This is a genomic window from Acinetobacter sp. YH12043 (genome assembly GCF_013419915.1).
Taxonomy (GTDB): domain Bacteria; phylum Pseudomonadota; class Gammaproteobacteria; order Pseudomonadales; family Moraxellaceae; genus Acinetobacter.
On sequence record NZ_VOZD01000018.1, the window covers coordinates 1 to 57,671 of the forward strand.

General features: G+C 42.1%; 55 protein-coding genes (1 of these 55 running past the window's edge). 36 read left to right on the forward strand and 19 right to left on the reverse strand.

What is annotated here, in order from left to right; translation table 11 throughout:
• Window positions 1-499 precede the first annotated feature (499 nt).
• The gene (rnk, locus tag FTU01_RS09825; protein ID WP_034171243.1) at window positions 500-904 is read left to right on the forward strand and encodes a nucleoside diphosphate kinase regulator; all 405 of its coding nucleotides are present in this window, start codon (window positions 500-502) and stop codon (window positions 902-904) included.
• Between the two features lie 63 nt (window positions 905-967).
• On the opposite strand, the gene FTU01_RS09830 is transcribed toward rnk, so the two are convergent.
• A complete protein-coding gene (locus FTU01_RS09830; protein ID WP_005236522.1) occupies window positions 968-1,456 on the reverse strand; it encodes a TIGR00645 family protein in 489 nt (162 codons plus the stop codon).
• A 401-nt stretch (window positions 1,457-1,857) separates the two neighbouring features.
• Between FTU01_RS09830 and FTU01_RS09835 the strand changes: the two genes are divergently transcribed.
• The 4 genes from FTU01_RS09835 (at window position 1,858) to ahpF (ending at window position 6,546) form a co-directional block, all read left to right on the forward strand.
• Window positions 1,858-2,649: a tellurium resistance protein gene (locus FTU01_RS09835; RefSeq protein ID WP_159124512.1), complete on the forward strand. Its 792-nt coding sequence runs from the start codon at window positions 1,858-1,860 to the stop codon at window positions 2,647-2,649.
• Window positions 2,650-2,665: 16 nt separating this feature from the next.
• On the forward strand, window positions 2,666-3,799 hold the full coding sequence (locus FTU01_RS09840; RefSeq protein WP_179993421.1) for a toxic anion resistance protein: 1,134 nt from the start codon (window positions 2,666-2,668) through the stop codon (window positions 3,797-3,799).
• 37 nt (window positions 3,800-3,836) lie between these two features.
• Complete coding sequence (locus FTU01_RS09845; protein ID WP_180138934.1) at window positions 3,837-4,754, forward strand: hypothetical protein; 918 nt, start codon at window positions 3,837-3,839, stop codon at window positions 4,752-4,754.
• Between the two features lie 226 nt (window positions 4,755-4,980).
• Window positions 4,981-6,546 carry an alkyl hydroperoxide reductase subunit F gene (gene ahpF, locus FTU01_RS09850; RefSeq protein WP_180138935.1) on the forward strand — a complete coding sequence of 522 codons (1,566 nt, stop codon included), beginning with the start codon at window positions 4,981-4,983 and terminating at the stop codon, window positions 6,544-6,546.
• A 247-nt stretch (window positions 6,547-6,793) separates the two neighbouring features.
• Here the strand turns inward: ahpF and FTU01_RS09855 are convergent, their stop codons facing one another.
• The 3 genes from FTU01_RS09855 to FTU01_RS09865 form a co-directional block, all read right to left on the reverse strand.
• The gene (locus FTU01_RS09855; RefSeq protein WP_159123203.1) at window positions 6,794-7,048 is read right to left on the reverse strand and encodes a YfhL family 4Fe-4S dicluster ferredoxin; all 255 of its coding nucleotides are present in this window, start codon (window positions 7,046-7,048) and stop codon (window positions 6,794-6,796) included.
• A gap of 3 nt (window positions 7,049-7,051) precedes the next feature.
• On the reverse strand, window positions 7,052-8,443 hold the full coding sequence (gene yegQ / locus FTU01_RS09860) for a tRNA 5-hydroxyuridine modification protein YegQ (protein ID WP_373686381.1): 1,392 nt from the start codon (window positions 8,441-8,443) through the stop codon (window positions 7,052-7,054).
• Between the two features lie 151 nt (window positions 8,444-8,594).
• Entirely contained in the window at window positions 8,595-9,005 is a 411-nt protein-coding gene (locus FTU01_RS09865; protein WP_159123205.1) for a Cd(II)/Pb(II)-responsive transcriptional regulator, read from the reverse strand.
• A gap of 85 nt (window positions 9,006-9,090) precedes the next feature.
• On the opposite strand from FTU01_RS09865, the gene FTU01_RS09870 reads away from it, so the two are divergent.
• From FTU01_RS09870 to FTU01_RS09880, 3 genes are all read left to right on the forward strand, one after another.
• A complete protein-coding gene (locus FTU01_RS09870) occupies window positions 9,091-9,714 on the forward strand; it encodes a cation transporter (RefSeq protein WP_166135996.1) in 624 nt (207 codons plus the stop codon).
• Window positions 9,715-9,963: 249 nt separating this feature from the next.
• Window positions 9,964-10,155 carry a hypothetical protein gene (locus FTU01_RS09875; protein WP_227607384.1) on the forward strand — a complete coding sequence of 64 codons (192 nt, stop codon included), beginning with the start codon at window positions 9,964-9,966 and terminating at the stop codon, window positions 10,153-10,155.
• 18 nt (window positions 10,156-10,173) lie between these two features.
• A complete protein-coding gene (locus tag FTU01_RS09880) occupies window positions 10,174-10,356 on the forward strand; it encodes a hypothetical protein (RefSeq protein ID WP_166136002.1) in 183 nt (60 codons plus the stop codon).
• Between the two features lie 68 nt (window positions 10,357-10,424).
• On the opposite strand, the gene FTU01_RS09885 is transcribed toward FTU01_RS09880, so the two are convergent.
• Window positions 10,425-12,839, reverse strand: a complete 2,415-nt coding sequence (locus tag FTU01_RS09885) for a membrane-bound PQQ-dependent dehydrogenase, glucose/quinate/shikimate family (protein ID WP_180138937.1) — start codon at window positions 12,837-12,839, stop codon at window positions 10,425-10,427.
• Window positions 12,840-13,207: 368 nt separating this feature from the next.
• Window positions 13,208-13,987, reverse strand: a complete 780-nt coding sequence (locus FTU01_RS09890) for a ferredoxin--NADP reductase (protein ID WP_005236496.1) — start codon at window positions 13,985-13,987, stop codon at window positions 13,208-13,210.
• 105 nt (window positions 13,988-14,092) lie between these two features.
• Here FTU01_RS09890 and tsaA point away from each other — a divergent pair, with 105 nt between their 5' ends.
• Window positions 14,093-14,812 carry a tRNA (N6-threonylcarbamoyladenosine(37)-N6)-methyltransferase TrmO gene (gene tsaA / locus FTU01_RS09895; RefSeq protein WP_180138939.1) on the forward strand — a complete coding sequence of 240 codons (720 nt, stop codon included), beginning with the start codon at window positions 14,093-14,095 and terminating at the stop codon, window positions 14,810-14,812.
• Window positions 14,813-14,864: 52 nt separating this feature from the next.
• On the opposite strand, the gene FTU01_RS09900 is transcribed toward tsaA, so the two are convergent.
• Both FTU01_RS09900 and FTU01_RS09905 read right to left on the reverse strand, forming a co-directional pair.
• Window positions 14,865-15,935 carry a hypothetical protein gene (locus FTU01_RS09900; protein ID WP_180138941.1) on the reverse strand — a complete coding sequence of 357 codons (1,071 nt, stop codon included), beginning with the start codon at window positions 15,933-15,935 and terminating at the stop codon, window positions 14,865-14,867.
• A 129-nt stretch (window positions 15,936-16,064) separates the two neighbouring features.
• Entirely contained in the window at window positions 16,065-17,330 is a 1,266-nt protein-coding gene (locus tag FTU01_RS09905) for an MgtC/SapB family protein (protein WP_180138943.1), read from the reverse strand.
• 212 nt (window positions 17,331-17,542) lie between these two features.
• Between FTU01_RS09905 and FTU01_RS09910 the strand changes: the two genes are divergently transcribed.
• The 4 genes from FTU01_RS09910 to FTU01_RS09925 all read left to right on the forward strand — a co-directional run bounded on the left by FTU01_RS09910 (window position 17,543) and on the right by FTU01_RS09925 (window position 21,895).
• Window positions 17,543-19,300, forward strand: a complete 1,758-nt coding sequence (locus tag FTU01_RS09910; protein ID WP_180033818.1) for a GspE/PulE family protein — start codon at window positions 17,543-17,545, stop codon at window positions 19,298-19,300.
• Between the two features lie 96 nt (window positions 19,301-19,396).
• On the forward strand, window positions 19,397-19,762 hold the full coding sequence (locus tag FTU01_RS09915) for a NirD/YgiW/YdeI family stress tolerance protein (protein WP_034170733.1): 366 nt from the start codon (window positions 19,397-19,399) through the stop codon (window positions 19,760-19,762).
• A 139-nt stretch (window positions 19,763-19,901) separates the two neighbouring features.
• Complete coding sequence (locus FTU01_RS09920) at window positions 19,902-20,573, forward strand: response regulator transcription factor (protein WP_180138945.1); 672 nt, start codon at window positions 19,902-19,904, stop codon at window positions 20,571-20,573.
• Window positions 20,570-21,895: a HAMP domain-containing sensor histidine kinase gene (locus FTU01_RS09925; RefSeq protein WP_180138947.1), complete on the forward strand. Its 1,326-nt coding sequence runs from the start codon at window positions 20,570-20,572 to the stop codon at window positions 21,893-21,895. Before FTU01_RS09920 ends, FTU01_RS09925 begins: the two co-directional genes overlap by 4 nt.
• Window positions 21,896-21,981: 86 nt before the next feature.
• Here the strand turns inward: FTU01_RS09925 and hemP are convergent, their stop codons facing one another.
• Window positions 21,982-22,152 carry a hemin uptake protein HemP gene (gene hemP / locus FTU01_RS09930; protein ID WP_004784247.1) on the reverse strand — a complete coding sequence of 57 codons (171 nt, stop codon included), beginning with the start codon at window positions 22,150-22,152 and terminating at the stop codon, window positions 21,982-21,984.
• Between the two features lie 138 nt (window positions 22,153-22,290).
• Between hemP and FTU01_RS09935 the strand changes: the two genes are divergently transcribed.
• On the forward strand, window positions 22,291-23,190 hold the full coding sequence (locus FTU01_RS09935; protein ID WP_125279081.1) for an NUDIX domain-containing protein: 900 nt from the start codon (window positions 22,291-22,293) through the stop codon (window positions 23,188-23,190).
• Between the two features lie 41 nt (window positions 23,191-23,231).
• On the opposite strand, the gene FTU01_RS09940 is transcribed toward FTU01_RS09935, so the two are convergent.
• Both FTU01_RS09940 and mrcB read right to left on the reverse strand, forming a co-directional pair.
• Window positions 23,232-23,780, reverse strand: coding sequence for a tetratricopeptide repeat protein (locus tag FTU01_RS09940; RefSeq protein WP_125279080.1), 549 nt, complete (start codon window positions 23,778-23,780; stop codon window positions 23,232-23,234).
• A 14-nt stretch (window positions 23,781-23,794) separates the two neighbouring features.
• Window positions 23,795-26,185 (reverse strand): penicillin-binding protein 1B, encoded by a 2,391-nt coding sequence (gene mrcB, locus FTU01_RS09945; RefSeq protein ID WP_180138949.1) that lies wholly within the window; start codon window positions 26,183-26,185, stop codon window positions 23,795-23,797.
• Window positions 26,186-26,376: 191 nt separating this feature from the next.
• Here mrcB and FTU01_RS09950 point away from each other — a divergent pair, with 191 nt between their 5' ends.
• Window positions 26,377-27,315 carry an NAD(+) kinase gene (locus tag FTU01_RS09950; RefSeq protein ID WP_125279078.1) on the forward strand — a complete coding sequence of 313 codons (939 nt, stop codon included), beginning with the start codon at window positions 26,377-26,379 and terminating at the stop codon, window positions 27,313-27,315.
• A 2-nt stretch (window positions 27,316-27,317) separates the two neighbouring features.
• Window positions 27,318-27,590, forward strand: coding sequence for a YeaC family protein (locus tag FTU01_RS09955; RefSeq protein WP_004784238.1), 273 nt, complete (start codon window positions 27,318-27,320; stop codon window positions 27,588-27,590).
• A gap of 59 nt (window positions 27,591-27,649) precedes the next feature.
• Here the strand turns inward: FTU01_RS09955 and FTU01_RS09960 are convergent, their stop codons facing one another.
• Window positions 27,650-28,651 carry a glycosyl transferase family protein gene (locus tag FTU01_RS09960; RefSeq protein WP_180138951.1) on the reverse strand — a complete coding sequence of 334 codons (1,002 nt, stop codon included), beginning with the start codon at window positions 28,649-28,651 and terminating at the stop codon, window positions 27,650-27,652.
• A 414-nt stretch (window positions 28,652-29,065) separates the two neighbouring features.
• Between FTU01_RS09960 and FTU01_RS09965 the strand changes: the two genes are divergently transcribed.
• Together FTU01_RS09965 and FTU01_RS09970 are read left to right on the forward strand one after the other, a co-directional pair.
• Entirely contained in the window at window positions 29,066-30,409 is a 1,344-nt protein-coding gene (locus FTU01_RS09965) for a dicarboxylate/amino acid:cation symporter (RefSeq protein WP_005236469.1), read from the forward strand.
• A 167-nt stretch (window positions 30,410-30,576) separates the two neighbouring features.
• Window positions 30,577-31,719, forward strand: a complete 1,143-nt coding sequence (locus FTU01_RS09970) for an acyl-CoA dehydrogenase family protein (RefSeq protein WP_180138953.1) — start codon at window positions 30,577-30,579, stop codon at window positions 31,717-31,719.
• An 82-nt stretch (window positions 31,720-31,801) separates the two neighbouring features.
• Here FTU01_RS09970 and FTU01_RS09975 read toward each other — a convergent pair whose 3' ends face one another.
• Window positions 31,802-32,320 (reverse strand): DJ-1/PfpI family protein, encoded by a 519-nt coding sequence (locus FTU01_RS09975; protein WP_180025530.1) that lies wholly within the window; start codon window positions 32,318-32,320, stop codon window positions 31,802-31,804.
• Window positions 32,321-32,807: 487 nt separating this feature from the next.
• Between FTU01_RS09975 and pheA the strand changes: the two genes are divergently transcribed.
• The 5 genes from pheA (at window position 32,808) to FTU01_RS10000 (ending at window position 38,219) form a co-directional block, all read left to right on the forward strand.
• Entirely contained in the window at window positions 32,808-33,917 is a 1,110-nt protein-coding gene (gene pheA / locus FTU01_RS09980; RefSeq protein ID WP_125279073.1) for a prephenate dehydratase, read from the forward strand.
• 66 nt (window positions 33,918-33,983) lie between these two features.
• Window positions 33,984-35,075 carry a histidinol-phosphate transaminase gene (gene hisC / locus FTU01_RS09985; RefSeq protein ID WP_179993203.1) on the forward strand — a complete coding sequence of 364 codons (1,092 nt, stop codon included), beginning with the start codon at window positions 33,984-33,986 and terminating at the stop codon, window positions 35,073-35,075.
• A 3-nt stretch (window positions 35,076-35,078) separates the two neighbouring features.
• Window positions 35,079-37,325, forward strand: coding sequence for a bifunctional prephenate dehydrogenase/3-phosphoshikimate 1-carboxyvinyltransferase (locus FTU01_RS09990; RefSeq protein ID WP_180138955.1), 2,247 nt, complete (start codon window positions 35,079-35,081; stop codon window positions 37,323-37,325).
• A gap of 100 nt (window positions 37,326-37,425) precedes the next feature.
• Window positions 37,426-37,791 carry a hypothetical protein gene (locus tag FTU01_RS09995; RefSeq protein WP_166136040.1) on the forward strand — a complete coding sequence of 122 codons (366 nt, stop codon included), beginning with the start codon at window positions 37,426-37,428 and terminating at the stop codon, window positions 37,789-37,791.
• On the forward strand, window positions 37,779-38,219 hold the full coding sequence (locus FTU01_RS10000; RefSeq protein WP_227607381.1) for a GNAT family N-acetyltransferase: 441 nt from the start codon (window positions 37,779-37,781) through the stop codon (window positions 38,217-38,219). The genes FTU01_RS09995 and FTU01_RS10000 overlap by 13 nt, the downstream gene beginning before the upstream one ends.
• Window positions 38,220-38,356: 137 nt before the next feature.
• Here FTU01_RS10000 and FTU01_RS10005 read toward each other — a convergent pair whose 3' ends face one another.
• The gene (locus FTU01_RS10005; RefSeq protein WP_159123226.1) at window positions 38,357-38,989 is read right to left on the reverse strand and encodes an alpha/beta hydrolase; all 633 of its coding nucleotides are present in this window, start codon (window positions 38,987-38,989) and stop codon (window positions 38,357-38,359) included.
• Between the two features lie 122 nt (window positions 38,990-39,111).
• Here FTU01_RS10005 and yaaA point away from each other — a divergent pair, with 122 nt between their 5' ends.
• The 6 genes from yaaA to rnhB all read left to right on the forward strand — a co-directional run bounded on the left by yaaA (window position 39,112) and on the right by rnhB (window position 45,044).
• Window positions 39,112-39,894 carry a peroxide stress protein YaaA gene (gene yaaA, locus FTU01_RS10010; protein ID WP_179993206.1) on the forward strand — a complete coding sequence of 261 codons (783 nt, stop codon included), beginning with the start codon at window positions 39,112-39,114 and terminating at the stop codon, window positions 39,892-39,894.
• Between the two features lie 1,108 nt (window positions 39,895-41,002).
• Window positions 41,003-42,325, forward strand: coding sequence for an NCS2 family permease (locus FTU01_RS10015; RefSeq protein WP_004815389.1), 1,323 nt, complete (start codon window positions 41,003-41,005; stop codon window positions 42,323-42,325).
• A 77-nt stretch (window positions 42,326-42,402) separates the two neighbouring features.
• A complete protein-coding gene (locus FTU01_RS10020; RefSeq protein ID WP_180138957.1) occupies window positions 42,403-43,404 on the forward strand; it encodes an adenosine deaminase in 1,002 nt (333 codons plus the stop codon).
• An 82-nt stretch (window positions 43,405-43,486) separates the two neighbouring features.
• Window positions 43,487-43,831, forward strand: a complete 345-nt coding sequence (locus tag FTU01_RS10025) for a hypothetical protein (RefSeq protein WP_004815392.1) — start codon at window positions 43,487-43,489, stop codon at window positions 43,829-43,831.
• 184 nt (window positions 43,832-44,015) lie between these two features.
• A complete protein-coding gene (locus FTU01_RS10030; protein WP_159123230.1) occupies window positions 44,016-44,396 on the forward strand; it encodes a hypothetical protein in 381 nt (126 codons plus the stop codon).
• A 57-nt stretch (window positions 44,397-44,453) separates the two neighbouring features.
• On the forward strand, window positions 44,454-45,044 hold the full coding sequence (rnhB, locus tag FTU01_RS10035) for a ribonuclease HII (RefSeq protein WP_004815396.1): 591 nt from the start codon (window positions 44,454-44,456) through the stop codon (window positions 45,042-45,044).
• A 79-nt stretch (window positions 45,045-45,123) separates the two neighbouring features.
• Here rnhB and csrA read toward each other — a convergent pair whose 3' ends face one another.
• The 3 genes from csrA to alaS form a co-directional block, all read right to left on the reverse strand.
• Entirely contained in the window at window positions 45,124-45,381 is a 258-nt protein-coding gene (gene csrA / locus FTU01_RS10040; RefSeq protein WP_004784202.1) for a carbon storage regulator CsrA, read from the reverse strand.
• Window positions 45,382-45,629: 248 nt separating this feature from the next.
• Window positions 45,630-46,910 (reverse strand): aspartate kinase, encoded by a 1,281-nt coding sequence (locus FTU01_RS10045; protein WP_159123232.1) that lies wholly within the window; start codon window positions 46,908-46,910, stop codon window positions 45,630-45,632.
• Window positions 46,911-46,974: 64 nt separating this feature from the next.
• Complete coding sequence (alaS, locus tag FTU01_RS10050) at window positions 46,975-49,668, reverse strand: alanine--tRNA ligase (protein WP_180011667.1); 2,694 nt, start codon at window positions 49,666-49,668, stop codon at window positions 46,975-46,977.
• A 409-nt stretch (window positions 49,669-50,077) separates the two neighbouring features.
• Here alaS and FTU01_RS10055 point away from each other — a divergent pair, with 409 nt between their 5' ends.
• Window positions 50,078-51,106, forward strand: coding sequence for a type I glyceraldehyde-3-phosphate dehydrogenase (locus FTU01_RS10055; RefSeq protein ID WP_180138959.1), 1,029 nt, complete (start codon window positions 50,078-50,080; stop codon window positions 51,104-51,106).
• A 179-nt stretch (window positions 51,107-51,285) separates the two neighbouring features.
• Complete coding sequence (locus FTU01_RS10060; RefSeq protein ID WP_004815405.1) at window positions 51,286-51,582, forward strand: hypothetical protein; 297 nt, start codon at window positions 51,286-51,288, stop codon at window positions 51,580-51,582.
• A 36-nt stretch (window positions 51,583-51,618) separates the two neighbouring features.
• Here the strand turns inward: FTU01_RS10060 and FTU01_RS10065 are convergent, their stop codons facing one another.
• The gene (locus tag FTU01_RS10065; RefSeq protein WP_180138961.1) at window positions 51,619-51,918 is read right to left on the reverse strand and encodes an AzlD family protein; all 300 of its coding nucleotides are present in this window, start codon (window positions 51,916-51,918) and stop codon (window positions 51,619-51,621) included.
• Window positions 51,915-52,661, reverse strand: coding sequence for an AzlC family ABC transporter permease (locus tag FTU01_RS10070; protein WP_180138963.1), 747 nt, complete (start codon window positions 52,659-52,661; stop codon window positions 51,915-51,917). The genes FTU01_RS10065 and FTU01_RS10070 overlap by 4 nt, the downstream gene beginning before the upstream one ends.
• A gap of 473 nt (window positions 52,662-53,134) precedes the next feature.
• Here FTU01_RS10070 and FTU01_RS10075 point away from each other — a divergent pair, with 473 nt between their 5' ends.
• The 5 genes from FTU01_RS10075 to FTU01_RS10095 form a co-directional block, all read left to right on the forward strand.
• Entirely contained in the window at window positions 53,135-54,301 is a 1,167-nt protein-coding gene (locus FTU01_RS10075; protein ID WP_180057474.1) for an ATP phosphoribosyltransferase regulatory subunit, read from the forward strand.
• 79 nt (window positions 54,302-54,380) lie between these two features.
• Window positions 54,381-55,700: an adenylosuccinate synthase gene (locus tag FTU01_RS10080; RefSeq protein ID WP_179993212.1), complete on the forward strand. Its 1,320-nt coding sequence runs from the start codon at window positions 54,381-54,383 to the stop codon at window positions 55,698-55,700.
• A 130-nt stretch (window positions 55,701-55,830) separates the two neighbouring features.
• Complete coding sequence (locus FTU01_RS10085; RefSeq protein WP_159123237.1) at window positions 55,831-56,616, forward strand: M48 family metallopeptidase; 786 nt, start codon at window positions 55,831-55,833, stop codon at window positions 56,614-56,616.
• A gap of 93 nt (window positions 56,617-56,709) precedes the next feature.
• Window positions 56,710-57,018, forward strand: a complete 309-nt coding sequence (locus tag FTU01_RS10090) for a hypothetical protein (RefSeq protein ID WP_159123238.1) — start codon at window positions 56,710-56,712, stop codon at window positions 57,016-57,018.
• 112 nt (window positions 57,019-57,130) lie between these two features.
• Window positions 57,131-57,671 carry the 5' portion of a M48 family metallopeptidase gene (locus tag FTU01_RS10095; RefSeq protein ID WP_125279059.1) on the forward strand. It continues 233 nt past the right edge of the window, so the window shows 541 of its 774 coding nt (coding positions 1-541); it begins with the start codon at window positions 57,131-57,133; its stop codon lies beyond the right edge, outside the window.

Sequence of the window (57,671 nt, forward strand, 5' to 3'; positions counted from 1 at the left end):
AATGGAGAAATCTAATCGGTATGTTATACCTGAGAGAAGAGTGAGGAGTTATCCAAGGGTTGTAAAAGGAAAACCTCAAAAATACCCAAGAAAAAGCCAGTCAATCTCTTAACTGACTGGCATTACCCTCAAGGGGGCTTTTTTATTGGGTGATATTTTTTCTGACTCATCTTCTGCTGCTAGCTTTTACGATGAGTTAAAAGGGAAGATAAGATCAAAGCTTAATCAATCCTATATAGAAAATACTTATCCTTTTATAAAACAAAGTTGAGAAATACAGATCCTATAAATCTGATTTCGAAAAGAGTATTGAGTTTTTCTAAAACTGGTTACATTCTTTGAAAAACAGCTTTATAAGTTGAGTTAAGACACAATTTTTTTAGCAGCTAAAAATAGATTTTTTATATTTGAACTTAATTTAATCTGATTAACCACTTAGAACCTAGATTCATTCGCTTTTTAAAGACTATTCAATCATTCATTAAACAAGGTAGTAAGAATGGCTAAACCAAAAATTATTTTATCTGAACAGGATGTGGAGCGTCTCGAAACCATGCTTGAAAATCAAGACAAGCTCAGTGAGACCATGCTTCAACTGGAAGATGAACTGGCTCGTGCTGAAGTGGTCAAGCCAGAGGACATGCCAAGCAATGTGGTGACCATGCATGCGCGTGCATTGCTGACGATTGCACCATCAACGGAGCCTGTAGAAATCACCTTAGTCTACCCGCATGAGTTTAAAGGTGAAAAAGGGCAAGTGAATGTCGTAGCACCGATTGGAACTGCAATCTTGGGCTTGGCAGAAGGACAGACCATTGAATGGCCACAACCTGATGGTCAGTTGATGAAAGTCACGATTGAAAAAGTGCTGTATCAGCCGGAACGAGAAGGTGACTATCTATAATTTTTTAGTTAATTCGCCAATATAAAAAGGCCCCTATAATCGGGGCTTTTTAATATCCATGTTTTAATGCTTTGTGAGTTTATCCAGATAACCCATAATAAATGCAGAAATCACAAAAGTCAGATGCATGATGATGTACCACATGATTTTGTCATTCTCGACGTTACGAGCATCCATAAAAATACGTAGTAAATGAATCGAAGAAATAGCTACGATAGAAGCAGCAACTTTTAGTTTAAGCGAATTGGCATCCATAGTGCCGAGCCAGTTCAGGCGGGTTTTATTTTCATCGATTTTGAGTTGTGAAACAAAATTTTCATAACCTGAAAACATCACCATCACAATAAGTCCACCAACCATGGTCATATCAACCAGGGAGAGAATTACCAAGATCAGGTCAGCTTCAGTATATTCAAAGATATGCGGCAGGACATGAATGACTTCCTGAAAGAATTTTAAGGCCAGTAATAATAAAGCGAATGATAAACCAAAATAGACAGGTGCCAAGATCCAGCGTGCGGCATACATCGTATTATGAAAAAAACGTTCCATTTTATTCTCAGGTTACCTACTTTATTGTTGATCTTGATCATAAATAATTCATGCTTAAAATTCGAGAATTATTTATGTTTTATAATGCCTTATAAGTATTCTTAAGTTTAAAAAAAGCTTAATTAAGACCATAAATTAACTTGGCATTTATTGTGCTTATCCTTATTTGGTTGATTATTAGCCTATTTGAGGCTGATGGGAAAGGTTATAGAGAGCAACAGCAGGCTAGAAGCAAAATGATTCATACAAGAAATGACTGTAGGCCAAACTTAATTCCAACAATATCTTCAACGTATATAAAGAAAATTCTATGGCTTGAAGCATTCCTTTGCAAAATGCTACATGTTATGTTGAATGAAAAGACGTACTATAAAAATCGAATTCATTGAGTTTAAAGGGTCATGTCACAGATAGATGTTTTGATTCCAATCCAAGACATTGCAGTAGAGCAGAGCGAGATTCTAAGTATCAAGCGCAACGAACTTGTGCCTTTACTCCACGATCAATACAAGCTGAATCATTATGCGGACTCACTTATTCAGGCGCAGGCAGTACTATTAAATGGGGTAGATCCCCATCTGACCCAACAACTGAGCCATACTATTGAACAGCTGATTCACATGCTGGCTCAATCAAAAAAATATTTTAAAAAACGTAAATTTAATGCCTTGCAGAAATGGCTGGGTATTGATCTGGACTATGGCTCAAGTCAGGTTGAATACTATAAAAAACTGGACTATTTACTGGATCAGGCAGATCACCTTAGCCGTAAGTTGCAAATTGAAATCCAGAAATCCCAATCGCGATTCCAGCAGCTGATCGGTTTACGTGAGCAAATGGCCAAGCATATTGTGGCAGCAGAAGAATTTTTATCTGAATATCCGCAGTTTGTCAGGAATCAGCATCCACTGGATAATTTTTCTGAGCGGCTGTCAAAAAAGGTGCATACCTTAAGAACCTTGCAAAGCAGTAATGACATTGCCATTACCCAGATGCAATTATCCCAGCAACTGTCTTATAGCCTACTGGATCGGTTTAAAGAAGCGCAACAGGTGCTGATTCCGGCCTGGCAATATCATGTCAAACAAAGCCAGACGAAACACTCGACAAGTGATCTGGAAAAACTTGATAATAGCCGGGACAATTTGATTAAAACGTTAAAAAAGTCACTCGAGAAACCCTCGAATACATAACAATATAAGGTGAAACATGACCAAATCTGATGTAGTAAATTTACCTGTCGAAAGCTCAACTGAACTGACTGAACAGAAGTTTCAGCAAATGGATCTCAAAGAGCTGGGCTTGCAGCCTGCCGATTTTCAGGGGGTCTTGGCAGCACGTAAAGAACTGCAGAATATGAGTCATAATAGTGTGGCCGAATATGGCAAAAATATAGCCACCAAAACTTCAAGCTATACCGATGAATTGCTGAATCTGGTACAAAATAAAGATCTGGATGCAACCGGTCAAAAGCTGAATCAGGTGGTGCAGGTGGCACAGCAACTGAATACCAGCAGTATCTTGAACAAGAAAAAAAGTTCAGGATTTCTGGGCAATATCATCAGCAAGTTTAAAGGGGTTAAAGATAACTTTGACTCGCATTTCAATACCACCAAAGAACAGATTGATGTGCTGGTCAAGGAAATTGAAACATCGCAATCCGGATTAAAAGCCCGCGTTGATACGCTGGATAAAATGTTCGATGGGGTACAGGAAGAATATAAACAGCTGGGTATTCATATTGCAGCTGGACGTTTACGTGAACAGGAATTACAGCAGGAAATTGCTGCGCTCACAGCTTTGCCACAAGATCAGAGCACCACGCAAAAAATCTATGACCTAAATCATCTAGCCAATAATCTGGAAAAACGCATCAGTGATTTACAGGTATTGCAGCAATCTGCGATGCAGACTTTGCCTATGATCCGGATTATTCAGTCCAATAACCTGATGCTGGTGGATAAATTCTATGCCATTAAAAATATCACATTGCCAGCATGGAAAAACCAGATCAGTCTGGCCATTTCACTGAATGAACAGAAGAACAGCGTACAGCTGGCCAATACCATTGATGATGCGACCAATGAGCTTTTACGCCGTAATGCAGATTTATTGCATCAAAACTCGGTCGATACGGCAAAAGCCAACCAGCGTTCTGTTATTGATATTGAAACGCTTGAACATGTGCAAAATACCCTCATTAAAACTGTTAATGATGTGATTCAGATCCAGAAAGAAGGTGTACAGAAACGTACTGAAGCAACGGTACGTTTAAGAGCCTTACAAGATAATCTGAATCATTTGGTGATTGAATCAAGTACCAGTGGATCTAAACCCAACTAAATGCAGTAGGGCCAAGATCTAAAAAAAGGAGTAGAGATTGCCGCCCTTAGATGAATATGCTGTAAATCCTCAGGAAATCAAGCAAGGGGTCGTCGCACTCAAAAAGCGTCAACGTAATTTGATGCTTTTGGGACTGACCACCTCTACGGTCTGTATTGCATCCGTGATAGGCCTGTTCTTTCAGCAGGAAATGGTTTATGGCTTTTTTGGCCTGAGTACTCAGCTTCAACAGCTGCATTTACCAGTCAGTGTCGATGCTAATCTGGCCAGTATTGGGGATAGTCCGGATTATTTCTTTGCTCTATTAAGCTGGTTTGGCTGGCTGATTCTGAAAATCTTTACCTCTTTTATTGGTGCATTTTTTCTGGTTGGATTGCTGAAGAAGTTTCGCTTCTTCTATGTGCGCTTTCAGTCTTTCATATTGAAGTTTGTAGGCTGGCTGATTTCCTTTATCGTGATCTGGTCAGGACTGACTTATTGGCAATATGACCTGAGAAATGACCGTGAAGACGCTTATCAGCAAGTGGTCTATTACGATAGTAATATCAATGATAGTGAAGTGGCTCGTTATCTGGTTGATTCCGATATTGCTTCACCGGTGAAATCTTATTTACTTGCCCAAACTGCACTCTTGCATAAGCCTGTGGATCTATCCGCAGCCAGACCTTATGTCGCACAAGTAGTTGAAGCAGAGCGGCAGGATAACAAGTTTGAACAATACGGATTTAAACCGGAACAGATCTGGACCATGCAGCAACAGGTCTATGGCAAAAGTCTAACGCCTGTGGCACAAAGTGTAGATCGTCAAGCCCAGCAAGCCGAACAAGTCAGCAAGATTACCAATGTCATCATTATTGGCATTGCCATCTTATTTGCCTTGCTTAGCTTAATCATATTTGTACTAGCTAATTCAATTAAGGGGCGTTCGCTACGTATTGAACAGCGAATCTTCTAAACTTAAAAATGCTCCTTTAAAAGGAGCATTTTTATTTTCCAATCTATATTCGGTTTCTTTGGGATAAAAGGCATAAATTCTAGCGATAATAAAAAATAAAATGAGGAGATGGTTTTTGATCTATAAAAACGATCATTAAGATAAAAACAAACTGTTTTACCTATTTTTGTTATTCACTTAATATAGCTTCATCGAATAAATATTTACTCCCTTGGAGACGTTAGCAATGTTAGATCAAAATACTTCAGCTCAATTAAAAACACTACTTGAACGTTTGGAGGGCCCGATTGAATTAGTGGCAACTCTGGATGGCTCTGACAAATCAGCCAAAATCAAAGAACTGGTTGAGGAAATCGCGCAACTTTCTGATTTAGTGACTGCCCGTTTTGACGGTACCAACAAACGTGCACCAAGCTTTGGTGTGGCAAAAGCCGGTGAACAGCCTCGTGTGTTCTTCGCAGGCTTGCCGATGGGCCATGAGTTTACTTCCCTGATTCTGGCATTGCTGCAAACTTCAGGCTATGCACCAAAAGTCTCTGCCGAAGTTCTGGAATCGATTAAAGGTTTAGGCATTAAATCTGACTTTGATGTATTTGTCTCTTTAAGCTGCCATAACTGTCCTGATGTGGTGCAGGCATTGAACCTGATTGCCATCTATAACCCGGGTACAACAGCAACCATGATTGATGGTGCTTTCTTCCAGGAAGAAGTAGAAGAACGTAAAATCATGGCCGTACCGATGGTCTTCCAAGACAATGAACATATCGGTCAGGGTCGTATGACGCTGGAAGAAATCATTGCCAAACTGGATACCAATGCCGCAGCCAAAGCTGCTGAAAAACTGAATGCCAAAGATGCATTTGATATCCTAGTGATTGGTGGTGGACCTGCAGGGAATACTGCAGCGATCTATGCAGCACGTAAAGGCATCAAAACTGGCATCGTGGCTGAACGCATGGGCGGTCAGGTGATGGATACCATGGACATCGAAAACTATACCTCAGTGCAAAAAACCCAAGGTCCGAAATTTGCCGCTGAAATGGAAGCACACGTTCGTGAATACGGTGTTGACATCATGAACCTGCAACGTGTTTCTGACATCAAAGGTGCAGATCGCACAGCCAATGGTCTGGTAGAAGTGACTTTAGAAAATGGTGCGAAACTTGAATCTAAAACTGTGATTTTATCTACCGGTGCACGCTGGAGAGAGATGAACGTTCCGGGTGAAGCAGAATACAAAACTCGTGGTGTAGCGTACTGCCCACACTGTGACGGTCCATTGTTCAAAGGTAAACGTGTAGCGGTAATTGGTGGTGGTAACTCCGGTGTAGAAGCTGCGATTGACCTTGCAGGTATTGTTGAGCATGTAACGCTGGTTGAGTTCGATACTAAACTTCGTGCGGATCAGGTATTGCAGGACAAACTGAACAGCTTGCCAAATACGACTGTGATCAAAAATGCACTTTCTACCGAAGTGATCGGTGATGGTTCACAAGTCACAGCGTTGAAATACAAAGACCGTGCAACTGATGAAGAGCACACTGTTGAATTGGCAGGTATCTTCGTTCAGATCGGTTTGTTGCCGAACACTGACTTCCTGAAAGGAACCGATGTTGAGCTAACTAACCGTGGTGAGATTGTGATTAACGAGCGCAATGAAACCAATGTCAAAGGTGTGTTTGCTGCAGGTGACTGTACCACTGTTCCTTACAAACAGATCATCATCGCGACTGGTGAAGGTGCCAAAGCATCATTATCTGCCTTTGATTACATCATTCGCTCTGGTCAGTAAAAAAAAGAGCACCTGGAATCCCCACATTCCAGGTGCTTAATCTCAAACACCTATTATTATTTTCGCTTTATAGGAACTCAGGATGCTAACACCCGGGTTCCTTTTTTTAGTTATTGTTAGATCAGCCAAAAGCGTCCCCAATCGCTTTTAGCTGTTCCTTTCCTCTGGACAGTTTTTGTTTTCAACCCTTATTTTTATCTTTCCCCAAGGTTGTTCTTAGATGAAGTCATCAGACTTCATGCATCATTCAAGCTTTGAACAGATTCAAACCTTTAAATTTCTCCATTAACTGTTCTTGCGTTTCCCGATGCTCTGGATGCGGCACAATGCATTCAATCGGACAGACGGCAATACAGGTTTGATGATCATAGAAACCCACACACTCGGTACAACGATTGACATCAATTTCATAAAACTTCTCGCCCTCATAAATTGCTTCATTTGGGCATTCCGGTAAGCACATATCACAGTTGATACATTTATCGGTAATCAAGAGCGCCATTTTTTAACTCGCCTGATAAGCCAATGAAGAGGCTGAAATGTCTACAGATGATGATGGCAGATTACGGATCAGCAGAGCATACTGCATATCGACATCTGCTGGTATTGGAATTTCAACGATATGACCTGAACCTTTAGCATCTTCAATCAGATTGCCTTGACGGTCTTTGATCTCAGTTAAGGTAAAAGTGATGTTGCCTTTAGTGGTCATCAGCTCTAGTGAGTCACCAACGACAAAACGGTTTTTCACATCAATCTTGATATAGTCACCATTACGCTCTAATACTTCCCCACAGAACTGCTGATGATCGAAACTCGATGAACCATTTTCATAGTTTTGATATTCACTATGTACATGACGGCGTAGGAAGCCTTCGGTATAACCACGATTCGCCAGACCTTCTAATTGAGTCATCAATGAAGGGTCGAATGGCTTACCAGCAAGCGCATCATCAATGGCTTTACGGTAAATCTGCGCAGTACGCGCACAATAGAAATAAGATTTGGTCCGACCTTCAATTTTCAGAGAGTGTACGCCAATCTTGGTCAAGCGTTCCACATGCTGTACAGCACGCAGGTCTTTGGAATTCATAAAATAAGTGCCGTGCTCATCTTCTTCAGCAGCAAACATATCTTCGTCATTACGTTGCAATAACACGGGTTCATCAAACTGGTGTTGAGCGATTTTATGGCTTTCATCCATATCTTTTGAACAACAGCCAGAATCAATATTTTTAACCGGGATCACATCGCCCGTTTCATCTTCTTTAGCTTCAAGTACCTTGTATTCCCAGCGGCAAGCATTGGTACAGGCACCCTGATTGGCATCGCGTTTGTTCATGTAGCCAGATAGCATGCAACGACCAGAATAGGCCATGCACAACGCACCATGTACGAACACTTCGATTTCGATATCTGGAACTTGCTGTTTGATTTCTTCGATTTCTTCGATGGACAGTTCACGTGACAAAATTACGCGAGTAAGTCCCATATTCTTCCAGAACTTTACAGTTGCCCAGTTCACAGCATTTGCCTGTACAGACAGGTGAATGTCCATGTGCGGGAAATGCTCACGCACCAGCATGATCAGACCAGGATCGGACATGATCAGCGCATCCGGCTGCATTGCCACGACTGGTTCAAGGTCACGAATAAAATTTTTCAGTTTGGAGTTATGTGGCTGAATATTCACCACGACATAGAATTTTTTGCCAAGCTTATGCGCTTCTTTGATGCCAATCGCCAGATTGTCATGGTCAAATTCATTATTACGAACACGCAAGCTATAACGCGGCTGGCCGGCATAGACTGCATCTGCACCATAAGCAAAGGCATAACGCATGTTTTTTAGGGAGCCAGCAGGTGAGAGAAGTTCGGTAACGTGAGAAATGCTCATGATGAAATCGAAAGACATATAAAAAGTACGTCTTTATTCTAGTCATCTGAAATCAGGATTCAACCTAGTAAATAACTCGGAATTGGCATAATTTAACTCAATTTCAAGTTAAAAGATAAACAGTAAACGATTTAAAATATCCATAAATATTTCAGCTATTTTCAATAGATTCCAGTGTTTTTAAAATCTGGCAATGATTAATCGTGGTTGGGGTATTACAGCTTTCGCGAAGCGCCATTAACTGCTGTTTAAATAATTGTAATTCTTTAATTTTATTTGAAATATCTATAAGGTGCTGATCAATCATCTGGTTAACTTCACAGCAATCCTGTTCAGGATTCTGTTCCAGCTGAATCAGGTATTCAATTTCTTTTAAAGACATGCCTAAAGCACGACAGCGTTTGATAAAAATCAAGCGTTTTAAGGCCTCGTCGCCATAATAACGATACTGGTTACTTGCTCGAAAATTCGGCTGAATCAAACCTCTTTTCTCATAAAATCGAATGGTATCAGTGCTTAAATCAGTTTTCTTGGCTATATCAGAAATCAAATAATGTGACATAAATACCTCAGGCTTGACCTTGGAGTGACTCCATAGTTTCTAATGACTTTATCGCATTCAGGATAAAAAATCATCGGAGAATAATATGGCCTGTAGTTGTAGTCATGAACCCGCGCCGCCCAAATCTAATAGCAAATTTAGAACAGCTTTATGGATTGCATTATTGATTAACCTGACCTTATTTGGTGTGGAGCTGATCGGCGGTGCTTATGCACATTCATCAGCGTTATGGGCAGATGCGCTAGATTTCTTTGGAGATGCTGTGAATTATGGTATTTCTCTGGCGGTGATTGGTGCAAGTCTGTATTGGCGTGCAACAGTTGCTCTGATTAAAGGATTGACCATGGCAGTATTTGGTCTGGTCGTCATTGGCAAAGTAATTTATGCCTTTATGCAAGGTATTCCACCTGAAGCCATTACGATGGGGATCATCGGGGTATTGGCCTTAATCGCAAACGTTGTCACAGCCATAATTTTATATGCTTTCCGGGATGGCGATGCCAATATGAAATCAGTCTGGTTGTGCAGCCGTAATGATGCAATCGGCAATGTGGCCGTCATTTTTGCAGCAGTGGGAGTCTTTGGCACTGGCAGTCTATGGCCAGATGTTATTGTTGCATTCATTATGGCAAGTCTAGGCTTAAGCGCTGGATATCATGTGGTGAAACAGGCTCTAGCTGAACGAGTATTGAAGCATGAGTCAGCCTGATCCTTAATATTAAATTTAATTATGAAAAAGCTGCTGATCAGGCAGCTTTTTATTAGCCTTAAGTCTAAAAAATAGATGAAAAATAAAGCTTTACAAATGCGATAAATTTAGGAAGAATCATGCGCGAAATTTAGAAAAGATTCATATAACTAAACAATTTAAATTTTTTAGTGTTTTTGAGGGGGAGCAATGAGCTTCATAAAACTACTTTCACTTTCAACTATTATACTGATGACTGGGTGTAGTTCTATGGTCGTCACTTATGATGCATCGGGTCAGGTGATTGGATCATGTAAAGCTACACGTGGTCTGCTTTCAACTGCTAGTGCTCATTGTAATGGATCAGGCAATGCAATTGGCGTGAACTACAATACGGTGGATGCCAAGACAGGTTTATTGCCAGTACCACCAAGTCAAAATCAGATTCATTTAGCACCATAAATCTTAGAGGGGAATATCATGAAATTATCAACACTTATTGCATTAGCAGCGACTATTGTACTAACTGGTTGTGCATCAACAGTGACTACATTTGACTCACATGGCCGTATGATTGGTTCATGCAAAGCAGAAAGCGGTTTTATTATCGGTGGTGGTGCAGGCTGTTCAGGTTCTGCAAACCAGGAAGGTCGCGATCGTTAATTTTTAATGATGATTGCAATAAAAAAACCGAAGCCTAAGCTTCGGTTTTTTCTTTATTCATCAAAAAATTATTTTTGATCAGGTAAAGCAAAGGCAATAATATAGTCGCCAACATCTTTAGAGTGGCTTGCACCACCTGCAGAAATCACAACATATTGTTTGCCAGTTTTTGGAGATTTATAAATCAGCGGTGCAGCAACAGCAGCAACAGGAAGCTCAGCTTTCCACACTTCTTTACCAGTTTTTGAATCCAACGCACGTAGGTAATAATCCTGAGTACCTGCGAAGAACACCAGACCAGAAGCAGTTGAAGTAGGACCACCCAGTGTAGGCATACCTAAAGGAATTGGCATATGGGTTTTAACACCTAATGGACCCAATTCTTTGGCTGTACCCATAGGTACTTCCCAAACGACTTTTTTAGATTTCAAGTCGATGGCAGTCATGGTACCAAATGGAGGTTTGTTACAAGGAACACCCAGTTTAGACTGCATGATGTCAATTTTCACACCCGCATAAGGACCAGCCAGTTGTGGACGTACTGTGCCCATGAATCCTGGTACTTCGTCAGTTGAGATATGATATTTACTCATATCTTCTTTACGAACCAATGACATACGAAGTGGCATACGCATATCGTTGACGTACATCATGCCAGTAGATTCATCAATGGAGATACCACCCCAGTTGAAACCACCAAGCAGACTAGGCCATTCGATATATGGTTTTTCACCAGGTGCAGTGTATAGACCGTTATAGACAGAATCTTTAAAGTCGATACGACAAGCCAGTTGGTCAAAGGTTGAGATGCCCCACATATCCTGCTCAGTCAATGTTGCATTACCAATTTGTGGCATGCCAACAGAGAATGGTTGGGTAGGAGAAAGTTTTTCACCTTCAGCACCATTGGTGTCGACTGGACGTTCTTCAACTTTAGTGACTGGTTTACCAGTACGGCGGTCAAGAACGAAGATTTGACCCATTTTGGTAGTTTGAATCAACGCAGGCACTTTTTTGCCATGATCATCAGTCATGTCGTAAAGCACAGGTTGTGACGGCAAGTCATAATCCCAGACATCATGGTGAACAGTTTGATAAGACCAAACAGTTTTACCAGTCAAAGCATTTACCGCAACAATTGCAGAACCAAATTTTTCTTTAGCTCCGTTACGGTCACCGCCCCAGTAGTCAGGAGGACCATTACCTGTAGGCAAGTAAACCAGATTCAGGTCTTTGTCATAAGTCGGGATGGTCCACATGTTAGGTGTTTCTAAAGTAAAGCCTTTGCCATCTTTAGGTTCACCAACCAGTTCAGGATTACCGACATCCCAAGCCCAAGCCAATTGACCAGTACGAACGTCATAAGCACGGACAACACCAGAAGGCTCACCATGCACAATATCACGTACCCAACCGCCTAATACAGCGACATGACCCGCAATCAGTGGGGTCGAGGTTGGGTGATAACGTTTACTTTGTTCAGTTGGGCCCATGTCATGCAAGACATCGACTTGACCATTCACACCAAATTCTGGACATAAAGCACCAGTTTTGGCATTTAAGACAATTAAACGGCCATCAACAGTAGAAGTCAGGATACGTTGTGGACAAGCTTTAATACCCGGTGCTTGTAAGTCTGCTGCAGTTAAAGATTTGTCTTTAGTTGCATCATAGTAACCAACACCACGGCAAGTGATATGCTCTGCAGTTTTTGCATGTGGATCATATTTCCAAAGTGCTTTACCACTGTCACCATCAATTGCTGAAATGATGTTAGTCGGTGTACATGAATATAAAGTACTACCAATTTGAATTGGTGTATTTTCATCGACACCGGCAGAAGTATCACGACCAGTGTGATAAGTCCAAGCCACTTTTAGATCTTTGACATTTTCAGGGGTAATGTCAGTGTACGGTGCAAAGCGGGTACCGTTACCATTACGACCGAAATATTCCCAGTTGTCTGGGTTTTCTGCATTCGGTTTAGCCAGTGCAGGGTCTTGTACGATATCAACAGGATTGAGGATTTTGCCGTGTGGGAAGAACGCAGCAATCAGGGCTGCGACACAGGCAAAGAAACCGGCAAAGCCAACAAGATTGGCAGCTTTGATTTTTGCAGCATTGAGTGCTGGCAGGCTTTTGCTTGCCCACATGCTGAGGACAAACAGAATAGTTGGAACCACCAGACGTGGGATATATTGCCAGAAGCTCAAACCTTGAACTTCAGCAATAGACCAGAGGATGGTTGCAATAAAAGTAACAATAGAAAGCCAAAAACCAAAGGCTTTTTTCATCGCATATAAAATGGCGATTGCAACATAGGCAATCCCTGCAATGAGATAATAGCTTGTACCACCGAGGCTGAGTAATTTAGCGCCTTGAATGATCAAGTACAGCGCAACAAGTAAAGTCAGTACGACAACAAAATATCGATAGACTTTAGACCCTGTACGCTCGATAGAGGAGGGTTGTTCAGTGCTCATACCTTGCCTATAAAAAACGGCTTGGTTGCATAAACGGTGAAACAGGAGAATGGGATCAAAACAGATCGAATTAAAAGTTTACAGAGTTTATGTAACTAAGTTTTTAGCGAGGATAAATCCTCAGGAGAAATCAATTACAGTTACATATTCTAACATTTAAGAAGGAATTTTTGACTAAAAAATATAATGTGAGTATTGATATTTATCATTTAATTTATTGTTTTAAACAATTGTGTTTTTCTAAGTGTCCTGATTATAAAAAATTTTAAGTAAAGAATAGCTTGGGTTAATTCTTTCAGATTAAGACTTATTGGATATAAAAAACGCATGCTTAAAGCATGCGTTTTGAGATTGCAAAGGAATTTAGGTTATTTTTCAACGAATGCACGTTCAATCACGTAATCGCCCAGAACACCCATACGTGGAGATTCTTTCAGACCGTGTTGATCTAGCAGTGCAGCAACGTCGTCCAGGAATGCAGGAGAACCACATAGCATTGCACGGTCAGTTTCAGGGTTGAAACGTGGTAGTCCGATTTTCTCGAATAATTGACCAGATTCAATCGCAGTGGTTACACGACCTTGAGTATGGAACTCTTCACGAGTAACAGTTGGGTAATACACTAATTTTTCTTTAGCGCCTAATTCACCGAAGAATTCATGGTTTGGAATTTCGTTCAAAATCAAATCTTGATAAGCCAGTTCTGAGATGAAACGTGTACCGTGAACCACGATAATTTTTTCAAAACGTTCATAGGTTTCTGGATCACGGATTACAGAAAGGAAAGGTGCAAGACCAGTACCCGAAGAAAGCAGGTACAAGTTTTTACCTGGGTTTAAGTCATCAAGAACCAAGGTACCTGTCGGTTTTTTAGATACCAGGATTTCGTCACCCACTTTTACTTTTTGCAGGATAGAAGTTAGAGGACCATCTGGCACTTTAATTGAGAAAAACTCTAATTCTTCTTCGTAGTTTGCACTCGCGATTGAATATGCACGCATTAACGGCTTACCATTGACTTCAAGACCGATCATCACAAACTGACCGTTTTTAAAACGTAATGCAGTGTCACGAGTCGTTTTAAAAGAGAATAAAGTGTCATTCCAATGGTGGACGTGAGTAATCTTTTCGACGTTAAAAGCAGCCATTAAAGGTCTCAATAAGTTATCAAATTAGAACAGGTTGCTATTCTAATCTAAATTCATTCTCTATAAACTGAATATATTTAATTGAGCTTATCAAAAAAAGTGATTATGACCGAACTCACTCTGCCGATTATTGGCTATATGCATTCTCCCTATAAAGAAAAGTTTGGCATCCCGCGTCAACCTAATTTGGTACAGGTTGAAAGCTATGTTGAAATGACCGGCCCATATAATGATTTACTCGCATTTGAAGGTATCGAAGAGTTTAGTCATCTCTGGTTAGTCTGGCAGTTTCATGATAATAAAAATCAGCAGAGCCAGCAATTTCGTCCGCAGGTTCGTCCACCCCGTTTAGGTGGTAACAAGAAAATAGGTGTATTTGCTACACGGAGTATGTACCGTCCTGCACCCATTGGTTTATCAGTCGTGAAATTAAATCGTGTCGAAAAAGTCGGTAAAAATGTCCGGGTTTATGTCACAGGAAGTGACCTGTTAGATGGAACGCCGATTATAGACATTAAACCCTATATTCAATATTCGGATGCAGTACCTGAAGCGCAAAGTGGCTACGCGCAAGATGAACCATCACGTAAGTCCGTGATGTGGAGTAAGGACGCTGAACAGCAAAAAAAATTATTATTAGAAAAAGGAACAATATCTGCTCAATTGCTAGAAGAACTTGAAGCCGTTTTATCTCTCGATCCTAGACCGGCATATCAGGATGATGAGAACCGAGTTTATGGAATGAAGTTTGCGGATTTGGATGTGAGGTTTTTGGTAAGAGAGTTATCTGTTTATATATCAGAAATAGAATATATTGAATTGTGATTGAAGAAACTAAGATAAGCGTATCTTATATACGCTTATCTCTAGTCATATTTTACTTCAATTTACGATATTTATCAATTTCTTGACTAGCAGTAGAGTTGAAAACAGTACATTCTTTTTGTAAAGATTGAATATATAACTCTTGTTCTAAAATTTCCTCTGCATCTGTAAGTTTATCAGACTTAAGGTCTTTTAAAATTTGTGTTTCAATTTCAATTTCTTTATTTAAAGAGTAATAGATACCTGATTTATTGTACTCGCCCATACGATATTTATTATCAACTTGCACAAGAGCACTAATATATTCATTTGGGTAAATTGAATTCGAGATGAAAGCGTTATAACTACCTAAATTTATAGTTTTATATCCTTCAGAGAATATGTTCTGGAAACTATCATAAGTCTCATATGGATTTTTATACATCATAATGAAGTCTTTACTCGAAGATAAACTTAATCCTCTTAAGCACTTTGAGCCATTTGGAAATGTCTTGCCTTTAAGTTTGGAAAGATAAAATTGTGCGAAATCACCATAATTATCCAGCTTAGGTTCTAAAGAGACTAGATACAGATGAGTATCTATGTATTCACCCAATAGTTTACCCGATAGATCGACTAACTCATATTTTTCAGTTAATTGAAGGCCTGTATGTCCAATTTTAGAGGATGGAATATAAGTTTTCTCAGTCACCGAGTTTTTTAGAAGTGATCCAATTTTATAGCCTAATTCAGGATCTTTATTTAACTCTAATTCGTACAGACCTTCATTGGTTAAGTAATCACCAAAAATATACAGTTCATTTATATCAAGATTTTCCATATCTTTTAGGTTGCTTAAATAGTCTACACGGACATACTGCGTATCTCCTTTACTCGTAAAAGTGAGTTTGTCGAATAAATAATCGGAGCCAGTAAAATATGAAGGAGAATAGGCAGACCATTCAGAATCATTTATTGTAGTATTTCCAGTTCCAGTTCCAGTTCCAGTTCCAGTTCCAGTTCCAGTTCCAGTTCCAGTTCCAGTTCCAGTTCCAGGGTTTGAATCAGAAGAAGAGGAGCCCCCACCACAAGCACTTAGCATGAATGCACTAAAAATTGCGAGTGATAAATTCTTAAATTTCATAAAAATCCCTATAAAAAATCGTAGTAATAAAATTGTTTTTTAAAATAAAGCAGACTAATTATAGCGAATAAATATAAAAATTAAATTTGCAAAATATATAAAAATTAACTATTTAAATATACTTAACAATCAAAATACCATCCACCAAAAAATACCGATCAACACCGCCATATGTAAAATCTGTATGGGCGCAAAATACAATGCGAATTTAAAGCCGCCTGTTAAGGCTGCATTGACCGACTTAGCCAAAGCATGAGCGCCTAAGCCTAGGAGTAAGGCATAGATCAAACGGGTATTGGAGGGATCTCCTTGAATGACCACACTGGCCATTGCGGCATGAATTTCAAATAAGGACGCAAATAAAGTACCAGCCAGAAGACCAGCATTGCCCAGTAATATTTCCAACCCGTAAACTCCAGCCTGAATCAGGGTTAATGCAGCAGCGATAATCACAGCTTCTTTGAGACTAAACATTTTACTATCAGAAGATTCTGGAGACTCCTGATTTTTAGCAGGTTCAGCTTTATGTAATAATACAAATGCACATGCAGCCAGAATAAGCATAGCCACCAATGAAGGTAGGAGCAGAATTTTTAGCCAGTCCCAAGAAACGCCTCCCACTACAATAAACAATAGAACTAATGTCGAAATGCAGGACATCAGGGCAGCACCAGCATTGGATTTTGCATCCATTTCACCTTTACGGACCTGTATCCCCAGTTGAGCAATAGTTGCGGTACTGGAAACAAAACCTGAAGCAATTGAAGACAGCATCAAAGCATTTTTAGTTGAAAAGAAACGTTTAGCGATATGTGCCAAAGCTTGAACTACCAGTATTAGAGTTACTAATTTTAAAATCAGATAAGGGTTCAGCACTTCACCCCATAAAGGCCGGTCAGGGGTTAGCGGTAAACCAATCAGAATCAAGGCTAATAATAGTAATCCATCCCTAAATTCAGCCTCAGTAATCCACTGTCCGGCAATATTATGCATAGAGTGTTTGGCCATTAAAATTATCGTGATCAGAACTGCTAGTCCTGCAGCCAGAGGAATATTCCATAAACAAATCGCCCCAATAAAATAGGTCATGATAAAGGCCAATTCAGTGGTTATCCCAGGGTCTTCTATCTGATTTCGGATAGAAAAAATGACAATACCGCCAATAATGAGTGCACCAGCTAGGCCCATTGCCATTCCGAATAAAAAGCACAATGCGCCTAATAAAGCACAGATCGCAAAAGAGCGTAGCCCGGCAAAACTGGCCTGTTCTTCACGCTGTTTATGCCGTTCACGTTCCAGACCAATCAATAAGCCACATCCTAAGGCGGCGGTCAGGAGGGTAAGCAGCTCATGAAAGGAACTACTTTCATTTAAGGGAACTACGTTTAAATCCATACCCGGTCTCAGCGATTGAATAAGATATCCTGATTGAAATATAGGCGAAAAATTGACACATCGACAAGCAGAAAAAGGTTATGAACTCAAACCCATGTGATGTGTTTATCATTTATGAGAAACAATATTGCTTTTAAGTTTGGAAGTCGCGATGGAATGCGAAAAACAGGAAAAACTTGTTATAGTGGAGGCAGTTTTGGGGACCATCGATCATGAAATTTGATTTTGAAATTGATACAGGCTGGTGTTTGGATCAGCTTTTAAAAGACGGAAAAATAACTGAACGTGACCGGATGCGAGTTCAGACCACACATCGTCAACGTGAACAAATAAAATGGCATCCCTTACAATGGATCGCGCACTTTAGTCTGGTTGATCAGTCCCATCCTCAAAGTACTTTGACACTCAACCGCTTATGCCAGTGGCTGGCAGAAAAAACCGGTTTAATGTTCTATATTATCGATCCGCTCAAAGCTGATGTGCAGGCCTTGACCAATGTCATGTCACAGGAATATGCATTGCGTAACCGTATTCTGGCAGTAGAAATTCAACCAGATAAAGTTCTGATTGCTACAGATCAGCCTTATAAAACTGAATGGGTCTCAAACCTCGAACAGAATATTGCACCAAAAAAAATTGAACGGGTATTGCTCAATCCGGAACAGCTCCAGCGTTATATTGTTGAATATTATCAGGTGAGTCGTGCAGTCAGTGGCTCACAAAAATCATCTGCTTATGACCGGGAAAATAAAGGCGTAGAAGCCTTACTGCAACTGGGTGATTCACAGAATCCGGATGCCAATGACCAGCATATCGTGAAACTGGTAGACTGGGTGCTGCAATTTGCCTTTGAGCAGGGTGCCAGTGATATTCATATGGAACCGCGCAAAGACACCGGCAAGATCCGTTTCCGGATTGATGGAGTATTGCATACCATCTATAACATGCCAGCCAATACCTTGACCGCAGTTATTTCCCGAATCAAGATTCTGGGCCGGATGAATGTGGCAGAAAAACGTAAACCACAGGATGGTCGTTTAAAAACTCGGACTCCAAAAGGGCAGGAAACAGAACTGCGTTTATCGACCTTACCCACCGCATTTGGTGAAAAGCTGGTAATGCGTATATTTGACCCAGAAGTTCTGGTCAGAAGTTTTCAGCAGCTCGGTTTCGAAGGGCATCTGCTCAATGACTGGAATAATCTGACCAGCCATAGTCACGGTATTATTCTGGTCACCGGACCGACCGGTTCTGGTAAAACCACCACACTGTATTCCACTTTAAAGCAGCTTGCGACTGAGCAGGTGAATGTCTGCACGATTGAAGATCCGATCGAGATGCTGGAACCAAGCTTTAACCAGATGCAGGTCAATAACGGAATTGAACTGGGCTTTGCAGATGGTGTACGTGCACTGATGCGTCAGGATCCTGACATTATTATGGTCGGCGAGATTCGTGACCAAGATACGGCCAATATGGCGATTCAGGCAGCATTAACCGGTCACTTGGTACTTTCTACCCTGCATACTAATGATGCGCCGTCGAGTCTGACCCGCTTGCATGATCTGGGCGTACAACCATTTTTAACAGCAGCGACTATCCTAGGGGTTCTGGCTCAACGTCTGGTGCGTAAGCTATGCCCACATTGTAAGCAGGAGAGTTTCCTGGATGAGCAGGAATGGCAACATCTGGCAGTGGACTATCCTTTACCACGCCCAGAATTTGTCTTTAAAGCGGTTGGTTGTGAAGAGTGTCGCCATACCGGTTATAAAGGCCGAATCGGGATTTATGAATTTATGCCGCTCAGCCTGACCACCAAGCAATTGATCGGAGCGGATGCTAACCTGAATCAGTTACGTCAGCAGGCAAAAAAAGAAGGGGTAGAACCTTTACGGATTGCCGGTGCTCGCAAGATTCTGGAAGGGGTCACCACGCTTGAAGAGGTTTTAAGAGTTGTGCCATTAAATTAAATTCTGAAGATGAAGTAATCTTAAGATTCAATTCATCTTTGGCTGTTTTAATAGCATTATCGAAACAGGGCAAGACTTTAAAAAGAGGTAACTGCAATGAAAATGATGATGAATACTGTTTTAGCAGCAGCATTAATGGGTTCAATTGGGACTGTCGCAGTTGCGAGTAGTGAAACTGCGGTGAATCAGGCTGCATTTGCTAAAACGACTACAGTTAAGCAAGCATTGACCATGAAAGATGACAGCAAGGTTCAGCTGAAAGGTTATGTGGTAAAAGCTGTCGGTGATGAAAAATACCAGTTCCGCGATAATACTGGCACCATTACTGTCGAAATTGATGATGAACTTTGGCAGGGTAAACCTGTATCAGCTAAAACACCTGTGGTAATCATTGGTGAAGTAGACATTGACTATAAACCTGCGAAACGTGTTGAAATTGATGTCGACCAAGTTCAGTTCTAATTTCAGCATAATTTCCTGAACTGAATCTGAAGACAGCAACAAAAAACCACATGCAAGTTACCAAAAAGCATGTGGTTTTTTTTTTGAGTCTGGAACTTTTTCAAGGCAAGATAGAAAGATAAAATAAGCGGAGCATAGCATGCGTATTCTTTTGGCAGAGGATGATGAATCTCAGGCGGAAAGTATTCAAACCTGGCTGGAAATGGACGGTTATGTGATTGATCGGGTTGATCGTGGGGATCATGCCATTCTGGCGATTCAACAGCATCAGTATGACTGTATTTTGCTGGATCGTAGCCTGCCGAATGCAACTGGAGATGACATTCTTAAAAGCTTGCGCAATAAACAGAAAGATACGCCCGTTATATTTATCACCGCCAAGGACAGTATTCATGATCGGGTTGCAGGACTCGATCTGGGGGCCAATGATTATCTGGTAAAACCTTTCAGTCTGGAAGAACTTTCCGCTCGCGTACGTGCCCAGCTCAGACAGAAACAGCAAACGCCAAATCATATCCTGGAATGGCAGGATCTTAGTCTGGATACTCAGGCCAAGACCGTAATGAAGGCGGAACAGAGCATTAATCTGACTGCAAAAGAATTCCAGATTTTATATAAGCTGATGCAAAAACCAGAACATATCATTACCCGAGAACAGCTGGAAGAATCACTCTATGCCTGGGGAGATGAAATCGAAAGCAATGCGATTGAAGTCTTTATTTATCAGCTACGTAAAAAAATTGGCAGTCAGATGATTAAAACCATTCGTGGCTTGGGCTACCGGATGCATAAACCCGAGGCCTCCATATGAAGGCACCCATTTCCCTGCAAAGTCGGCTGATTCAACATGCCATGTTCAGTTCCATACTGGCAGGATTTCTGGCGTGGCTGCTGTTATTGGGAATTTCCAGCTATCAGGCGATTGATCTGCATGATGACCTGATGGAGGAAATTTCAGAGTTACTTCTGGGAGATGTTAACCAGGCCAAAAATACGCAGGTTGATGAAATCAGTGAGCAGTTTGATATTCAATATGCCTTACTACTGAATCAGCAGGTACTGACCACTTCAATTGATGATGAACTGATTAATGAGATACCAGTTGCACAGAAAAACGGGTTTCACTTTGATTATGAAAATGGTCATTTTATTCGAATTCTGATTGCTGAAGATCAAGATTTGAAAGTGAAAGTGGTACAACCGCTTTCGGTACGCTTTGATGAGCTTTGGCAAACGACTTTAAGTTTCGCCGGGATTTTATTTATCCTATGGATATTACAGTGGCTGATTTTACGTTTTGCCATTAAGCGGCAATTAAGACCTTTAAATAAAATTTCCCGAGAAATCGGTTCTAAATCTGCACAGGATCTCACTCCGGTTCAAAGTCCTGATCCTGAAATTACTGAACTGCAACCGATTGTCCGTCAGCTGAATGCCATGTTGAGCAGGCTGGGAAAGTCATTGGCTGCCGAGCAACGTTTTACTGCCGATGCTTCACATGAGTTGCGTTCCCCATTGTCTGCCATTCAAATGCGTTTACAGGTGCTGAAACGTAAATATCAGGAAGATGCTCAACTTAGGCAAGCGTTACAGATGATTCAGAATGACGTCAACCGCGGAACGCAGATTCTGGAAAACTTACTGCTATTGGCTCGGCTTGATCCAGAACATGCAGAGCAGTTGCCCAAACAGCAGGTGAATCTTAAAGTATTGGTTCAGGAGGTCTTACAAGCTTTACAACCTTTTGCTCAGGAAAAAGAGATCCACTGGAACTTAAAACTTGAAGATGCAGTGATTGAAGCAAATGCAGAGCTGATTTTTAGCTGTATCCGCAATCTGGTTGATAATGCCATTCGTTACACGCCGATGCAGGGACAGGTCGAAATCAGGACGATAGTTGAAGGTCAGAATCTACAACTTATGATTGAAAATTCGGGAGAGGGAATTCAGGAAGAAGTTGTTCAACGTTTAGGTGAGCGTTTTTACCGCGCCTTGGGCACGCGAACACAAGGTTCAGGTTTGGGATTGTCGATTTGTCAAAAGATTATGCAGTTACATACGGCCAAGATTGATTATGCGCCGTCAGTTTTGGGTGGGCTTAAAGTTTCATTAATTTTTCAATCTGAAGAATAAAGATATTAGATATAGCAATTAAAAAAAGCAGTATGCGCTGATTCATACTGCCTGTTCCCACGTTTATTATTTTTGGAGTATTTAAATTACTTAGTCAGGATGAGACGATTGTTACGAGTCAAACGTAGACGGTATTCTTCACCCGCATGCATGATCCGGATTTCTCGTCCTAGCGCAAATAAATTGTTCGAATGCAACATCGGTAGCGCATGCTGAGTATCATTATTGCGGGTAAATAGGCTAAATGGTGCGTTCATTCCGTCGACTCCGTGGTGTGTTTTGGATTGATTTAAATGATAATCATTATCGAATAGATCTGTCAACGAATAATTGCTGCATTTATAAAAAACTCTAATTTGCTTACAATCTGTAAAACTTCAATAGTTCAGAACATTATGTCTAAAGCCACAATTCATGTCGCAATCGCTATTTTATTTCATCACAATCAGGTTCTGGTCGGTTGGCGTGAAGCTAAACAGCATCAGGGCAATAAATATGAGTTTCCAGGCGGAAAAGTAGAACAGGGCGAATTGCCTATAGAGGCATGTCGACGTGAAGTGATTGAAGAAGTCGGAATTGACATCGAACAATGGCAGGCTTTTGATTTTATTTCGCATGAATATGAAGATGTCATCGTCAATCTGCATATTTTCCATGCTTCGGTTCAGCCAGAACAATTAGCTGGAATCAAGCAGCCTTGGCGCTGGTATAGCCGGGATGAACTCAGTGAACTAAATTTTCCTAAAGCCAATCAGGCCATGATTCAAAAGCTGCAATGGCCGAGAAAGATCAAAATTTCTGAAGACTTGAGTCACCTGAATAATCTGGAAACAGACCAGATGCTGTATTGGCGAGTAATGGCCAGCCCTGAACACATTAGCCAGTTACAGCAGATTCCAGTCGATCAGTTATCCAGATTGATCATTAATCAGGAACTTTGGTCACAATTGAATGAATTGCAGCAGCAAACCATTCGTACGCTTCACCTGAAACAGTCTCAATTGATGCAACTGCAAAAAGGGGAGTTAGCTGGTGGCTATCGTTATCTTGCAGCCTGTCACGATCTGGAAGCATTAAAACATGCAGAAAACATAGGCTGTGAAGCAGCTTTACTCAGCCCGGTACTGGCAACAGAAACACATCCTGATACCGCAGCTTTAGGCTGGGAAAAATTTAAACAGATGGCTGAACAGGTACAGATTCCTGTATTTGCCTTAGGCGGTATAAAAGCTGAAGATCTAGACCATGCTCAAAACCAGCATGCTTATGGGATTGCAGGGATCCGTTATGTTTAAGTCAGAAGTTAATTATAAATAACCGGGCTCAAGCCAGGGCCTTAAAATTTCTTTAAGGCCTGCTGAGCTTGCTGAATGGCTTTGGTATTTTTTTGCAGTTGAGCTGCTTTCAGGCGCACCTGCCAGAGCTGCTTTTTCATTGCATTGGTCTGCGCATAGCTCAAACCACGTAAGGCGAAAGCATCTGCACGGGCCGGCTGGTTTTTACGGTTTGCGATCAAGCCAAGATACAGATAAGTTTCTGAAGCTTGGGGCGCCAAACGCTGAGCTTGTACTGCAGAAGTTTCAGCTTGATTATATTGCTGCTTGCTATAGGCCTGCTGAGTTTGCTGCATCAATTTTTTAAATGCAGGTAAGTTACGTCCATCATCAAACTTTTGTGCCTGAGGCTTTTGCTCAGGGATCACAATCTTCTGACGTTTAATCTCCGGTCGATCATAGGGCGTAATCACTACACCATCAGGTGTAGAGGATTTTGGTTTCTGCTGAACCGGAGGTTTAGTAGGAGCCGCAGGCTGTTCTGGCTCCGACATGCTTTGGCAGCCCACCAGACCGAGGATGAGCAGACCAGGAATCAATTTTCTTAACATAAACATAGACTCAATTATTGGCTATAACTTCCACTCGCGATAATACGGGTTTGTTTAGCAACTTCGCGTTCTATTTCTGTTTCACTTTCTTGTATATAACGACTGAGATCATCATCTTCCTCATCTTCTGGTGAAGGTTCTGAATCAATCGTATAAGGTTCAGTGGCGTAATGCGAGATGCCACAAGCAGTTGCCTGATTAGGCAAGGCATGACGTGAAATCGGAATATACATGGCACCATCACAGCCTTGGGCAGTCAGTTTACCTGTATAACGGTCCAGCCAGTGCCATTCAATTTCATTAGGCTGAGCCAGATTCACCGGCTTCTGACGCAGCTGTTTCATGACATTGGTCCAGACCGGAAGTGCACCTGAAGAACCGGTTAATCCAGTGGCTTTGTTGTCATCCAGACCTAACCAGACCACTGTCATATAGTTGCCAGAATAACCTGCAAACCATGAATCACGGGTATCGTTTGTCGTACCCGATTTACCCGCCAGATTCAGGTTGCGTGGCAAACTGTTATAGGCAGAACGACCAGTACCACTCGACATGACCTGTTGTAAACCATAATTCAGAGCATAGGCTGATGCTGGATCAATCGTCGGCTGAACACTTAAGCTGTAACGTTCAAGCGAGCGGCCATTCGCATCGACTACAGAACGAATCGATTTCACCGGATATTTAAAGCCACCTGTTGCGAAGTTACCGTAAATATTCATCACTTCCATCGGTGACATGTCTACTGCACCTAAATAAATAGATGGATAAGAAGGAATGTCAGAAGTCACACCGAATTTTTGCAGATGGTTAATAAAGGTCGACAGGCCAAATTCCTGTGCCAAACGTACCGCAGACAGGTTATAGGATTGTGACAGGGCAAGAGACATCGGTACTACACCATGTGCGCTACCACTATAGTTTTTCGGTGTCCAGGGTTTGCCATCACTTTGAATGGTGATCTGACTGTCTTCAATTGGACTGGCCCAGTGATAACGATTCGATTCTAGCGCTGTCAGATAAATCACCGGTTTGAGTAATGAACCCACCTGACGCTTGGCATCTAAAGTACGGTTAAAACCGGTAAAGTCCTGGGTAGAACCTACCGCTGCAACCAGTTCGCCATTTTCAGGGTGTGCGACCAGAACAGCGCCCTGCAAATCTTTTAGACGGCCTGGATTGGCTTTGCTTAAACGGGCTACACTTTCCTTAAAGCTGTCTTGAATTCGGGTTTGTGCCAATGGATCTAAGGTTGTGAAAATACGCAGACCCTGGTTGGTTAAATCAGTTTCCTGATATTCGGTACGCAACTGACGGCGAACGATATCCAGAAAATCCGGGAAGCGAGCAGGGCCTAAAGTTGGTTTGGAAATGACGTTCAGCGGACGGGCAGTTTCTGTTTCATACTGATCTTGGGTCAGATTACCCATTACCAGCATATTATTTAGAACCACATCACGACGTTTTTTCGCAAGTTCAGGATTACGCCATGGGTTATACAGGCTTGGACCTTGTACCAGACCGACTAAAAAGGCCTGTTGAGAAATATTCAGTTCACGTAACGGCAAGCCAAAATAAAATTGTGAAGCCAGACCATAACCATTTATGGAATAGTTGCCATTTTGGCCCAGATTCACTTCATTTAAATAGGCTTCCAGAATCTCATCTTTGCCATAATGCAATTCAATCAGCATTGCCATAAAGGCTTCATTCACCTTACGTTTTAAGGTGCGTTCTGGTGTTAAGTAGAAATTCTTGACCAGCTGCTGGGTGAGGGTTGAACCACCTTGACGTTTACCACCAGTAATATTACTTACCACTGCACGTGCAATCCCGCGTGGAGATACACCATGGTGATTGTAGAAATTACGGTCTTCAGTGGCAATTAATGCGTCAATTAACGGTTTAGGCACTTTATTGAGCTTAATCAGCACACGGTCTTCATTATGCTGTGGATAAATACCACCAATCAATAAAGGTTCCAGACGGGCAATCCCGCTAGAAGAGGGTTTGGTCGCACTTACTTCAGCAATCTGATCGCCATCAAAGCTGACTTTCAATACCTGTTCAGGTTCAACGCGATCGCCAAAATCAAAGCCACGGGTATGCACATACATGGTATTGCCAGTGCTGACAAAGCTGCCCGATTTGGTATAGCTGTCTGAACCTTTATAACCCAGTAATTTTAATTCTTGTTGGAAATCCTGCTGGCTGACCGGGGCATTTACATACACTTCCATCGGGCGTGCGAAAACCTTGGCCGGAATATCCCAGCGTTGACCTTCAAATTTTTCACGCACAATATTATCTAATTTAATCAAATAGATACTAAATGCTACAAATGCAGAAATGACTAGAATGGAGAAGATTAAGGCAATGAACCCCATACCTCGTTCAGATTTCATAAATGACGATAAGACCCTGTGAAATTGTGCTAATCATGCGAAGCTTTTCATTATTTTGCAATATTTAATCAATTATTGAGATTAAAATTAAAATTAAACTTCACATTTTCTCCTTAATTTCAATCTATTTCAATTCAATCCTGCACAGCTTTGTCATGTTATAAATTGTCATCCTATTCAAGCTTAATGTTATGATAAGCAGGATTCGAAGCGGAGCGACGACACTGGTGCAAATTTCCCACAAGACATTTCGAAATATCGGGTTGATTGGACGCCCGGATAAATCTTCAGTGGTTGAAACCTTATGCCTGATCCACGATCATCTGCTCAATTTAGGTCTACATCCTGTTTTTGATGCAGATACAGCTGAACTGGTTCCTTATCAGAATACCCAAACAGTTAGCCGCGCCTTGTTGGGCGAAGTGGTTGATCTGGTGATTGTGGTAGGTGGGGATGGTTCACTGTTACATGCAGCGCGGGCATTGGTAAAATACAATACGCCAGTGATCGGGGTGAACCGTGGTCGTTTGGGCTTCCTGACAGATATCAAGCCAACTGAAGTCATCTTTAAACTGGATCAGGTATTAAAAGGTGATTTTCAGGCAGAACGCCGTTTCTTGCTGGAAATGGAAGTTCGCTCCAAAGGTGAAATCATCTATGATGCGATTGCCCTGAATGATGTGGTCTTGCACTCCGGTAAATCGGTGCATATGATCGATTTCGAGCTGAATATTGATGGACAATATGTCTATCGCCAGCATAGTGATGGTCTGATTGTATCTACACCGACCGGTTCAACAGCCTATGCGCTTTCCGGTGGTGGGCCGATTGTGCATCCAAGTATGGATGCAATTGTGCTGGTGCCGATGCATCCGCATACCTTGTCTTCACGTCCGATTGTGGTCGGAGGGCATAGTGAAATTAAACTGATGATTCGTGAAAATCGCGTACTGCCGATGGTGAGTGCGGATGGACAACACAGTGTGTCTTTGAATGTTGGCGATAGCGTCCATATTCGTAAGCATCCCTTTAAACTGAATCTTCTGCATCCGCCAGGTTATGACTTCTATAATGCATGTCGAACCAAACTGGGCTGGAATCAGGACTTCGACTATCTTAAGCAGGATTAAATATGAATATTGAACAAATGCTTGCCGTACTCAATCCTGAGATTGTAGAACGCTTAAGAACAGCCATTGAAATTGGCAAGTGGCCAAATGGTGTAGCACTGACTCAGGAGCAGCGTCAGACCTGTATGCAGGCTGTCTATGCCTGGGAAATGAAAAACCTGCCAGAAACCGAACGTAGCGGTTATATCGATCGTGGCACTAAAGAAGAAGGCGAACAATGTGATGATGATCATCACAAAAATGAGCCGGAATTTAAACCGATCCGTTTCGTTTAATCGAAACCGAAAAAAAGACCACAGATGTGGTCTTTTTTAATGTCTGTTTTTTGGTTTGATCAAACTGAAAGACGGCTATTCCAGAGTTCTCTGGCTTTTTGCATCGCCACTTCATAGCTGTCATATTCGCCCATGGTATACAGTGCAATGCCCATAGTTTCAACCACTGCGATTTCCCCATATTCATGTGAGCGTTGACCTTCCCATACTTGCTTAAACACAGCTAGATCCAGCTCTTCTTCAATCGGACTACGGTTGTCAGTCAGTTTTGGTAATTCGTGCTCATAAAGTTCGCCATTCTTAATTCCACAGATTAAAGTTTTGGCATCCGGGTTACGTTCGAACTCACCACCTTCACCTTTAATGACTGCACTATTTTGATAGCCTAACTTGTAAGCGGACTGCTGATGTGAACTACGATAAGCAGGGTGGAAAATGGCTTGTAAAGTCGCTTTGGCATTAAATGGATTAATCAGGCGTGCCAGCGTATGAATCGGAGAGCGTAAGCCCATGACATTACGTAGCCCGATCAACTCAGCCAGAATTGGAGAGATCACCTCCAATGGCAGGTAAGCAAAATGTTTGTCTTTAAGCTGCTGTTCCACCTCAACATCATTTTGGCAGATCGGATAGCCTAAGTAGTTAAGTACCTGTTCGGTATAGACCCGATTCAAGGTATGACCTGAAGCACCATGCATCACGATATTATAGCCATGCTTAGCAAGGGTAAGCGCAGCCAGAATGAACCAAGGATAATGTTTGCGTTTACCTGCATAAGATGACCAGTCCAGATCAACATCAAGCGCCTTAAAATTCAGTTGGTCCCGGGTCGCCTGCACAAAGCCTGCGAGTTCATCAACGGATTCTTCTTTGACGCGTAATAGCATCAGAAAAGCGCCCAGTTGTACGTCCAGTACTTCATTTTTCAGGATCATGCTAAAAGCCTGATAGGCTTCTTCATAGCTTAAAGAACGTGCACCATTTTTTCCCTTGCCAATAATACGAATAAACTGGGCAAAAGGATGTTCGGCATCTTTATAAATATTTCGCTTTGTGGTCATGGGCATAGATCAATCATGTTCATCAAGTATTGGCATATTTTACGCTGATATTGGTATTTCACCTTCTTATTTTGCAGAATTATTAGAGTTTTATAAGACCATAGTCTAAGAGGTATTGTTTAGTATTTAGGCAAATTTAACATTTCGGGTTAAACAAAAGTCTAAAAAGCGGTTAAAATTTCACGCAATTCTTGTGTTTGCTTTATCTCCTGATCAATGCACTGACTTTTCTTAAAGATCGGTGTTCCTGTGATTGTTAAATGTACATACACATTCTAATTTCAGTATCAGATTAATTTTTTGATACATAGGCACTTTTTTGTTTCAGACAATGAAGTATTGGACGCTTGTTTTTTAAAAATAAGTGAAAACTGAATATTGCTTCTGGTTAGAAGTATATCGTGAAGTAAGGTTATGGCTAAAAAACCAATTTATAAGTCGCTTTATTTTCAAGTGATTGTAGCCATTATTGCGGGTATCCTCGTCGGACATTTCTCGCCAAGTGGTACACAAATCATTAATGGTGCAGAACAATATGTTCCAGGTCTGGGCGAACAACTAAAGCCGCTGGGTGATGCATTTATCCGTTTAATTAAAATGATCATCGCACCTGTGATTTTCTGTACCGTGGTTAGCGGTATCGCAGGTATGGAGAGCATGAAATCAGTCGGTAAAACTGGTGGTGTCGCGCTACTTTACTTCGAAATCGTATCAACAATGGCGCTGATCATTGGTCTTCTGGTGATTAATATTGCCAAGCCAGGCGTTGGGATGAATGTTGATCCGGCATCGCTGGACACGGCCGGGATTTCTAAATATGTAGAGTCGGGTGCTTCGCAGTCTACCGTTGATTTCTTTATGAATATCATTCCAAATACGGTGGTTGGAGCATTTGCTGAAGGCGAAATCCTGCAAGTCCTTTTATTTGCGATCCTGTTCGGTTTTGCATTACATAAACTGGGTGCACAAGGTAAGCCAGTTCTCAAACTGGTAGATCAGATTTCACATGTGTTCTTTAACATCGTGAACATGATCATGAAACTTGCGCCTATTGGTGCGTTCGGTGCGATGGCTTTCACGATCGGTAAATATGGGATCGGTTCTCTGGCACAATTGGCTCAGTTGATCATCTGCTTCTATATCACCTGTTTGCTGTTTATCTTTATTGTGCTGGGTTCAATTGCACGCTTTACCGGCTTTAGCATTGTCAAGATGATTCGCCTGATTCGTGAAGAGCTGTTGATTGTACTCGGTACTTCATCGTCTGAATCTGTATTGCCACGTATGCTGAAAAAACTGGAGCTGGCAGGTGCTGAAAAGTCAGTGGTGGGTCTGGTCATTCCAACAGGTTATTCGTTTAACCTGGATGGTACTTCGATTTACCTGACAATGGCGGCAATCTTCATTGCACAGGCGACCAATACGCAACTTGATTTGTCTCACCAGATTACCTTGCTTCTCGTATTGCTCATTTCTTCTAAAGGTGCAGCGGGTGTAACTGGTTCAGGCTTTATCGTGATGGCAGCAACCTTAGCGGCTGTAGGTAATATTCCGGTTGCAGGTCTGGCCTTGATTCTCGGTATTGATCGCTTCATGTCTGAAGCCCGTGCCTTGACCAATCTGGTCGGTAACTCTTTGGCAACTCTGGTTGTAGCAAAATGGGTCGGTCAGTTAGATATGGACAAGTTGAACTATGCATTAGCAAATCCGGCTGAAATTGATGAAAAAATGGCGCAAGAAGGCAACAATGCTCATTAAGTTTGAGTTTGTCTTATAGGTCATAAAAAAGGAAGCTTCGGCTTCCTTTTTTATTTTTATCTGACTGTGAAGTTAGCAAAAAAATAAGTCAGGTACATGACAGCCTTTCTAAAAATAGTTAGCCTGTGCACAGGAAATAAAACGATAAACACGATAAGGATAAAAGAATGCTGGCTTACGATGCTGACCTGGAACTTTTCCGCGACAATTTCAAACGCTTTATGAATGAACATGTAGCGCCTTACTATGAACAGTGGGAGCATGAAGGCATGATGCCGCGTTCAGTCTGGAATGCGATGGGTGAAAATGGCTTCTTGTGTGTCGATGTCCCGGAAGAATATGGTGGCTACGGTGTTCCGACTCACTATTCCCTGATGTTGATTGAAGAGTCAGCTCGAGCAGGCTATAGCGCCATCTCAACCGGCCTGTCTTGTCACTCGGATATCGCAGCGCCGTATATCTTGCATATCGGTACAGAAGAGCAGAAAAAATACTGGCTACCGAAAATGGTATCTGGTGAAGTGGTCGGTGCGATTGGCATGACTGAGCCGGGTGCAGGTTCTGATCTGCAAGCCATGCGAACCAATGCCATCTTGCAGGATGATCATTATCTGTTAAATGGTTCTAAAACTTTTATCTCCAATGGTCAGCATGCTGACTTAGTCGTATTAGCCGTGAAAACCGATCCACAAGCACGCGCCAAAGGTGTGTCTTTGATGCTGGTGGATACGCATCTGGAAGGCTTTAAAAAAGGCAAGAATCTGGACAAGATTGGTCTGCATTCACAGGATACTTCAGAGCAGTTCTTTGATAATGTCAAAGTACCGAAAGATCAGTTACTGGGTCAGCCAGGTCAGGGCTTCGTGTATCTGATGCAGGAATTGCCACGTGAACGTACCGCTATTGCGGCAACCGCATTGGGCGCCATTCGTGGCTCGATTGATGTAACGACTCAATATGTCAAAGAGCGTCAGGCCTTCGGTCAGGCGATTGGCCAGTTCCAGAATACCCGTTTTGTACTGGCACAGGCCAAGATTGACGAGCTGGCAACAGCAGCTTTCTATAACCAGAATGTTGAGTTGTATATGCAAGGCAAGCTGGATGTTGAAACTGCAGCAGCGCTAAAGAGCTTTTCAACAGATATGCAGATGAAAGTTGCTGATAATCTGCTTCAGCTCTTTGGTGGTTATGGCTATATGACGGAATATCCGATTTCGCGTTTCTTTGTTGATGCTCGCATTCAACGGATCTATGGCGGTACCAATGAAATCATGAAAGAAATTGTTGCACGTGGTCTGCTTGGACGTTAAAAATCAACAGATAAAAAAAGAGTCCTAAATGGACTCTTTTTTTATAGAAAGAATATTCTTGAAATCTAGATATTTTATTATTTTAAGATTTTAGTACATCCAGACATTCATGAATAAAAATTGGCAAATCATTTGGTACTCGAGATGAAATCAGCTGATTATTGTCATTGACCAGTTCGACATCATAATAAGTCGCACCTGCATGTTGTACCCGAGGTGCATGCGCACGGATACTGGTAATGATGCGGTTCTTTAAAACATCTGCTTCACTGAGTAATAAAGATGCGTCACAAAGACTGAAGATGGTCTTTTTGGCCTCATTAAAAGCCTGAATGAAATGTAAGACTCGCATATCGTTGGCGAGGGACACTGGCGATTCACCGCCCGGAATGAGTAGGGCATCAAAATCCTCAATACTGATATGATCAATTCCCCGATCAATGATTACACTCGACTGGCCATGTAGTCCATGCACGACTTTTCCGGCATGCAGTTCAATATTACAGACACTGTGCTCTGCAGCAAGTAAGGCTGCAACAGGCTCAGTATATTCAAGATCTTCAAAATTATTCGTTACAAGTACCGCTATTCTTTTTGGCATTATAGGCACCCCCAATATAGTTTTAAATTAGACTAGCGATTTAAGGTTTAAAAAACGTCTCTGCTTTGTAACCAAATAGTGATTTAGTGTAAAAAATTCAATTAAATCAAAGTAAAATGACCAAAAAAACAGTTTTCTATGTGCATTTTATTGTGAACTGTCACTCAGATTTTAAGTAGTTAAACTAGAGGAATCGAGATGGCTTTATTTTTATTTTCTTATGCTTAAAATCGTTATGTAGATTAAGAAATAGTGATATTTCATCTTGATAAAAATCAGTTAAGATGGGCGGGCAAAGTTTACAATTTGATAATGTAAAACATGCGAAAATGCTGAAAGAAATGTTACCAGATATGACTAAGGCGATGAACGGTTAAAATCAAATCCCTGTTTTTAAGAATTAATCTACTAAAGTTATATTGTGTAACATTTGCAGCGCACTAATTGTTATACTGCACAGATAAGGTTTATGAAGGGCGACATCACGATGATCAACGACGATCAAAACACAACGGCTTCTTTAGATTTGGCTAAAATTCGTGAAGATATCGATTCAGTTGATCAACAAATCCAGCAATTGATTAACCGTCGTGCACGTTTGGCTGAGGCTGTAGCAAAAGCGAAATTCGCATCTGAAGAAAATCCGCTGTTTTACCGTCCGGAACGTGAAGCACAGGTTTTGCGCAATGTTATGGAGCGCAATGAAGGACCATTGTCAGATACGACGATGGCACGTCTGTTCCGCGAGATCATGTCGGCTTGTTTGGCGCTTGAAGCACCGCAAAGTATTGCATTTTTGGGACCTGTTGGTACCTACACACACTCAGCAGTATTGAAACATTTTGGTCATGATGCTGTGGTTCGTCCATTACCCACCATTGATGAAGTATTCCGTGAAGTAGAAGCGGGCAGTGCACATTATGGTCTGGTGCCTGTTGAAAACTCCTCTGAAGGGGTAGTGAACCACACTTTAGACTGTTTCAAGACTTCGCATCTGAATGTGATTGGCGAAGTAGAATTACCTATTCATCACCAGTTCCTGATCTCTGAAAATACCCGTAAGGACAGTATTAAACAGATCTATGCACACCAGCAGACTCTGGCTCAGTGCCGTAAATGGCTGGATGCCCATTATCCAGGTGTAGAACGTGTGGCACTCAGTTCAAATGCTGAAGCGGCACGCCGTATTCAGAATGAATGGCATTCTGCTGCGATCGCTTCTGAAATTGCTGCGAATATTTATAATCTTGAGATTATGCACAGCAATATTGAAGACAATCCAGAGAACACGACACGCTTCCTGGTGATTGGCCGTGAAAAAGTGCCACAAAGCGGCAATGATAAAACTTCATTACTGGTATCTGCGCATGACCGTGCCGGTGCATTGCTGGAAATTCTGGCTCCATTTGCCAAACACAACATTAGTCTAACTAGTATTGAAACTCGACCTGCACTTCCTGAAAAATGGGCTTATGTATTCTTTATCGATCTTGAAGGTCATATTGAGCAGGAAAATGTTAAAGCTGCGATCGAAGAAATTCGTCCGTTTGTGAAAGAAGTCCGCGTGCTTGGTTCATATCCTGCAGCTGTTTTATAAAAGCAGCCTTTCGTGGTTAGTGCGAGGGTGCTAACCACTGTTTCATCTGTAAATCGGAAGTATAAAATGTCGTTTGTCCCAGCCAATGAAGGCATCTCTAAATTAAAGCCATATCAACCAGGTAAACCGATCAGTGAACTTGAGCGTGAGTTGGGCATCACTGATATCGTGAAACTGGCTTCAAATGAAAACCCGCTGGGCTGTTCAGATAAAGTCAAAGAAGCAGTGGCTGCGGAACTGGCGGAAATTGGCCGTTATCCTGATGGCGGTGGCTTTATCCTGAAAGATCAGATCAAGACACAATTCGGTTTTGATCATAACCAGATTACTTTGGGTAATGGTTCAAACGACTTACTGGAAATATTCGCCCGTGCATTTGTTTCTGAAAAAGATTCAGTGATTTATAGCCAGCATGCGTTTGCGGTATATGCACTGGTGACTCAAGCGATTAACGCTGAAGCGATCGAAGTACCTGCTAAAGGTTTCTCACATGACCTTGAAGCGATGGCGGCTGCGGTAAAAGACAACACCAAGCTGATCTTTATTGCAAACCCGAATAACCCGACAGGGACCTGGTTTGAAGAAGCTGAATTTGAAGCATTCATGCAGAAAGTTCCTGCGAACGTGATCGTGGTGCTAGATGAAGCCTATGTGGAATATTTCCCGGAAAACTTCAATAGCCTGAAATTCCTGAAACAGTATCCAAACCTGATTGTCAGCCGTACGCTGTCTAAGTGCTATGGTTTGGCTGCACTGCGTGTTGGTTTTGCCCTGGCTTCTGTTGAAGTGACTGATTACCTGAACCGTATCCGTCAGCCATTTAACGTGAACCACTTGGCGATGGTTGCTGCGGTTGCTGCACTGAAAGATGAAGCATTTATCGAGAAATCTCGTGAAGTGAACAAGGCGGGTATGGCTCAGCTAGAAGCGGGTTTCAAAGCTTTAGGCCTGAACTATGTACCTTCACGCGCGAATTTCATCTTGGTTGATGTACAGGCTGACCCAGCAGAAACATTTAACAAGTTGTTGAAAGAAGGGGTGATCGTACGTCCAGTGGGTATTCCAAACCACCTGCGTGTATCGATTGGTACTGAAGCTGAAAATGCCAAATTCCTTGCTGCATTAGGTAAAGTACTTGGCTTAGAGGCGAAAGCTTAAGTTATGTCGCAGCCACTGTTTGAAAAAGTTGCCTTTATCGGACTTGGACTGATTGGTTCAAGTCTGGCGCGTGTCATTCAGGCCGAGCATTTAGCCAATGACATCGTGGCATCGACCCGCTCACAAAAAACTTTGGAAGATGCCAAGGCACTCGGTCTGATTTCCCACGGCTATGCAGATCCCGTAGAAGCTGTTAAAGGGGCAGACATGGTGGTGCTGGCTTTACCTGTTCGTGCAACGCAAAAGGTATTGGAAACCGTCAAGCCATATCTGGCTGAGGGCGCCATTATCACCGATGTGGGTAGTACCAAGGGTAATGTGGTAGAAGCAGCCAAAGCCGTATTTGGTGAAAATCTACCAGCCGGTTTTGTGCCAGGGCATCCGATTGCGGGTGCTGAACATACCGGGGTGCATGCGGGTAAGGTGGATCTGTTCGCTAATCACAAGGTAATTTTGACACCGTTGCCAAGCAGCGGACAATGGGCGGTCGATAAACTGATTCAACTGTGGCAAGCGGCCAAAGCGGAAGTGATTTGTATGGATGTGGAAAAGCACGATGAAGTGCTGGCCCATACCAGTCATCTTCCGCATCTGATGGCCTTCAACCTGGTCGAACAACTGGCCAAACGCGAAGACAATCTGGATATTTTTCGTTATGCTGCCGGTGGCTTTCGCGACTTCTCGCGTATTGCCGCCAGTGATCCACAAATGTGGCATGACATCTTTTTTGCCAATAAAAAGGCGATTCTCAATGCCGTGGACGGCTTTGAAGCTCAACTCGCGATTATCCGCAAGCTGATTGAAGATGAAGATTCACAAGCCTTAATGGGCTTATTGGGGCATGCGCAGGCGGCTCGCCAGCACTTCAATCATATGCTCGCCAAGAAACCTCTCATGGAGAAAAATAAAGTGACACAACAATTTACCATTCAACCAGGTGCCAAGACGTTCCAGGGTAAATTTACCGTGCCAGGTGACAAATCTGTGTCACACCGTTCCATCATGTTTGGTGCCATCGCTGAAGGCACAACGCATGTGACCGGGTTCCTTGAGGGGGAAGATGCCCTTGCAACTTTACAGGCGTTCCGTGATATGGGTGTAAGCATTGAAGGTCCTAAAAATGGTGAAGTGACCATTCATGGCGTGGGTATGCACGGCCTGAAAGCACCAAAATCTGCGCTTTACATGGGCAACTCGGGTACTTCGATGCGTCTGCTGTCTGGCATGCTGTCAGCACAAAAATTTGATTCTGTCATGACGGGTGATGCTTCACTGTCTAAACGTCCAATGGAGCGTATTGCTAAGCCGTTACGTTTGATGGGTGCACAGATTCAAACTACGGGTGAACGTGGTACACCACCAGTATCAATTACCGGTAATCAAAACCTGAAAGGTATTCAATACGACTTGCCAATGGCATCTGCTCAGGTGAAATCTGGGATTTTGTTGGCAGGTTTGTGGGCAGAAGGTGAAACTTCAGTGACTGAACCTGAACCAACCCGTGACCATACTGAACGTATGTTGCGTGCTTTTGGTTATGACGTAAAAACTGAAGCTAACCGTATTTCCCTGCAAGGTGGTGGAAAACTGGTGGGTACTAACATTCAGGTGCCTTCTGATATTTCATCTGCTGCTTTCTTTATGGTCGGTGCAGCGATTACTGAAAATGCTGACGTGACTTTGGAAGCGGTAGGCATTAACCCAACTCGTACTGGTGTCGTCGAAATCCTAAAACAGATGGGAGCCGACATCAGCGTTGAAAATGAACGTATTGCGGGCGGTGAACCGATCGCGGATATTCGTATCCGTGGTACACGTACCTTAAAAGGCATTCATATGCCGGAAGACCAAGTGCCACTAGCAATTGATGAATTCCCGGCATTGTTTATCGCGGCAGCTTGTGCTGAAGGCCAAACGATTCTAACTGGTGCTGCTGAGCTGCGTGTCAAAGAATCGGATCGTATTCAGGTGATGGCAGATGGTCTGAAAACCATGGGCATTGATTGTACGCCAACTGATGATGGCATTATCATTGAAGGTAAGGGCAAGGCAGGTGACTGGTCACCAATCTTTACCGGTGGTGAAATTGAATCGCATCATGATCATCGTATTGCCATGAGCTTCTCAATCGCAGGTCTGCGTAACTCAGGTGAAATTAAGATTGTTGGGACTGAAACTGTCGCAACCAGTTTCCCAACCTTCACTGAACTGACTTCTCAAGCTGGTCTGGCGATTGAAGTGACAGAATAATTCTAAAATTTACATGAAACAGCCAAGCTTTTGCTTGGCTGTTTTGTTTATATTGGCTTATGCTAAAACCATACAACAAAAAAGCCATTTGGATGTAGCAATGCGAAAATTAAAATTTATGGCCAATCCTCAGAGCCAGCAACAATTACAGGGCAGTCAGCAGACTCAGGAATATGTGGCACATCTGCTGACGGAAGAGCTCGGTAAATATGGCTTTAAGACTTTGGCGCAAAGTGGTGCACAAGTGGCCGTAAGTGTCGATGAACATGAGTTGCCATTATCAGTGAGCTGTGAGACACGAGACCAGGAAGGGCACCTGATTTGTGAAATTGCTTCTTATCCGGATGAAGAACAGGACTGGCTGGACCGGATTACAGAACAAAGTTTATTAAATCAGTTGGCACAAGCCGTTGAAGCATCATTGAAAGAACAAGAAAGTTTTAGTGAGTTTGAGTGGAAGAACTAGTTCAACAAATGCAAAGGGTTTTGCCCATACTACAAAGTGAACGTCTTGTTTTAGATTATTTTAAGCCATCTGATGCTGCGGAAGCCTATGCCTCGATTACCCCGAGTCTGACTCGTTTTATGGCATGGGATGCACCGGAATCTGAACAGATATTTGCAACAGTCTGGCAAAACTGGCTAAACAATATGGCTGATCATAAAGAATATATCTTTGTGATCCGTCATATTGAAAGACATGAATTTATCGGATTATGCGGTTTGCATCGACTGCATGATGAAATACCTGAAGTGGGTATCTGGATTCGTGAAAAGGCGCATGGTCATCATTATGGACATGAGGCAGTACGTTGCATTGTGGCCTATGCTTTCAATACATTAGGGATCAAAGCTTTGAGCTATCCGGTAGCCGAAGAAAACTGGGCTAGCTGAAAAATTGCAGAACGTGTAAGTGGAAAAATTACCAACCACCTAGATAAACCTAAATATCGGGCTGTAATTTATGAAATTCATGCTAAAGATTTTATTTCTGAATAAAAAAACCTCATCATTCGATGAGGTTTTTTTGATCAGCTTAATGCGAGGAAACGGCTCATCGCAATCCGAAGCTGTTTTAAATAACCGGTAAAGAAATGATTTGCGCCAGGCAAGATCGTGACCAGATGACGTTGAGGCTTGGCCCATTCAATCATGTCGGATAAAAGCGTGACATCATCCGCTTCACCATGAATAAATAAAATATCACCTTTGATCTGTGGAGTAACATAGTGACGTAGGCCAGCTACGGTTGCAGTCGGTAGACCACACAAAATCACTTTTGAAGGTTGCAGTTCAACGGGCAGGGCAGCGTAACACTTGGCCATGACATGTGCACCAAAACTGAAACCGCCTGCAAAGAAAGGCAGGCCAATATGCTGGCGACGCGCATATTTAATGACTTCAAGTATATCATCCGTTTCACCAAAGCCTTCATCATGCAGACCGGCACTTTGACCAGAACCACGGAAACTTGGACGATAGACAACACAACCACGCTCTAAAAACATTTGTGCCAGTAACACCGGAACCTTATGTTGTGGTGTGCCACCTTGTAATGGATGGGGATGACAAACAATCGCGAATCCTTTCACTTCACCCTGAGGATAATCCACAAAAACCTCAAGTTGGCCAGCAGGGCCTTGGAGGAAGATTGGTTCGGACATAGAAAACCGATAAATTGCAGGAGAATTTTCTATTTTAACGATTATGATAAATAAAAACATGAATTGGAATTAAAATAAGTCTACTGATATAGTTTGATTAATCATTTTTTAACCAGGTTGCTATGCTTGCTTTAATTTCACCAGCCAAGACTTTAGATTACGAAACACCTTTACCTACCGATCAATTTACTCAGGCAAGATTGCTGGAACATTCCCAGGAATTGATAGAAGTTGCCCGCAAGTTATCAGCAACTGAAATTGCCAGCTTAATGAGCGTCAGTGAAAAAATTGCCAATCTGAATGCGGAACGCTTTAGAGACTGGCAGCCAGATTTTGATTTTTCCAATGCTCGTCAGGCAATCTTTGCCTTTAAAGGGGACGTTTATACCGGTCTGGATGCTTACCAGTTAAAGCAGGATCAGATTCATTACGCACAGAACCATCTGCGTATGTTATCCGGCCTATATGGCTTATTGCGTCCGCTGGATCTGATGATGCCTTACCGTCTGGAGATGGGAACCAAATTGACTAACCCACGTGGTGCTCATCTCTATGAGTTCTGGGGACAAACCATCACTGACCTGATCAATCATGATCTGGCAGCAGCAGAGTCTGAAATTCTGGTCAATATTGCCTCTGATGAATATTACAAGGCAGTGAAAGAAAGCAAAATTCAGGCTGAAATCATCAAGCCGGTATTTTTAGATCAGAAAAATGGCAAATATAAAGTCATCAGCTTCTATGCCAAGAAAGCTCGTGGTTTAATGGCGCGCTTTATCATTGAAAACAAGATCAAACGAACTGAAGACTTAAAAGCCTTTAATACCGATGGGTATTATTTTGATGCTGAAAGTTCATTAAAAGGTGAGTTGGTATTTAAACGTGATGAGCAGCTGGCTGCTTAAGATAAAAGATTCACCCAAGACTGAATGAAGAAATTTTCTTAAAAGTCTTGGGTGGATTTAAGTTTAGTAATATTGGGTTGAATTGAATAAAAATTAAAGAATAGGGAAGGAACTTTCAAAATATCATTTATTTAGAAGAATTTTTAACAGGAAATGAAGAATTTTTTTAAAAGAAAAGCTAAATAAAATAATGCAAGCTATAGTGAGCTTTAAAAGATATTTTTCACTCGATAAATTTATATAGTAAATATAAATTTTTAATGAAATAAAAAATAGAATCAACTAATTAATTTCTTTTAATATTCAAAAAGTGACTAAAAAATAAAAAAATTATGACTTAAAAAATTATGATTAATTGAATAAGAAGTATAAAAAAACGAAGAATATAAAAACTCTAAATAATTGAAAAAACTGCATTTTATCGGATTATTTGTAAACTATGTCACAATTTTATTGTTATTTTGTTAGCATAACTTCAATGCTGTTACATAACTCAACTACAAAAATGAAAATTTATACAATTCCTATTTTTGTGCTGATGGTGGGTTTACTCGGTTATTGTGTTCACCAACAGGCCGAAACAAAAAAACATGAAGAGCTTCATCAGATTCTGAAAGAAGTACAACATTCAACTAAATTGCTGAATGCAAATCGGCCCCGACCTTAATAGATTTGCACTAAGCTTTTTGATTAGGGAATCAGGTACAAAGATAAAAATAAAATTATAATAAATAAAAGAAAATTTAATAATAGTAGAACTAGATTATATTAATTTTTAATAAAATATAAATTCTAAGAAGCAATCAGAAATCAATGTGTTATAATTTGCAAAAGATAAAGTTAGATCAAATTTACTTAAATTAAGTATTTGATTCTAATGATGAAAAAAGCTGCATAGGGGTTATGCAGCTTTTTTGTTTAGATTGTTTTTTGAGTTTTTCTAGCGCAGTTTTCTTACTGTTCGCTATTGAAACATTTTGACCCGCTAAATGGCGAAGCTGGCATATTCGTTGCTAACAGATCCTTAAAATTCATGAAGTTTTCTATAAAATTTCCTGGATTCGGCGGCATGCTTAAAGCATAAAGTTTACTCAATAGGGGCTAGGTCATGACGACTCCTAATCCATCTTCAGAAAATATGCTGGAACGTCTGTTCAAACTGAGTGAAAACAAAACCAGTTTCCGTACAGAAGTTCTGGCAGGTGTAACCACGTTCCTGACAATGTGTTACATCATTATTGTTAATCCGATGATTTTATCCGAAACCGGGATGGATCATGGGGCTGTCTTTGTAGCCACCTGTCTTGCAGCCGCAATTGGCTGTCTGGTGATGGGGCTAATTGCCAATTATCCAATCGCACTTGCACCGGGTATGGGCCTGAATGCCTTCTTTACCTACTCAGTCTGTCTGGGAATGGGTGTGCCTTGGCAAACTGCATTAGGTGCAGTATTTGTATCTGGTCTGGTCTTCATTGCCATCAGTATGTTCAAAATACGTGAGGCGATTGTCAATGCCATTCCAATGTCACTCAAACTGGCGATTGGCGGTGGTATTGGCCTGTTCCTGGCCCTGGTTGCACTGAAAAATGCTGGCATCATTGTTGATAATCAAGCGACCTTGGTGGGTCTGGGTGATTTAAAACAGCCAACAGTTATGCTTGCGCTACTTGGCTTCCTGTTAGTGGTAGTAATGCATCACTTCAAAGTACGTGGTGCGATCATTATCAGTATTTTGGTAATCACTGCGATTTCTACTGCTTTGGGTTATAACCAGTTCCAAGGTGTAGTGGGTCAAATTCCTTCACTGGCACCAACCTTCCTGCAAATGGACTTTCAAGGTCTGTTTACAGCCAGCCTGATCGGTGTGATCTTCGTATTCTTCTTGGTCGATCTGTTTGACTCTACTGGTACGCTAGTAGGTGTTTCACATCGTGCAGGTTTGTTAAAAGATGGTAAATTGCCGCGTCTGAAAAAAGCATTATTTGCCGATTCTTCTGCGATTGTTGCAGGTGCTGCTTTGGGTACTTCTTCAACTACACCTTATATTGAGTCATCAGCGGGTGTTGCAGCAGGTGGTCGTACCGGTCTGACTGCAGTTGTGGTTGGCTTGCTGTTCATTGCCTGCTTGTTCCTGGCTCCATTGGCTCAATCTGTACCAGGTTTTGCTACTGCTCCAGCATTGCTATTTGTCGGTGTATTGATGATTCAGGGTATTGTCCATATTGAATGGGATGATATTACTGAAGCGGTTCCGGCGTTCCTGACCATCGTATTCATGCCATTTACGTACTCAATTGCAGATGGTATCGCAATGGGTTTTATCAGCTATGCGCTGATTAAACTGCTGACAGGTAAAGCGAAAACTGTTCCATACATGGTATGGATCATCGCAGTACTATGGGCATTGAAGTTCTGGATGTTTGGCGGCTAATTTTTGTCGAATATCAAAAGGGTGTAAACTCAGTTTGCACCCTTTTTTATTTTTCTCAGGTTTAATCAGGAGTAGCGATGAACCGTCTTGAATTGATTCAGGCCTTGCCAAAGGCTGAGCTGCATGTGCATATCGAAGGTACCTTTGAACCTGAGTTAATGTTTGCGATTGCACAGCGTAATGAAATTAGCATTCCTTATAAATCAGTTGAGGAAGTGAAGCAGGCTTATAATTTCCATAATCTGCAATCTTTCTTGGATATCTACTACGCGGGTGCCAATGTTCTGATTCATGAACAGGACTTTTATGATCTGGCTTGGGCATATTTTGAAAAATGTGCGGATGATAATGTCGTGCATACTGAAATGTTCTTTGATCCGCAAACGCATACTGATCGTGGCATTGCCTTTGAAACCGTGATTAATGGCTTGCAGAAAGTCTGCGATGATGCGAAAGCTAAATTAGGCATTACTTCACATCTGATTATGTGCTTCTTACGTCATTTAAGTGAAGAGGCAGCATTTGAGACATTAGAGCAAGCGCTGTCTTATAAAAATCAAATCATTGGAGTAGGGCTGGATTCAAGTGAAGTCGGGCATCCACCGTCTAAGTTTGAACGTGTCTTTGCCAAAGCGCGTGAAGCCGGTTTTCTGGTGGTTGCACATGCGGGTGAAGAAGGTCCGGCAGAATATGTCTGGGAAGCTTTGGATTTATTAAAAGTAAACCGTATTGATCATGGGGTACGTTCTGAGGAAGATCCAGAATTGATGCAGCGTTTGATTGCAGAGAAGATGCCGCTTACAGTATGTCCACTTTCAAACCTGAAACTGTGTGTGGTAGATGATATGCAGCAGCATAATATCCGTCGCCTGTTGCAGCACGGCGTGCATGTCACAGTGAATTCAGATGATCCATCGTATTTCGGTGGTTATATGAATGACAATTTCATTGCCATTGCTGAAGCTTTGGACCTAAGCAATGATGAGCTAAAACAGCTGGCGATCAATTCTTTTGAAGCTTCATTTATTTCTGATGCTGAAAAACAGAAATGGATCAGCCTGATTCAGGCACTCGTTTAAAATATCATTCCAGTAAATTTGTTAGCCCAAAGAGGGTGGAGTTCGCTCTGCCTTTTTATTTAATCTGATCTGTGAACCAAAGATGAAATTAAAATTCCTGTGGCCTGTTCTGGCTGTTAGCTTAATCAATCCTGCTTGTGCAGATACCTCAATGACTCAGAAAGCCCTGAAACCTCTGATTGAATATCAGTGTGGCCAAGAGCTGAAAGATTCCAAAGTCTGGAAAATGGGTACTTATTTCATGGCTGAAGCCAATAAACAGCATTTACAGCAAAAAGTATGTGGCTGTGTAGGTGAGCATGCCTTGGAAGGTGTTCCGGCTAAAACCCTGTTAAAAGCAACCGTTGATGAAGAAACTAAAAAAGAGCTGACCCGTAAAGCAATTGCCAATAGCTTAAAAGGCTGTATGGGCGAGTTTATCAATTAAGGATTTTTGGGTGCTGGCTTATTCAGGCCTTACCCTTAAATGAGTAGTGAGTCTTCTTTCCTGTGATGGCTGTGAATCTGGCTGTGCGCAGATTAGACATCATGGCGCATTTTTAGATTTCTTATTGCGATAAACTTCGGCACAATAGCTGCATATTTTAAAAGTTGAAAAAAGGATAAAATCCGTGAAAAAATTATTGGCTGTTGTTGCTCCATTAGCACTTGTTCTTTCTGCCTGCGTAGCACCCCAAGGTACAGGCACCCCAACTCAAGCAAGTACAGGTCAGCAACTCGGTTCTGCAGCCATTAAAATTGCCATCAATGCAAAATGTGTTACTGAACTAAATAATATTCCGGCTTGGCAAACTGCAACACGTTTAATGACAGAAACACAAAAACAGAATATCCAGTCTGAAATTTGTGGTTGCGTGAGTGAAAAAGCACCACAAAACGTGACTGCGGTAGATTTGGCGACTGCAGCAATTGACCCAGCAGCACGTGCGACTATTGTAGGCAATGTCGTTGCAAATACTATTAACGCTTGTGTGGCTGAAGCGGTAAACTAAGTCAAAATCAAATTTGAATAGGCTGACTGGTTCAGCCTATTTTTTATGGGAAATAAAATGAATATTGCTGGTGTAGATGAAGCAGGGCGTGGGCCATTAGTAGGATCGGTGGTCGCTGCGGCTGTGATATTGGATCCGAATAACCCGATTGAGGGCTTAAATGATTCCAAGAAGCTAAGCGAGAAGAAGCGCGAAAAACTTTTTATTGAGATTCAGGAAAAAGCACTGGCTTGGGCCATCGCTGAAGCCTCTGCGGCAGAAATCGACGAGCATAATATTTTGCAGGCCTCTTTGCTGGCAATGCGCCGCGCTGTGGAAGCATTAAGCATTCAGCCGGAACATGTACTGGTCGATGGCAACAAGATTCCTCACGGCCTTGCGATGAGCTGTGATGCCGTCGTAGGTGGGGATGCCTTGCATCCTGAGATTTCAGCAGCCAGTATCCTGGCGAAAGTAACCCGGGATCGTCAGATGGTAGAGATGGATCAGAAGTATCCACAATTTGGCTTTGCCAAGCATAAGGGTTATCCGACCAAAGCACATTTTGAAGCGATTGCCTTACACGGGGTGATTGATGAGCACCGTCGTAGTTTCGGACCGGTGAAAAAAGTGCTGGCAGCGTTGCTTGATCAGCAGCAGGCAGGATAAAGTCTGATTATTTTGCTATGTAGTTGAAAATTAGACAAATTAAAAGCGGCTTAAAAGCCGCTTTTATATTCATACAAAATTAACGGTTAAAGTTATTTTGTGTCTGGTTATCATCTTCATAAGAAGAAGGCTGATAATCCTGGTCAATATGCTGAAGATGTTCATGCATTGCACGTTCATGCTGGATACGCTGGTAAATCTCTTCACGGTGTACAGAGACTTCTTTCGGAGCATTTACCCCAATACGAACCTGGTTGCCTTTTACGCCAAGTACAGTCACGCTGACTTGGTCTCCGATCATTAAAGTTTCCCCGACGCGTCGAGTCAAAATCAGCATGTTTCTCTCCTTGCAAAATGCAAAACCTGCAATCTATTGAATGTAATAAAAAAACACAACCTAAAATTATATAATTAAAGTTTGAATAGAAAGTCCTGTCCATGAAATGAAGAGGTTAACTATCCAGGCTGTTGAAAATCCTTAGGCTTAATATAACAGAGCCACTATAAAAAAAACTATAGTGGCCCTGCATTTTTGTAGAGATTTAATGAAATACTGTCAGACAATGACGGTATTTTGTAGTTCTCTTAAGCGCGTGCGCTAGATTCACCATGTTCACGGTCTAAACCAAACGCAGTGTGAAGTGAGCGAACTGCAAGCTCAAGATAATTCTCTTCGATAATTACTGAAATCTTGATTTCAGAAGTTGAAATCATCAGGATGTTGATGCCTTCATCAGCAAGGGCAGTGAACATTTTGCTCGCTACACCAGCGTGAGAACGCATACCTACACCTACGATAGACACTTTTACGATGTCATCACGAGTTGCAACTTCACGTGCGCCAATCGCTTGAGCAGTTTCTTCAAGGATTTTTTTGGCTTTAGCGAGTTCACCGCGGTTTACAGTAAACGTGAAATCAGTTGTACCATCTTCTTCAACGTTCTGGATAATCATATCCACTTCGATATTGGCATCACCAATTGGTTTAAGAATTTTAGATGCAATACCTGGCTCATCTGGAACACCCAGAATAGTCAGTTTAGCTTCGTCGCGGTTGAACGCGATACCAGAGATAATTGGCTGTTCCATGTTGTCTTCCAGTTCAGTAGTAATAAGAGTTCCGACGTTGTTTTTGAAGTCTTCGTCAAATGCGCCATCATTGTCATTATCGAAGCTTGAGAGTACGCGTAAAGGCACTTGGTACTTGCCTGCAAATTCTACAGAGCGAATTTGAAGAACTTTAGAACCTAAAGATGCCATTTCCAGCATTTCTTCGAAAGAGATACGGTCTACTTTTTTCGCTTTAGGCGCAACACGAGGGTCAGTCGTATATACGCCATCAACGTCTGTGTAAATCTGACATTCATCCGCTTTAAGCGCTGCAGCAAGTGCGACACCTGAAGTATCAGAACCACCACGGCCTAAAGTTGTGGTATTGCCATCAGCATCAAAGCCCTGGAAACCAGCCACCACGATCACGCGGCCTGCATCCAGGTTTTCAGTCAATACATCGGTATCAATAGATTCGATACGTGCTTTGGTGAATGCACTGTCAGTTTTAATACCAACCTGGCGACCAGTTAAAGATTTAGCTTCAACGCCAATTGAATTCAGCGCCATAGCTAACATGGAAATCGTTACCTGTTCACCCGTAGAAACCATTTGGTCAAGTTCACGTGGGTCAGGGGTTTCGGTAATGGCTTTCGCGAGAGCAAGCAAGCGGTTGGTTTCACCACTCATAGCAGATACGACTACAACCATCTTGTGGCCATGGTCATGCCAGCGCTTCACACGACGAGCAACATTGAGAATGCGCTCGGGAGTACCCATTGAGGTACCGCCATATTTTTGAACGATTAATGCCATAGTTGTTCCATATAAACCATGACCCTGATTTTCCGATCAGGGTCAGTTACACAAAATGAAGTTTTTATTTTGCTTCAAGCCAAGCTGCTAAATCAGCCATCACTGGAGCAAACTTCTCGTTAAGTGGCGCGCCACCTTGTGCCAAGTCAGGTTTACCACCACCTTTACCACCTAGCTCAGTTGCCAAGTGTTTGATGATGTCACCCGCTTTAATAGAAGCAGTAAAGTCTTTAGCTACAGATGCAATCAAGCTAACCTTGTCACCCTCTACACCTGCAAGAACAATGACTGCATTTTCTAATTTTGATTTCACACCATCGTGCAGGTTACGTAGTGCTTTCGCATCCATACCCTGAACAGTCGTGATTAATGTTTTACGACCAGCAAGCTCTTGAACCTGGCTTAAAAGTTCACCGGCTTGTAGGCTTGCCAATTTTTGATTCAGCTGTTCGATCTGTTTTTGCAATTGATGCGCAGTGTCCACCACAGCTTCAACTTTTTCGACTGTTTGATGGTTCTGTGCTTTTAACAAACCATTGATATATTGAACATCACGATCGACTTTCTGTACGGCTTCAACCGCTTTAGTACCGGTTACGGCTTCAATACGACGTACACCTGCTGCGACACCACCTTCAGAAGTGATTTTGAACAGACCGATGTCACCTGTACGTTTCACGTGAATACCGCCACACAGCTCGATTGAGAAGTTTTTTTCGTCAATCACTGAACCCATAGACAATACGCGAACTTCTTCACCGTATTTCTCACCGAACAGCATCATCGCACCTTTGGCTTTCGCAGATTCGATGTCGAGCAGTTCAGTGGTAACAGGCGTGTTGGCAATCACTTCGGCATTTACCAGACGTTCAATTTCTTGTAGTTGCTCAAACGTTACAGGCTGATCGTTAGCAAAGTCGAAACGTAATACGTCAGACGCAACCAATGAACCTTTTTGTTGTACGTGTGAACCCAGGATTTGACGTAGGGCAGCGTGTAGCAAGTGAGTTGCAGAGTGGTTACGTGCAGTTGCGGCACGAATGTCGGCTTTAACCGTTGCTTCCACGTTTTGAGTAACTTTCAAGTTACCCATAGTCACGATACCTTGGTGAACGAATGCACCACCAGATTTTTTGGTATCTTGAACTTCGAAAATACCGGTATCGTTTTTGAAGAGTCCTGTATCACCGATTTGACCACCGCTTTCTGCATAGAAAGGAGTCTGGTTAAGAACGATTAATGCTTCGTCGCCTTCAACCACTTCGTCAACCTGTTCGCCATCTTTATAGATTGCGATGATTTGACCTTGACCTGCTGTTGCGTCATAACCTTCAAACTGAGTTTCGCCTTCAACTTTAACAACGCTGTTATAGTCGATTGCGAATTTACCTGCATCACGTGCGCGTTGACGTTGTGCAGCCATTTCTTTCTCAAAACCAGCTTCATCAATGGTTAAGTCACGTTCACGTGCGATATCTGCTGTAAGGTCAGTTGGGAAGCCATAAGTGTCATAAAGTTTGAATACGATTTCACCCGGAATCACAGAGCCTTTCAGATTTGCCAGTTCGCCTTCAAGCAATTTCAGACCTTGCTCAAGTGTTTTAGCAAACTGTTCTTCTTCTTTCAGCAAAGCGGCTTCGATACGTGCTTTGTTTGCTTCAAGTTCAGGATAAGCTGCGCCCATCACATCAATTAAAGGCTGAAGCATTTTGTGGAAGAATGAACCAGTCGCACCCAGTTTGTTACCGTGACGAACTGCACGACGAATGATACGACGCAGTACATAACCACGGCCTTCGTTAGAAGGGTTCACGCCATCTGCGATCAGGAAGCAGCATGAACGTGCATGGTCAGCAACCACTTTAAGAGAAGCAGGGTATTCAACCGGTTTGTTTTCAGCTTGTGCTTTCGCTTCAATGTCTGAAGTATCTAGACCAATGATTTCAGCAGCAGCTTTTAACAGATTTTGGAACAGGTCGATTTCATAGTTAGAGTTGACATGTTGCAGAACCGCAGAAATACGCTCAAGGCCCATACCGGTATCAACAGAAGGTGCTGGAAGAGGGTGCAGGACGCCATCCGCAGTACGGTTGAACTGCATGAATACGTTGTTCCAGATTTCGATGAAACGGTCGCCATCTTCTTCAGGTGTACCAGGCAGGCCACCCCAAATGTGCTCACCGTGATCATAGAAGATTTCAGAACATGGACCACAAGGACCAGTATCGCCCATTGCCCAGAAATTGTCTGATGCGTATTTTTCGCCTTTGTTATCACCAATGCGGATAATACGGCTGGCATCTAGACCAACTTCTTTATTCCAGATATCAAACGCTTCGTCATCAGTGTGATACACAGTTACGTACAATTTGTCTTTAGGCAGTGCCAGCCATTTGTCGCCGGTCAGAAATTCCCAGGCAAATTTAATCGCATCACGTTTGAAGTAATCACCAAACGAGAAGTTACCCAGCATTTCAAAGAATGTGTGGTGACGAGCTGTGTAGCCAACGTTATCTAAGTCGTTGTGTTTACCACCTGCACGTACACATTTTTGTGAAGATGTTGCACGAACGTAGTCACGTTTTTCCAGACCCAGGAAGCAGTCTTTAAACTGGTTCATACCAGCATTGGTAAACAATAATGTTGGGTCGTTGGCAGGAACCAGAGAACTCGACGCGACACGTGTATGCCCTTGCGATTCAAAGTAGCTTAAAAAAGCTTCGCGAATTTCAGCTGATGTCATAAAACGAGTACTCACAACCAAGTCACTCCATAATTTCCGATTTGGCTAAAAACATCACAGTCTGACAAGAAGGTTGGTTCTCTGCTGCAATGCGGGGCTTAAATATTTAAAAACGCCAAATTATAACGGAAAATGCCTGTTCAACCAATGATTTTCATATTTATAGATCATAAAACTATAAGGAATGAATATTGGAAAAATCAGAAAAATGCCCTGCAAAATCAAAAGCTATTGTCATTACAGCAATTTATCTTCATTCTCGCTGATAGAAAGACTGGATTGCTTCAAGTAAAGCATGAATTTTTCGATGAAATATTGGACATTCTGTGTAATTTTTAGTGGATTTAGCTGAATAGTTATCAGTCAGCTGGATAATTCCATTAATATAGGCGCATAAAGTTTTATGCCGCAGTAGGGAACGTCGATGCAACGTATCGCAATTAATGGTTTTGGACGAATCGGACGCAATGTGTTGCGTGCATGGTTTGAAAATCCGAAAGATTTTAATTTTGACATCGTTTCCATTAATGACGTTGCCGACGTTGAAACCTTATTGCATTTATTTAAATATGATTCTACTCATGGCCGTTTCCCGGGGCAGGTTGATCTGACGTATGAAGATGAGTATGCCTACCTGCATGTCACTTATCGCGATGCTTATCAGAAAGTTCAGGTGTTAAGACAGGCGAATCCGGTGGAAATGCCATGGCATGAACTGAATATTGATGTGGTATTGGAATGTACCGGCTTATTCCGTTCGCGTGAGGCTGCGACTCAGCATATTACTGCCGGGGCAAAACGGGTGATTATCGGCGCTGCACCGTTTGATACGGTGGATGCTGCAATTGTCTATGGCGTCAACCATCGTGATGTCAAAGAAAGTGACCAGATTATTTCTAGCGTGTCTTGTACTACGCAGGCATTGGTACCGCTAGTCAAAATCATTGATGATGCCTTTGGGATTGAGACTGCACTGATGACTGAAATTCATGCGGTGACTGCGGATCAGTCAGTACTGGATCATGCCCATCGTGATTTAAGACGTGCCCGTGCTTCCGGGCAAAATATTATTCCAACCACATCTTCAGCTTTGGGTGCTTTAAAACGCGTAATGCCGAAGATGGAGAACCGGATTGATGGTTATTCGATTCGCGTGCCAACCATTAATGTCGCAGCAATTGATCTGACTTTTATTTCTCAGTCACCCATTACTGATCATCAGTTAAATGAACTATTAATGAACGCTGCACGTCAGGATTTTGCTGAAATCATGTCTGTGACAGATGAGCCTTTAGTATCTTCAGACTTTAATCATTCGCCTTACTCATTGATTGTGGATCTGACCCAAACCCTGGTAGTGGGGCATCAGGCTAAAGTATTTGCCTGGTATGATAATGAATGGGGTTATGCCAACCGTTTGCTGGATCTCTGTGAATCCTTTTATACAGATTAAGCTATTTTGAAAGCATCCCAAATGGGGTGCTTTTTTATACAAGATTAAAAAATTAGAAGAAAATGAATAAGAAGTTGAACGTAATTGATCGAAAAGCTCTGGATTTATGCCGAATATTTCTGTGATCTGGATATTTTTTCGTTAAGATGAAGATAATTAAATGGAATAAGAGCAAGCACATGATGTTGATCTGGGGATTTATTATATTACTGACCTTGGCTGTGATTTTTTTGATCTGGCTGCAATTTAATAATAATGAGAGTTCACAAAATGTGGAAGGCGTGCCAGTTGAGGAAAAAGTGGCACATCTGGAAGAAAATTTAAAAAAGACCTTGGAAATTATGCAGGATCTGGCGAAAAAGATGCATGTACAGCAGGAAGTACTAGATCAGACTACAGCCAAACTGCAAAAAGTTGAGCTGCAAAATGCAGAACTGGTAAATCTGCTCGCTAAAGTAGTAGAACCAAAGTCATAAGACCCTTTCATGCTGGCTTAGCCTTATATAAAGGATTTAAACTAGTAAGGTTCTTAAAATAGCTGCCGAGGCCATGCTAATCAAAATGGTTGGCAGCATCCCAAAGCGTGATGCAGCGAATAGTGTCGATATTATAGCGATCAGATCAGCCGGATCATCTCGTAAAAAATATGGGGTGATCATCGAAATCAGTACACAACCTGGAATCACTTCCAGAATTTTACGCTGACGATTATTTAAGGTTTTGTTCTTGAGTAGGACATAGCCAAGTATCCGGGCGCAGTAAGTCGTTAGCGCCACCAATAAGATTGCGATAAAAGTGCTCATCTGAATCATGCTTCATCCTTCTGAATGAGCCAGAAGGCAGAGGTAATGCCTGCAAGTGCGCCAATCAGCACATACCAGTTTCCCGGTAGATAGCTATAAGCTAGAGCAGCACAAATAAAACTGATTAGCCAAGACCTCGCTTCAGTAAAGCCTTTCCACATGCCTTTCAGCAAAACCAGCATAATGGCGGGGAAAGCCATATCAAAACCAAAACGGTTAATATCACCTAGCACAGGTCCAAGCAGGGCACCGAGTGTCGTAAAGCCGACCCAAGCCAGATAAAGAACAATACATAGCCCGGCATAATAAGGCAGACTAAAAGCATATCGATAACCAAACTGTGCCAGTCGACGCTGTGCATCTGTCAGGCTTAAGGCCCAGCTTTCATCGACCATAAAAAATAATGCCGGAAAGATTTTTCGATTTGGAAGATGTCTTAAATAAGGTACCAGACTGGCACCGAGCAGAATATAGCGGCTGTTAATGAGAAAAGTAATAAAGATTAAGGTAAGCAGATGCGGTGGATCAGTCCAGGCTTCTAAAACTGCAAACTCGGAACCGCCAGCAAAGTTCAGCCCGGTCAGCAAGGGAACCTCAAGCAGGCTAAAATCTTTTTGTACTGCTGTTGCGCCCAAGACCAGCGCCAGAGGAATTACACCCAATAATAAAGGTATGCAGTCTTTCACACCACGCTGAAACTCACTCAGAGGAGTGGCATCAGAAGGCGTTATACGTGGCTGAAAGGGAGGCATGAGATGATCGGGTTTTATTCTAGAAGGAGAAAGAAAGTTTATAAGAAATACCGGAGTCTTTGCAGTCCCTTTAAACTCTACCAGAATGATGCTGTTTTCTTGGTCATTTAAGTCTGCACATTAGGTTTTTGTATAGGATTATTTTTAAGCATCTAGTACTGATATTTTATAAATTCTTACCCTTGGATAGATGAGGATTGAATCAAGAATAAGTTTTTCGTCATTGTTTTGGTTGGGGAAATATATTAGAAAATCAAGTTGATATGTTGGTTGTTAAATTTTATTCAGCCTATTTTCTCTTGATAAGAGGGAGATGGTTTGGTTTATCTATCTAAGTCCTTTGTTCAGTCAGAGAAAATTATCAAAATTGCGATGCACAGCCTAAACGATCGTGCTAGACTAGGAGAAATCGGGTGTGCTCCCGATTTTTTTATGCGGTTTATTCCGCGCTGACAAGAATTTAGGTTTACAACATGCCCATTTCAGAGACATGGTTATTACCTGATGGTGTAGCTGATGTATTACCAGAACAAGCGCAAGTCATCGAAAGCCTGCGCCGTCAATCACTGGATTTCCTCGCATCTCGAGGTTATCAGCTGGTGTACACGCCATTTATTGAATACATTGAATCTCTATCTTCTCTCTCAGAATCGAATCAGGATTTAGACTTAGCCACTTTTAAAGTGATCGACCAGTTGTCTGGCCGTTTGCTTGGTGTGCGTGCCGATATGACACCACAAGTGGCTCGTATCGATGCGCATGTACATCCAGTGGAAGGTGTGGCTCGTTATTGTTATGCGGGTACGGTTTTACATACGAAACCTCAAGGATTTAATACCACACGTGCACCATTGCAGTTAGGTGCAGAATTATTTGGTTCAGACAGCATTGACGCTGACGTGGAAATGGTTGACCTGATGATCAGCCTGATTCAGGAAGCGGGTCTGGCCGACGGCGTCCACCTTGACTTAGGTCATGTTGGTCTGTTCCGTAGTCTGATTGCACAAGCGGGTTTAAGTAAAGCAACCGAACGCCAACTGTCTGATCTGTATCAACGTAAAGCATTGCCGGAACTGGCTGAATTTACTGCAAATCTTAAGTTTGGTTCAGACTTCTATACGCTTGGCCGCTTTGCAAGTGACCTGGATGCCTTAAAAACGAATTTAAGTGCTGAAGTATTAGAAAATCCAGCCTTCAAACAGGCATTTGATGCACTGCAAACCACCAAAAATGAAGTTCAGGCACGCTGGCCGAATCTGCATATTGGGATTGATGTCGTTGAATTACGTTCATACCATTATCATACAGGTTTGATGTATGCAGTTTATGCACCGAACCGTGCTGCGGCACTGGCACAAGGTGGCCGTTATGATGGCATTGGTGAGCATTTTGGTCGTGCACGTCCGGCAACTGGTTTCTCTTGTGACTTATATGCTTTAAGTGCAGGCAAGTTTGCTACAGCTAAAGTTGTGGTAGCACCTAAGGGTACAGATGCTGCGCTGTTAAATGCGATTCAGGCAACCCGTGCACAAGGCTTAAGTGTAATTCAGTTATTAGGTAATGATGATTTAAACTCGGTACCGTATGCAACTCACCAGCTGGTGAATGTGGACGGTGAGTGGACCATCAAAACGATTTAATCGCTTTAATTGTTTTACTCAGTGTTCATGTCGCTGAGTGGGACTTTCAACTTTAACAGCATGATGTAATGAGGCTATTATGGGCAAGAATGTTGTGGTACTTGGTACCCAATGGGGCGACGAAGGTAAGGGTAAAATCGTCGACCTGCTCACAGATCAAGCGGCTGCAGTAGTTCGTTATCAAGGCGGACATAACGCAGGTCATACTCTCGTGGTTGGTGGTAAGAAAACTGTATTACACCTCATTCCATCAGGTATTTTACGTGAAAACGTATTGTGCTTAATTGGTAATGGTGTGGTTCTTTCACCTGAAGCGCTCATCAAAGAGATGGATATTCTTGAAAAAGAAGGCGTGCCAGTACGTGAACGTCTACGCATTTCTCCAAACTGTCCATTGATTCTTCCACACCACATCGCACTTGACCAAGCTCGTGAGAAAAAACGTGGTAATGCGAAAATTGGTACAACTGGTCGTGGGATTGGTCCTGCTTATGAAGATAAAGTAGCGCGTCGTGCAATCCGTGTTGCTGACCTGGTACGTGGTGGCGAACATCTGAAAGCTCAGCTTGAAGAATTGCTTGAATACCACAACTTCCAATTGACTCAATTCTTCGGTGTTGAAGCAGTTAAAGTTGAAGACGTACTTGCGCTTTGCGACGAATGGCGCAAAGTGATCGAGCCTATGGTTATGGACGTGACTGGTGAACTTCACGCTTACCGTAAAGCTGGCAAGAAAATCATGTTCGAAGGTGCACAAGGTTCATTGCTTGACGTTGACCACGGTACATATCCGTACGTGACTTCTTCAAACACGACTGCTGGTGGCGTAAGCTCAGGTTCAGGTCTTGGTCCATTACACCTTGACTACGTTCTTGGTATTACTAAAGCGTATACTACTCGTGTAGGTTCAGGTCCATTCCCAACTGAGTTGGTGTATGACGCTGCAACAGATACAGGTGATGCAATTGGTAAACACCTGGGTACTGTAGGTTCAGAATTTGGTGCGTCCACTGGCCGTCAACGTCGTTGTGGCTGGTTCGATGCTGAAATCCTGCGTCGTTCAGTAGAAGTGAACTCACTGTCTGGTATTTGCTTGACTAAACTTGACGTTCTTGACGGTTTGGAAGAAGTGAAAATCTGTGTAGGTTACGAATCTGCTGATTCTGGCTGTGTTGGTTCTTCTGATGCGCTTGCATTTGAAACTTTAAAACCAATTTACGAGACTATGCCAGGCTGGAAAGAATCTACTTTCGGTGCGAAATCACTAGATCAATTGCCACAAGCGGCAATTAACTATGTGAAACGTCTTGAACAATTGATTGAATGTCCAATCGACATCATTTCAACTGGTCCAGACCGTGAAGAAACCATTATTCTTCGCCACCCGTTTGATGCTTAATTCTTTAAGCTGAAAATGATAAAAAACCCTGTGATTTCACAGGGTTTTTTATTTGAGCGAGCTTATAAAAATGATTGAAAACCTGTTCGGATTCTTTATGATGTTTTGACCTTATATATTTGAGAAGGTTATGAAATATAAAAATTTATTGGCGGGGATGGTTATCGCGACCACATTAACGGGGTGTACTACGGTTGCAGATTTGATGGGAGCTGATTCAGCTACATTAAATCTGAGTGCAGCACAAAGCTATAATCAGATGCTGACAGAGGCCAAGCAGAAACAGATTCTGGATACGACTTCTGCCACCTATAAAAAAGTAAATCGGGTTTTCCTGAAAATGAAGCCGTATGCGGATCAACTGAATCAGACTGGGCAGAAGTTTGACTGGCAAGTGGCTGTGATCAAATCTAACGAGATTAATGCCTATGTCGCACCAGGTGGCAAGGTGGTGTTCTATACGGGTATTGTCGACACACTAAAACTTACAGACGATGAAGTTGCTGCCATCATGGGACATGAAATGGTGCACGCGCTTGAGGAACATTCTAAAAATAAGGTAGGAGCGCAAGCACTTACCGATTTGGCAGTAAGTATCGGTAGCAAGTATGTCGGGCAGTCCGCTGGTGGTTATGGTGGGCTACTGCTGGATATGGGTGCTCAATTTGGTGTGGGCTTGCCATTCTCACGTAATCTGGAAAGCCGTGCCGATAAAGGCGGGCTCATGCTAATGGCACGAGCGGGCTATAACCCGAATGCAGCGATTACGTTGTGGCAAAAAATGAATGCGCAAGACAGCCGTGGCAATAGCGTCCTGAATAAATTTACATCTACGCATCCAACAAATGATGACCGAATTGCAGTCTTGCAACAGCTGATGCCTGAAGCGATGACGGTATATAAGGCTAAGAAATAATTTGGAAATTCAGGACTAAAGTCTTAACAGCAAGTGCTGTGCAGTGGCATGGTGCTTGTTAGAATAAAACAAAATAAAATATGAGTATGCAGGATGCATAAAAATATCTCGGGAACGATGTTCTATTCCTTGTTATTCGCGATGGGTGGCGCTCCGACCATTGCGATGTTGATTATCCGTGCCCAAACTCAGGATCCTGACATTATTTATGGGGCATTCATTGGCTTGAGCGTGATCATTGCCTGTGTACTAGTACCTGTCATCTTGCTGCAAAATGCTTTTCTATTTTTTAAGCGTAAAAGTGAAATTTTAGAAGAAAAAATTAAACCTTTGTGTCATTTATATTTAGGTTTAAATATTGTCTGTCTGATTTATTGGCTTACGATACAGTATTGGGGTTAAAATTACATAAAATATAACAAGATGAAGTAATTGTACATTTAGTTGCTCTAGCCTTTAACTTATAATTTTTTACAATGTAAATTAACCTTTTGCTTATGGTGGAGTCACTATAATGAAAAATAAATTCTTGTTAGGTATGGGTGCAGCCGCAGCCATTACTTTGTCTGGTTGTACAACTATTGCCGATATTGCAGGTGCAGATACTGCGACTTTAAATGCTTCAGCCAGCCAAAGCTACAATGCCATGGTGGCAGACGCTAAAGCGAAAGGCCAGCTGGATACCAGTTCAGCGACATATAGTCGTATTAATGCTGTTTTTAACCGTTTAAAACCTTATGCCAACCAGCTGAACCAGACGGGTACTGCATTCCAATGGCAGTTAGCCGTACTAAAATCTGATCAGGTCAACGCTTTTGTCGCACCTGGTGGTAAAGTGGTGTTCTATACCGGTATCGTGAATAAGTTGAATCTGACCGATGCTGAGATCGCAGCCATTATGGGTCATGAAATGGTCCATGCCCTGGAAGAGCACGCGAAACAGAAACTTGGTGCACAAGCCCTGACTGATCTGGCATTGGGTATTGGTTTAAATGCAGCGGGCGTAGGACAAGGTGGTGCTGCAGTAGCACAATTGGGTAGCCAGATTGGTATCG

Excerpts from the sequence above, each read along its gene's own strand:
- FTU01_RS09960 (WP_180138951.1), bottom strand. The coding sequence starts at position 28,651 with ATGACCACAAAGCGAAATATTTATAAAGATGCCGAACATCCTTTTGCC.
- ahpF (WP_180138935.1), top strand. The coding sequence starts at position 4,981 with ATGTTAGATCAAAATACTTCAGCTCAATTAAAAACACTACTTGAACGT.
- FTU01_RS10045 (WP_159123232.1), bottom strand. The coding sequence starts at position 46,910 with ATGGCATTAATCGTTCAAAAATATGGCGGTACCTCAATGGGTACTCCC.
- FTU01_RS09995 (WP_166136040.1), top strand. The coding sequence starts at position 37,426 with ATGCGAAAATTAAAATTTATGGCCAATCCTCAGAGCCAGCAACAATTA.
- FTU01_RS09900 (WP_180138941.1), bottom strand. The coding sequence starts at position 15,935 with ATGAAATTTAAGAATTTATCACTCGCAATTTTTAGTGCATTCATGCTA.
- FTU01_RS09940 (WP_125279080.1), bottom strand. The coding sequence starts at position 23,780 with ATGTTAAGAAAATTGATTCCTGGTCTGCTCATCCTCGGTCTGGTGGGC.
- FTU01_RS09880 (WP_166136002.1), top strand. The coding sequence starts at position 10,174 with ATGAAATTATCAACACTTATTGCATTAGCAGCGACTATTGTACTAACT.
- FTU01_RS09910 (WP_180033818.1), top strand. The coding sequence starts at position 17,543 with ATGAAATTTGATTTTGAAATTGATACAGGCTGGTGTTTGGATCAGCTT.
- FTU01_RS09885 (WP_180138937.1), bottom strand. The coding sequence starts at position 12,839 with ATGAGCACTGAACAACCCTCCTCTATCGAGCGTACAGGGTCTAAAGTC.
- FTU01_RS09905 (WP_180138943.1), bottom strand. The coding sequence starts at position 17,330 with ATGGATTTAAACGTAGTTCCCTTAAATGAAAGTAGTTCCTTTCATGAG.
- tsaA (WP_180138939.1), top strand. The coding sequence starts at position 14,093 with ATGACCGAACTCACTCTGCCGATTATTGGCTATATGCATTCTCCCTAT.
- FTU01_RS09875 (WP_227607384.1), top strand. The coding sequence starts at position 9,964 with ATGGTCGTCACTTATGATGCATCGGGTCAGGTGATTGGATCATGTAAA.
- FTU01_RS09965 (WP_005236469.1), top strand. The coding sequence starts at position 29,066 with ATGGCTAAAAAACCAATTTATAAGTCGCTTTATTTTCAAGTGATTGTA.
- FTU01_RS09925 (WP_180138947.1), top strand. The coding sequence starts at position 20,570 with ATGAAGGCACCCATTTCCCTGCAAAGTCGGCTGATTCAACATGCCATG.
- FTU01_RS10080 (WP_179993212.1), top strand. The coding sequence starts at position 54,381 with ATGGGCAAGAATGTTGTGGTACTTGGTACCCAATGGGGCGACGAAGGT.
- FTU01_RS10090 (WP_159123238.1), top strand. The coding sequence starts at position 56,710 with ATGCATAAAAATATCTCGGGAACGATGTTCTATTCCTTGTTATTCGCG.
- FTU01_RS10085 (WP_159123237.1), top strand. The coding sequence starts at position 55,831 with ATGAAATATAAAAATTTATTGGCGGGGATGGTTATCGCGACCACATTA.
- FTU01_RS10020 (WP_180138957.1), top strand. The coding sequence starts at position 42,403 with ATGAACCGTCTTGAATTGATTCAGGCCTTGCCAAAGGCTGAGCTGCAT.
- hisC (WP_179993203.1), top strand. The coding sequence starts at position 33,984 with ATGTCGTTTGTCCCAGCCAATGAAGGCATCTCTAAATTAAAGCCATAT.
- FTU01_RS09890 (WP_005236496.1), bottom strand. The coding sequence starts at position 13,987 with ATGGCTGCTTTTAACGTCGAAAAGATTACTCACGTCCACCATTGGAAT.
- rnk (WP_034171243.1), top strand. The coding sequence starts at position 500 with ATGGCTAAACCAAAAATTATTTTATCTGAACAGGATGTGGAGCGTCTC.
- FTU01_RS09970 (WP_180138953.1), top strand. The coding sequence starts at position 30,577 with ATGCTGGCTTACGATGCTGACCTGGAACTTTTCCGCGACAATTTCAAA.
- FTU01_RS09870 (WP_166135996.1), top strand. The coding sequence starts at position 9,091 with ATGGCCTGTAGTTGTAGTCATGAACCCGCGCCGCCCAAATCTAATAGC.
- FTU01_RS09975 (WP_180025530.1), bottom strand. The coding sequence starts at position 32,320 with ATGCCAAAAAGAATAGCGGTACTTGTAACGAATAATTTTGAAGATCTT.
- FTU01_RS10060 (WP_004815405.1), top strand. The coding sequence starts at position 51,286 with ATGATGTTGATCTGGGGATTTATTATATTACTGACCTTGGCTGTGATT.
- FTU01_RS10015 (WP_004815389.1), top strand. The coding sequence starts at position 41,003 with ATGACGACTCCTAATCCATCTTCAGAAAATATGCTGGAACGTCTGTTC.
- FTU01_RS09865 (WP_159123205.1), bottom strand. The coding sequence starts at position 9,005 with ATGTCACATTATTTGATTTCTGATATAGCCAAGAAAACTGATTTAAGC.
- FTU01_RS10025 (WP_004815392.1), top strand. The coding sequence starts at position 43,487 with ATGAAATTAAAATTCCTGTGGCCTGTTCTGGCTGTTAGCTTAATCAAT.
- rnhB (WP_004815396.1), top strand. The coding sequence starts at position 44,454 with ATGAATATTGCTGGTGTAGATGAAGCAGGGCGTGGGCCATTAGTAGGA.
- FTU01_RS09950 (WP_125279078.1), top strand. The coding sequence starts at position 26,377 with ATGATAAGCAGGATTCGAAGCGGAGCGACGACACTGGTGCAAATTTCC.
- yaaA (WP_179993206.1), top strand. The coding sequence starts at position 39,112 with ATGCTTGCTTTAATTTCACCAGCCAAGACTTTAGATTACGAAACACCT.
- FTU01_RS09835 (WP_159124512.1), top strand. The coding sequence starts at position 1,858 with ATGTCACAGATAGATGTTTTGATTCCAATCCAAGACATTGCAGTAGAG.
- FTU01_RS10005 (WP_159123226.1), bottom strand. The coding sequence starts at position 38,989 with ATGTCCGAACCAATCTTCCTCCAAGGCCCTGCTGGCCAACTTGAGGTT.
- FTU01_RS09935 (WP_125279081.1), top strand. The coding sequence starts at position 22,291 with ATGTCTAAAGCCACAATTCATGTCGCAATCGCTATTTTATTTCATCAC.
- csrA (WP_004784202.1), bottom strand. The coding sequence starts at position 45,381 with ATGCTGATTTTGACTCGACGCGTCGGGGAAACTTTAATGATCGGAGAC.
- FTU01_RS10065 (WP_180138961.1), bottom strand. The coding sequence starts at position 51,918 with ATGATTCAGATGAGCACTTTTATCGCAATCTTATTGGTGGCGCTAACG.
- pheA (WP_125279073.1), top strand. The coding sequence starts at position 32,808 with ATGATCAACGACGATCAAAACACAACGGCTTCTTTAGATTTGGCTAAA.
- FTU01_RS09855 (WP_159123203.1), bottom strand. The coding sequence starts at position 7,048 with ATGGCGCTCTTGATTACCGATAAATGTATCAACTGTGATATGTGCTTA.
- mrcB (WP_180138949.1), bottom strand. The coding sequence starts at position 26,185 with ATGAAATCTGAACGAGGTATGGGGTTCATTGCCTTAATCTTCTCCATT.
- FTU01_RS09840 (WP_179993421.1), top strand. The coding sequence starts at position 2,666 with ATGACCAAATCTGATGTAGTAAATTTACCTGTCGAAAGCTCAACTGAA.
- FTU01_RS09830 (WP_005236522.1), bottom strand. The coding sequence starts at position 1,456 with ATGGAACGTTTTTTTCATAATACGATGTATGCCGCACGCTGGATCTTG.
- FTU01_RS09920 (WP_180138945.1), top strand. The coding sequence starts at position 19,902 with ATGCGTATTCTTTTGGCAGAGGATGATGAATCTCAGGCGGAAAGTATT.
- hemP (WP_004784247.1), bottom strand. The coding sequence starts at position 22,152 with ATGAACGCACCATTTAGCCTATTTACCCGCAATAATGATACTCAGCAT.
- FTU01_RS10070 (WP_180138963.1), bottom strand. The coding sequence starts at position 52,661 with ATGCCTCCCTTTCAGCCACGTATAACGCCTTCTGATGCCACTCCTCTG.
- FTU01_RS09990 (WP_180138955.1), top strand. The coding sequence starts at position 35,079 with ATGTCGCAGCCACTGTTTGAAAAAGTTGCCTTTATCGGACTTGGACTG.
- FTU01_RS10055 (WP_180138959.1), top strand. The coding sequence starts at position 50,078 with ATGCAACGTATCGCAATTAATGGTTTTGGACGAATCGGACGCAATGTG.
- FTU01_RS09955 (WP_004784238.1), top strand. The coding sequence starts at position 27,318 with ATGAATATTGAACAAATGCTTGCCGTACTCAATCCTGAGATTGTAGAA.
- FTU01_RS09915 (WP_034170733.1), top strand. The coding sequence starts at position 19,397 with ATGAAAATGATGATGAATACTGTTTTAGCAGCAGCATTAATGGGTTCA.
- yegQ (WP_373686381.1), bottom strand. The coding sequence starts at position 8,443 with ATGAGCATTTCTCACGTTACCGAACTTCTCTCACCTGCTGGCTCCCTA.
- FTU01_RS10075 (WP_180057474.1), top strand. The coding sequence starts at position 53,135 with ATGCCCATTTCAGAGACATGGTTATTACCTGATGGTGTAGCTGATGTA.